The 57,671-nt window shown below is 57.4% G+C and carries 53 protein-coding genes, 1 tRNA gene and 1 riboswitch (2 of these 55 cut by a window edge); of the genes, 41 read left to right on the top strand and 13 right to left on the bottom strand.

The annotated features are described in order from the left end of the window. Positions 1–350: the 3' end of a peptide-methionine (S)-S-oxide reductase MsrA gene (msrA, locus tag GT003_RS04530; protein ID WP_161694896.1), read on the top strand. Its footprint begins 637 nt before the window's first position; 350 of the gene's 987 nt are visible here — the last part of the coding sequence; its start codon lies beyond the left edge, outside the window; the stop codon is at positions 348–350. Here msrA (GT003_RS04530) and GT003_RS04535 read toward each other — a convergent pair whose 3' ends face one another. Genes GT003_RS04535 through GT003_RS04545 form a run of 3 tightly spaced genes read right to left on the bottom strand, consistent with a single transcriptional unit; the run spans position 351 to position 3,936 of the window. Next, positions 351–1,439, bottom strand: a complete 1,089-nt coding sequence (locus tag GT003_RS04535) for a Ger(x)C family spore germination protein (protein WP_161694899.1) — start codon at positions 1,437–1,439, stop codon at positions 351–353. Then, positions 1,436–2,593: a hypothetical protein gene (locus GT003_RS04540; protein ID WP_161694901.1), complete on the bottom strand. Its 1,158-nt coding sequence runs from the start codon at positions 2,591–2,593 to the stop codon at positions 1,436–1,438. The genes GT003_RS04535 and GT003_RS04540 overlap by 4 nt, the downstream gene beginning before the upstream one ends. Next, positions 2,590–3,936 carry a spore germination protein gene (locus tag GT003_RS04545; protein ID WP_161694903.1) on the bottom strand — a complete coding sequence of 449 codons (1,347 nt, stop codon included), beginning with the start codon at positions 3,934–3,936 and terminating at the stop codon, positions 2,590–2,592. The genes GT003_RS04540 and GT003_RS04545 overlap by 4 nt, the downstream gene beginning before the upstream one ends. 110 nt (positions 3,937–4,046) lie before the next feature. Here GT003_RS04545 and GT003_RS04550 point away from each other — a divergent pair, with 110 nt between their 5' ends. Further along, positions 4,047–5,207 (top strand): glycerate kinase, encoded by a 1,161-nt coding sequence (locus GT003_RS04550; RefSeq protein WP_161694905.1) that lies wholly within the window; start codon positions 4,047–4,049, stop codon positions 5,205–5,207. A 40-nt stretch (positions 5,208–5,247) separates the two neighbouring features. On the opposite strand, the gene GT003_RS04555 is transcribed toward GT003_RS04550, so the two are convergent. Next, positions 5,248–5,868 carry a uridine kinase family protein gene (locus GT003_RS04555; protein WP_161694907.1) on the bottom strand — a complete coding sequence of 207 codons (621 nt, stop codon included), beginning with the start codon at positions 5,866–5,868 and terminating at the stop codon, positions 5,248–5,250. Between the two features lie 165 nt (positions 5,869–6,033). On the opposite strand from GT003_RS04555, the gene GT003_RS04560 reads away from it, so the two are divergent. The 9 genes from GT003_RS04560 (at position 6,034) to GT003_RS04600 (ending at position 14,605) form a co-directional block, all read left to right on the top strand. Beyond that, a complete protein-coding gene (locus GT003_RS04560) occupies positions 6,034–6,300 on the top strand; it encodes a hypothetical protein (RefSeq protein ID WP_161694909.1) in 267 nt (88 codons plus the stop codon). A gap of 52 nt (positions 6,301–6,352) precedes the next feature. Further along, the gene (locus GT003_RS04565) at positions 6,353–6,658 is read left to right on the top strand and encodes an MTH1187 family thiamine-binding protein (RefSeq protein ID WP_161694911.1); all 306 of its coding nucleotides are present in this window, start codon (positions 6,353–6,355) and stop codon (positions 6,656–6,658) included. A gap of 13 nt (positions 6,659–6,671) precedes the next feature. After that, entirely contained in the window at positions 6,672–7,259 is a 588-nt protein-coding gene (locus GT003_RS04570) for a YdeI/OmpD-associated family protein (protein WP_161694913.1), read from the top strand. Between the two features lie 291 nt (positions 7,260–7,550). Continuing rightward, positions 7,551–8,528, top strand: coding sequence for a phosphotransferase family protein (locus GT003_RS04575; protein ID WP_161694915.1), 978 nt, complete (start codon positions 7,551–7,553; stop codon positions 8,526–8,528). A gap of 200 nt (positions 8,529–8,728) precedes the next feature. Further along, entirely contained in the window at positions 8,729–10,909 is a 2,181-nt protein-coding gene (locus GT003_RS04580; RefSeq protein WP_161694917.1) for a YhgE/Pip domain-containing protein, read from the top strand. A 250-nt stretch (positions 10,910–11,159) separates the two neighbouring features. Then, a complete protein-coding gene (locus GT003_RS04585) occupies positions 11,160–11,594 on the top strand; it encodes a MerR family transcriptional regulator (RefSeq protein WP_161694919.1) in 435 nt (144 codons plus the stop codon). Between the two features lie 16 nt (positions 11,595–11,610). Next, a complete protein-coding gene (locus GT003_RS04590) occupies positions 11,611–13,074 on the top strand; it encodes an MFS transporter (RefSeq protein ID WP_161694921.1) in 1,464 nt (487 codons plus the stop codon). Positions 13,075–13,107: 33 nt separating this feature from the next. Further along, positions 13,108–14,031: a DMT family transporter gene (locus GT003_RS04595; RefSeq protein WP_161694923.1), complete on the top strand. Its 924-nt coding sequence runs from the start codon at positions 13,108–13,110 to the stop codon at positions 14,029–14,031. Positions 14,032–14,299: 268 nt separating this feature from the next. Beyond that, the gene (locus tag GT003_RS04600; protein WP_161694925.1) at positions 14,300–14,605 is read left to right on the top strand and encodes a hypothetical protein; all 306 of its coding nucleotides are present in this window, start codon (positions 14,300–14,302) and stop codon (positions 14,603–14,605) included. 143 nt (positions 14,606–14,748) lie between these two features. Here GT003_RS04600 and GT003_RS04605 read toward each other — a convergent pair whose 3' ends face one another. Further along, positions 14,749–16,182, bottom strand: coding sequence for an MDR family MFS transporter (locus tag GT003_RS04605; protein ID WP_420831413.1), 1,434 nt, complete (start codon positions 16,180–16,182; stop codon positions 14,749–14,751). Positions 16,183–16,439: 257 nt separating this feature from the next. Between GT003_RS04605 and GT003_RS04610 the strand changes: the two genes are divergently transcribed. Both GT003_RS04610 and GT003_RS04615 read left to right on the top strand, forming a co-directional pair. Further along, on the top strand, positions 16,440–17,246 hold the full coding sequence (locus GT003_RS04610) for a phytanoyl-CoA dioxygenase family protein (RefSeq protein ID WP_161694929.1): 807 nt from the start codon (positions 16,440–16,442) through the stop codon (positions 17,244–17,246). Between the two features lie 67 nt (positions 17,247–17,313). Continuing rightward, positions 17,314–18,363, top strand: a complete 1,050-nt coding sequence (locus GT003_RS04615) for a GntR family transcriptional regulator (protein WP_161694931.1) — start codon at positions 17,314–17,316, stop codon at positions 18,361–18,363. A gap of 97 nt (positions 18,364–18,460) precedes the next feature. On the opposite strand, the gene GT003_RS04620 is transcribed toward GT003_RS04615, so the two are convergent. After that, positions 18,461–18,793, bottom strand: a complete 333-nt coding sequence (locus GT003_RS04620; RefSeq protein ID WP_161694933.1) for a DUF1904 family protein — start codon at positions 18,791–18,793, stop codon at positions 18,461–18,463. Between the two features lie 304 nt (positions 18,794–19,097). Here GT003_RS04620 and GT003_RS04625 point away from each other — a divergent pair, with 304 nt between their 5' ends. The 4 genes from GT003_RS04625 (at position 19,098) to GT003_RS04640 (ending at position 27,446) form a co-directional block, all read left to right on the top strand. Beyond that, on the top strand, positions 19,098–19,943 hold the full coding sequence (locus tag GT003_RS04625; RefSeq protein WP_161694935.1) for an alpha/beta fold hydrolase: 846 nt from the start codon (positions 19,098–19,100) through the stop codon (positions 19,941–19,943). An 8-nt stretch (positions 19,944–19,951) separates the two neighbouring features. Beyond that, complete coding sequence (locus GT003_RS04630; RefSeq protein ID WP_161694937.1) at positions 19,952–20,278, top strand: PAS domain S-box protein; 327 nt, start codon at positions 19,952–19,954, stop codon at positions 20,276–20,278. Between the two features lie 198 nt (positions 20,279–20,476). Further along, positions 20,477–21,691, top strand: coding sequence for an ATP-binding protein (locus GT003_RS04635; RefSeq protein ID WP_161694939.1), 1,215 nt, complete (start codon positions 20,477–20,479; stop codon positions 21,689–21,691). 22 nt (positions 21,692–21,713) lie between these two features. Further along, positions 21,714–27,446, top strand: a complete 5,733-nt coding sequence (locus tag GT003_RS04640) for a HAMP domain-containing protein (protein WP_161694941.1) — start codon at positions 21,714–21,716, stop codon at positions 27,444–27,446. A 79-nt stretch (positions 27,447–27,525) separates the two neighbouring features. Here GT003_RS04640 and GT003_RS04645 read toward each other — a convergent pair whose 3' ends face one another. After that, positions 27,526–27,918 carry a LysM peptidoglycan-binding domain-containing protein gene (locus GT003_RS04645; RefSeq protein ID WP_161694943.1) on the bottom strand — a complete coding sequence of 131 codons (393 nt, stop codon included), beginning with the start codon at positions 27,916–27,918 and terminating at the stop codon, positions 27,526–27,528. 153 nt (positions 27,919–28,071) lie between these two features. Between GT003_RS04645 and GT003_RS04650 the strand changes: the two genes are divergently transcribed. From GT003_RS04650 to msrA (GT003_RS04695), 10 genes are all read left to right on the top strand, one after another. Further along, positions 28,072–28,755, top strand: coding sequence for a DUF421 domain-containing protein (locus GT003_RS04650; RefSeq protein WP_161694945.1), 684 nt, complete (start codon positions 28,072–28,074; stop codon positions 28,753–28,755). Positions 28,756–29,140: 385 nt separating this feature from the next. Next, entirely contained in the window at positions 29,141–30,556 is a 1,416-nt protein-coding gene (gene allB, locus GT003_RS04655) for an allantoinase AllB (RefSeq protein ID WP_161694947.1), read from the top strand. Between the two features lie 12 nt (positions 30,557–30,568). After that, a complete protein-coding gene (locus GT003_RS04660) occupies positions 30,569–31,816 on the top strand; it encodes a Zn-dependent hydrolase (RefSeq protein WP_161694949.1) in 1,248 nt (415 codons plus the stop codon). After that, the gene (locus tag GT003_RS04665) at positions 31,813–33,060 is read left to right on the top strand and encodes a pyridoxal-phosphate-dependent aminotransferase family protein (protein ID WP_161694951.1); all 1,248 of its coding nucleotides are present in this window, start codon (positions 31,813–31,815) and stop codon (positions 33,058–33,060) included. Before GT003_RS04660 ends, GT003_RS04665 begins: the two co-directional genes overlap by 4 nt. Positions 33,061–33,288: 228 nt before the next feature. Continuing rightward, on the top strand, positions 33,289–34,173 hold the full coding sequence (locus tag GT003_RS04670) for a hypothetical protein (protein ID WP_161694953.1): 885 nt from the start codon (positions 33,289–33,291) through the stop codon (positions 34,171–34,173). A gap of 328 nt (positions 34,174–34,501) precedes the next feature. After that, positions 34,502–35,701 (top strand): acyltransferase domain-containing protein, encoded by a 1,200-nt coding sequence (locus tag GT003_RS04675; RefSeq protein ID WP_161694955.1) that lies wholly within the window; start codon positions 34,502–34,504, stop codon positions 35,699–35,701. A gap of 30 nt (positions 35,702–35,731) precedes the next feature. Next, positions 35,732–36,628 (top strand): TIM barrel protein, encoded by an 897-nt coding sequence (locus tag GT003_RS04680; protein WP_161694957.1) that lies wholly within the window; start codon positions 35,732–35,734, stop codon positions 36,626–36,628. Positions 36,629–36,666: 38 nt separating this feature from the next. Then, on the top strand, positions 36,667–37,158 hold the full coding sequence (locus GT003_RS04685; RefSeq protein WP_161695311.1) for an 8-oxo-dGTP diphosphatase: 492 nt from the start codon (positions 36,667–36,669) through the stop codon (positions 37,156–37,158). Positions 37,159–37,160: 2 nt separating this feature from the next. Beyond that, on the top strand, positions 37,161–37,838 hold the full coding sequence (locus GT003_RS04690; protein ID WP_161694959.1) for an HAD family hydrolase: 678 nt from the start codon (positions 37,161–37,163) through the stop codon (positions 37,836–37,838). A 75-nt stretch (positions 37,839–37,913) separates the two neighbouring features. Then, positions 37,914–38,927 (top strand): peptide-methionine (S)-S-oxide reductase MsrA, encoded by a 1,014-nt coding sequence (msrA, locus tag GT003_RS04695; protein ID WP_161695313.1) that lies wholly within the window; start codon positions 37,914–37,916, stop codon positions 38,925–38,927. A 166-nt stretch (positions 38,928–39,093) separates the two neighbouring features. Here msrA (GT003_RS04695) and GT003_RS04700 read toward each other — a convergent pair whose 3' ends face one another. Genes GT003_RS04700 through GT003_RS04710 form a run of 3 tightly spaced genes read right to left on the bottom strand, consistent with a single transcriptional unit; the run spans position 39,094 to position 40,215 of the window. Continuing rightward, positions 39,094–39,663, bottom strand: coding sequence for a manganese catalase family protein (locus tag GT003_RS04700; RefSeq protein WP_161694961.1), 570 nt, complete (start codon positions 39,661–39,663; stop codon positions 39,094–39,096). 52 nt (positions 39,664–39,715) lie between these two features. Beyond that, the gene (locus tag GT003_RS04705; RefSeq protein WP_161694963.1) at positions 39,716–39,976 is read right to left on the bottom strand and encodes a spore coat protein CotJB; all 261 of its coding nucleotides are present in this window, start codon (positions 39,974–39,976) and stop codon (positions 39,716–39,718) included. 2 nt (positions 39,977–39,978) lie between these two features. After that, complete coding sequence (locus GT003_RS04710) at positions 39,979–40,215, bottom strand: spore coat associated protein CotJA (protein ID WP_161694965.1); 237 nt, start codon at positions 40,213–40,215, stop codon at positions 39,979–39,981. A 158-nt stretch (positions 40,216–40,373) separates the two neighbouring features. Between GT003_RS04710 and GT003_RS04715 the strand changes: the two genes are divergently transcribed. Beyond that, positions 40,374–40,814 (top strand): DUF1761 domain-containing protein, encoded by a 441-nt coding sequence (locus GT003_RS04715; RefSeq protein ID WP_161694967.1) that lies wholly within the window; start codon positions 40,374–40,376, stop codon positions 40,812–40,814. Positions 40,815–40,983: 169 nt separating this feature from the next. Here GT003_RS04715 and GT003_RS04720 read toward each other — a convergent pair whose 3' ends face one another. Further along, entirely contained in the window at positions 40,984–41,730 is a 747-nt protein-coding gene (locus tag GT003_RS04720; RefSeq protein WP_161694969.1) for an SDR family NAD(P)-dependent oxidoreductase, read from the bottom strand. A 232-nt stretch (positions 41,731–41,962) separates the two neighbouring features. Here GT003_RS04720 and GT003_RS04725 point away from each other — a divergent pair, with 232 nt between their 5' ends. The 3 genes from GT003_RS04725 to GT003_RS04735 all read left to right on the top strand — a co-directional run bounded on the left by GT003_RS04725 (position 41,963) and on the right by GT003_RS04735 (position 45,767). Then, a complete protein-coding gene (locus GT003_RS04725; protein ID WP_161694971.1) occupies positions 41,963–42,694 on the top strand; it encodes an MOSC domain-containing protein in 732 nt (243 codons plus the stop codon). 362 nt (positions 42,695–43,056) lie between these two features. Further along, complete coding sequence (locus tag GT003_RS04730) at positions 43,057–45,342, top strand: AAA family ATPase (RefSeq protein WP_170312132.1); 2,286 nt, start codon at positions 43,057–43,059, stop codon at positions 45,340–45,342. Positions 45,343–45,407: 65 nt separating this feature from the next. Then, on the top strand, positions 45,408–45,767 hold the full coding sequence (locus GT003_RS04735) for a GIY-YIG nuclease family protein (RefSeq protein ID WP_161694973.1): 360 nt from the start codon (positions 45,408–45,410) through the stop codon (positions 45,765–45,767). Between the two features lie 126 nt (positions 45,768–45,893). Here the strand turns inward: GT003_RS04735 and GT003_RS04740 are convergent, their stop codons facing one another. Then, the gene (locus GT003_RS04740; RefSeq protein ID WP_161694975.1) at positions 45,894–46,616 is read right to left on the bottom strand and encodes an ATP-binding cassette domain-containing protein; all 723 of its coding nucleotides are present in this window, start codon (positions 46,614–46,616) and stop codon (positions 45,894–45,896) included. Beyond that, entirely contained in the window at positions 46,609–48,102 is a 1,494-nt protein-coding gene (locus tag GT003_RS04745) for an ABC transporter substrate-binding protein/permease (RefSeq protein ID WP_239565607.1), read from the bottom strand. Before GT003_RS04745 ends, GT003_RS04740 begins: the two co-directional genes overlap by 8 nt. A gap of 289 nt (positions 48,103–48,391) precedes the next feature. Here GT003_RS04745 and GT003_RS32985 point away from each other — a divergent pair, with 289 nt between their 5' ends. The 10 genes from GT003_RS32985 to GT003_RS04790 all read left to right on the top strand — a co-directional run. Next, on the top strand, positions 48,392–49,249 hold the full coding sequence (locus GT003_RS32985) for a hypothetical protein (protein WP_338045839.1): 858 nt from the start codon (positions 48,392–48,394) through the stop codon (positions 49,247–49,249). Next, positions 49,162–50,814 (top strand): WG repeat-containing protein, encoded by a 1,653-nt coding sequence (locus GT003_RS04750; protein WP_338045838.1) that lies wholly within the window; start codon positions 49,162–49,164, stop codon positions 50,812–50,814. Before GT003_RS32985 ends, GT003_RS04750 begins: the two co-directional genes overlap by 88 nt. 197 nt (positions 50,815–51,011) lie before the next feature. Further along, positions 51,012–51,575: a GNAT family N-acetyltransferase gene (locus GT003_RS04755; protein ID WP_161694977.1), complete on the top strand. Its 564-nt coding sequence runs from the start codon at positions 51,012–51,014 to the stop codon at positions 51,573–51,575. Between the two features lie 132 nt (positions 51,576–51,707). After that, positions 51,708–52,958, top strand: coding sequence for a DNA glycosylase AlkZ-like family protein (locus GT003_RS04760; RefSeq protein ID WP_161694979.1), 1,251 nt, complete (start codon positions 51,708–51,710; stop codon positions 52,956–52,958). A gap of 62 nt (positions 52,959–53,020) precedes the next feature. Then, complete coding sequence (deoD, locus tag GT003_RS04765) at positions 53,021–53,734, top strand: purine-nucleoside phosphorylase (protein ID WP_161694981.1); 714 nt, start codon at positions 53,021–53,023, stop codon at positions 53,732–53,734. A gap of 194 nt (positions 53,735–53,928) precedes the next feature. Further along, complete coding sequence (locus GT003_RS04770; protein WP_161694983.1) at positions 53,929–54,129, top strand: hypothetical protein; 201 nt, start codon at positions 53,929–53,931, stop codon at positions 54,127–54,129. A 35-nt stretch (positions 54,130–54,164) separates the two neighbouring features. After that, a riboswitch (purine riboswitch) is annotated at positions 54,165–54,264 on the top strand. A 75-nt stretch (positions 54,265–54,339) separates the two neighbouring features. After that, a complete protein-coding gene (gene ade / locus GT003_RS04775; protein ID WP_161694985.1) occupies positions 54,340–56,079 on the top strand; it encodes an adenine deaminase in 1,740 nt (579 codons plus the stop codon). 147 nt (positions 56,080–56,226) lie between these two features. After that, positions 56,227–56,303 (top strand) — tRNA-Asp (locus GT003_RS04780). A 72-nt stretch (positions 56,304–56,375) separates the two neighbouring features. Continuing rightward, a complete protein-coding gene (gene gluQRS / locus GT003_RS04785; RefSeq protein ID WP_161694987.1) occupies positions 56,376–57,332 on the top strand; it encodes a tRNA glutamyl-Q(34) synthetase GluQRS in 957 nt (318 codons plus the stop codon). An 88-nt stretch (positions 57,333–57,420) separates the two neighbouring features. Further along, a protein-coding gene (locus GT003_RS04790; protein WP_161694989.1) for a GAF domain-containing protein crosses the window boundary here: on the top strand, positions 57,421–57,671 show its 5' portion. It continues 229 nt past the right edge of the window; 251 of the gene's 480 nt are visible here — the first part of the coding sequence; its start codon is at positions 57,421–57,423; its stop codon lies off the right edge, out of view.

Here is a 57,671-nt window from a genome sequence, read left to right on the forward strand (position 1 = left end):
CGCCGTTCACGGGCGAATACTGGGACTTCAACGGGGAAGGCATCTATGTGGACATCGTCTCGGGCGAACCGCTCTTCAGCTCGACGGACAAATTCGATTCCAACTGCGGCTGGCCGAGCTTCACGAAACCGATCGTGAACGCCAACGTGAAGGAGAAATCCGATTTCACCCATGGCATGATCCGCACGGAGGTGCGCAGCAGGGATGCCGACTCGCATCTTGGCCACGTATTCAACGATGGGCCAGGCCCGACGAAGCTCCGTTATTGCATCAATTCGGCCGCGCTGCGCTTCATCCCGAAAGCCGAGATGGAAGCGCAAGGATACGGTCATCTGCTGTCCTCGCTGTAATCAACGGACGAGTCCCGTGCTTTCGATGATCACGCGCGAGCTGACTTCGAACTTCACTTGCGGATAAACCTCCTGCCAGTGTTTCCAGTCTTGCTCGTTTCCGAAATATTTCGCCAAGTAATGCAGGCCGAACCCGTAAGGGTCGACGCCTGCATTTCTTATTTTGATCAGCAGTTTTTTCGTCGTCCGATTCATTTCCTGTTCTAGCAGGCCTTGGACTTCGGGAATTTTGCTGTTTAACAGGACGACCGCGCTTTGCTCGACTATGCCTGTGATCTTGAACCGAAGCTTGACGGTAGGTACGCGATCCCTCGTAATGCTGACATCCCTGGATACCCGAGAAATATACAAGACGAGCCGTTTGCCTTCGTAGTTGATCGCGATTCCCGAGCGGGAAAACGAATTCGCGCTCAGGTTGTACAGGATCGTTTCGGCTCTGTTGAGGAGAAGTTGTTCTTTCGTTTTGTTCAACAACACCAAATTCTCCACGACGTAGGAATCCCCGTCGAAGCGGATCGTCGGAAAATAGGGATCCATGCCCTTCTCCGAGAAACGCCGGAAGATGTCGAATAAATATTCCGTGACCGTATACGGCGAGACGGTTCCTTCCTTGCCGAAGGTCAAGAAGAACGCGTTGCCGGCGATGCGTTCCGTCGCGGGGTTGGCCTTCAAAATTGCCATCGCCGTCGGCTGCGCTACGGCCGCATAGGAAATCAGCTGGATATCGCGCCGCCGGCTCAGCCAATTAAGCGGCTCTTCCATCGAATGCTTGATTAACGTTTTGCCGAAGAGGAAAATGCGGCATTGACCGAAGTCGAGCTCCTTGTCGACATGCGATTTTAGGTTGCGGACGGCTTCCGCGATACTGGGGGCCGCCAGATGCTCTACTTGGCTTTCCGCCAGGCCTTCTCCGATCTTGGATGCGGGAATGGCGAGACGGAGGGTAACTTCGTACGGCTTTTCCTTGTCTCCGGTCCAATCCACGCCCATCGCGACGACGAAGAATCGTTTATCGAGATCTTTGAAGCCGCATCCGCTCGAACTCGCGAGAAAGCCCAGGATCAGAATACTTGCAGCGATTTTCTTCATTCGGCAGCCTTCCCGATGGCCGCGGACTGCGCTTCCGCCCGCGGCTTGTTTTTCGACTTCGATTTTTTTTGTCGCCATACGAAATACAGCATCATGAATACCGTCAAGATTTCGACGAAAAACCGCGTGATAATCCATACCTCCGATACCCGTTGGTTCTCTTCCGTCGATATGAAATACATGTAGACGAACGCCGCGGCTCCGATTCCGACCGAGAACCAAATATTGATACGGGACGCGGGAGTCTCTTCCACGCTTTTATATCCATTCAGCGTATACCGGATGAAATGGATCGTCGTATGCCAAGTATTCATGACGTAGAGCAGCGAAATGCCGGTAAACATCAGCAGGAAGACGTACAGCACCCGATTAATGAAGCCGTAGTCCAGCGCCATGGAATCGGCCGTCATCGACCAGAGGTAGACGTATTCCTGCACGCCAACGGTACCGTGGAAGCCGATGGGCACGAAAAAGGTCACCGCGAGAAACAAGCTGCTGAACAGGGGCACCACCCATCGAAACTTGAACTTGAAGCCTTCTTCATGCATGCGATTGAACAGCACGAGGCTCATATAGCCCGAGAACAGGAAGGTCGATGCCGCTATGGTTATGAAGGACGGAGCGATTCTGACGTAGCCGGCTACGTAACGAATGGCATCCCAGTTCATGTTTTCGTTCGTGATCGCCTTCAGAAGAAATAGAATGATCAGCGGCGTGATGAGCACCATCGCGATTTCCTGAATGAATTGCACGGTCCGCGTCGACTGGCAGCTGGCCCAGGCCGCCGCGCCGGCGAGCAGGATCAGGTTGACCAGCGGAGGCATGTCCGGATAGAAGAACATTCTCGCCGTCTCGGCGTAGGAGTATAGGACGATGATGCCGGACGGAAGCCAAACGAATAAAGCGGCGGACAGGATGTTCACCTTCGTCAGCCATCGGGGCAGATAGAGATCGCTGATTTCGGGATACCCGAGACCGGGAAAACGCTCGAAGCAGGCCATCGTCACGAGCGACATGACCGAGCTGATCGCGATCGCGACCAGCATGCCGGAGACGGCTCCGTGAAACCGGTCTCTGATGAGCAGGGTAGGGACGAACATCATGATATTGATCATGCCGACGTAGAAGACGTGATAGTAGAAATACCTGATCAAGACGAACGCCCTCCTTTTGCGGCGGCATGATGCCGTTTGGCCTCGTTCTTCGGCACGTACACGGCAAGGTATGGCTGACCGAAGCTGCGCAGACTGCACCAATAGACGATCAGGCTGAAGAACGTTACGACGACGCCGAGCAGGCCGTAGAAGATGGAGACGATGACGAAGACATATTTGATGAACCGTATGGAATAGCCGAAGCCGTTATTCGGGATAACGAAATTCGAAATCGCGACGACGGAGGTGACGATGATCATAATGCTGCTGACGAGACCGGCTTGCTGAATGGATTGGCCGAGAATTAAACCGCCTACGGTCGTGGCCGTGGACCCGATGGACCGGGGCAGTCGTAAGCTAGCCTCGATGAGCGCTTCGATCATGAATAGCATCAGGAATACCTCGATGAACGACGGATAAGGCACGACGACCCGACTGCCGGCAATGGACAGCGTCAATTGAACGCGCAGCACCTCGGGGTTATAGGAGACGATGGCGATATACGTAGCGGGCAGCGTAATCGTCAGTACCATGGCGACGTAGCGCAACATAAGCAGAAACTTGCTCATCCAATGAAATTCGTAATCATCGTCCATCGCATGCATGAAATCGAACATGCGCACGGGTAGGACAAGGCCGAAACGGCTGCCGTCCAGCAGCAGCGCCACTTTGCCGCGCTCGAGCATCGTCGCGATGCGGTCAGGGCGCTCCGTTTGGAGTATAATGGGAAATAGCTTGTGACGTCTTCCGGACAGCTCCTTGAGCAGCAGCCCCGTGGCGCGCAGCGTTTTGACTTTGACTTTGGACAACCGGATGTTGATTTGTTCCAACACGTCGCGATTTACGAGTTCGGCGTCGTAGAGCAGCGTGACGCGGGACTTCGAGGCTTCGCCGAGCACATGCTGCTCCACGCAGAGCGTCGGTTCGTTGTAGCGGAGTCGGACCAAGCTGACGTTCATGTCGAGATCTTCCGTCATCGCGGACTGGGGTCCTTGCAGCGTGGATTCGATCTGAACTTCGTCCGGCCGGTCGAACAGCTTGCGCTGCGCGTCGAAGCGGTAGACGGTATCCTCGATTTTGAACAAGAGCGTGCCCTTCAGCAGCAGATTCGTCCATAGCTGGGGCTCGTCCACTTCGGAAAAGCAAGGATCCGCTTCGATCATGCGATTGAAGACGGGAAGTTCGAAACGATAGGAGAACGGGACGAGCAAGCCGTCTTTGATAAGCGTCGGGTCGCACAACGAAGGGAAGTAACAGACCTCCATTTGGATAATGCCGTTATCCAAGGTGTCGCTGAACAAATCGGACGGATTTTGCAATTCCTTGCGAATTTGTTCGATCATGAAGCCGCCTCCGTTCCCTTGATTTGGGAATTAGGATGCCCGGAAAGCGGTACAATATGCAAATGCTGGATAGGCGGTCCATATCGAAGCGAGAGAGGAGCGGGATGGGAATGAAATTCGTGTTAGCGCCGGACTCATTCAAGGAAAGCATGGCTGCCGGGCGGGTCGCCGCCATTATGCGGGAAGCGATAACGGAGATTGCGCGCGGCAGCGAGGTCGAGATCGTGGAGCTGCCCGTCGGCGATGGCGGTGAAGGAACGTTGGAATTGCTGGTGAATGCGTTAGACGGACGCATGGTGGAAGCGAAAGTCACTGGTCCGCTGGGCGAGCCGGTCTCGGCGCGAATGGGTTTATCCGGCGACGGCAGGACGGCCATCGTGGAGATGGCGCAGGCAAGCGGCTTGCAGCTGGTTCCGGCGGCGGCTCGAAATCCGCTGCTGACGACCACGTACGGAACGGGGGAATTGATTCGGCTTGCCCTGGACAGCGGCGCCGTCGACCGCTTGATCGTGACGATCGGAGGAAGTGCCACGAACGACTGCGGCGCGGGCATGCTGCAAGCGCTTGGCGCCCGTCTGCTGGATAGCGGCGGACTGCCGATTGGACGCGGAGGAGGCGAGCTTCATCGCATTGCGGCCATCGACCTGGCCGGCATGGATTCCCGCTTGAAGTCGATCCGGGTGTCCGTCGCTTGCGACGTGACGAATCCGCTGACCGGTCCGCATGGGGCATCGCATGTATTCGGACCGCAGAAAGGCGCGACGCCGGAGGTGGCGGAGCAATTGGACGCGGCGCTGACGCATTTCGCGGATTGCATCGAGAAGACCGAGGGTCTTCGTCTGCATGATATTCCCGGAGCGGGCGCCGCAGGCGGGCTCGGAGCGGCATTGATGCTGTGCGGCGGCAAGCTCGAGCCGGGCATCGAGCTCGTCTTGAACGCGGTGGGCTTCGATTCGCATGTCAGGGGAGCCGATTATGTCTTGACTGGAGAAGGCCGGATCGACAGCCAGACGCCGGGCGGCAAAGTAATCGCGGGCATCGCGAAGCACGCGAAGCAGGCCGGCGTGCCGGTGCTCGCCTTCGCGGGCAGCCTGCAGCCGGGCTACGAGGAACTGTATGAGGGGGGCTTGCAGGCGGTGTTCGGCATCACGCCGAAGCCGATGACGCTGGAAGAAGCGATGAAGCAGGGCGAGGCGAATTTGCGTCAAACGGTCTCGAACGTGGTGCGGCTGATTGTTGGGCAATCTGGACCTAAGAACAAGACGGAATGAACCGGATCAAATGAACAGCAATGACCCGTCCGCGAGCAATTTAGAGCTCGATGACGAGATCGTAGGACGAAGGCGGACGAACCTGCGCGAAATAGTAAGCCTCGGATGGATCCCAGCGGCGATGCCACGCGATATCTTCGCTGTTCTCGCGTTCGTTATGCCGTCGGTGCCTGATCGCGTCCGGAACCTGGATTAGAATCTTGTAGTCGAGCAGGTCGTTCAACTCGGGCAAGGCGCTGTAGATGCCGTCGAGCAGAATGACAGGCGAAGGCTGAATGATGACGGACTCTGGGGCCAGCTTATCTTCCGTCTCGAACGAATACGGACGGTAGCGGGCTGGCTGGCCGTTCAAGAGCGGCTCCAGCACCTCGCGTCGAAGCCGAATCCAGTCCATGCAGCGGCGGCATTTCTGCTCATCCGGGCATAGGTCCCATTCCTCGTCTGGTACAGCCGCGTCGAAGAAATCGTCGTAATGGATGACGGAGGCTCCGATCAGCGGCGCCGTCATGCGCGTCAGCGTTGACTTTCCGGCGCCGCTTCCGCCGTCGACGGCCGCGATCATTGGACGTTTGAACCGGGATGATGCCGCTAGGACGGAGGCTGCAAGGGCTTTTGCCGCTGCTTGTAAATCAGGGAATAAATGGTTCGTTTCATCTGTCATGGGTATTCCCTCCTTTGGAGCATGCTCCATCTATTCGCGGCTCTCCGCGCATATACCTTCTAAACAAAGGTCGATAAGCAAGGAGCTGTCAGGTATGTATTCGGAGATGGGTAATGAAAGCTTAACCGCGCAACGCGGACGACTCATACGGAAGGAAGGGTGCGCATGCATGGTCCGGGTTATGTAATTCTATGGGTGATTCTGCTGCTGGTGCTGCTCGCTGCCGGCTGGCGGAGAAGATGGTGGCCATTGGCCATTTACGCGCTCGGCTGCCTCATTCTGCTCGTGGAAGTCAACCGCGGCAACGGCGGATGGGAGGACTTGGCCGAATTCGCAACGCTCATCGTGTTCGTGCTTCCGCTGTATCTGATCGGTTCGATTGTTTGGTTGATCCTCTACTTGGTGGAAAGGAAACGCAAATTAAAAAATTAATAAATGTCATTAATGATTAATACCGTGAAGGTTAAGAAAAGGAGTGATTCGCATGGCTATCGTTCAAGTTACGATCGTTCCGCTCGGAACGGAATCGCCGAGCGTCGGCGCCTACGTGGCGTCCATCGTCCACGTCCTGCAGGAAGCCAAGGAGTCCATCCGCTATCAGCTGACGCCGATGAGCACGATTATCGAAGGCGAATTGGACGACTTGCTCGCCGTCGTCCGTCGCATGCACGAGGTGCCGTTCTCGCACGGCGCGATGCGGGTATCGACCTCGATCACCATCGACGACCGGAGAGACAAGAAGGGAACGATGGAACAGAAGATGCGATCGGTAGAAGAGAAACTGCGCTGATGGAGGTGCGAGAATGTCCGGTACGATAGATGGTCTGCCGATGGTCTTGTTCGAAGGGCAGCGGCAAATGGAGGACTGGCTGGAGCAGCATCATGAGGCTTCGGCGGGCATATGGGTGCAAATCGCGAAGAAGGCTTCGGGAATCACATCGATCAGCTATCAAGAGGCGCTCGAGATTGCCCTCTGTTACGGCTGGATCGACAGCCGGAAGGAGAAGCTCAATGACGAGCTGTGGATTCAGCGGTTTACGCCCCGCGGAGCGCGAAGCATATGGTCGAAGGTGAATGTCGAAAAGGCAGAGCGGTTAATCGAGCAGAATCGAATGAAAACCGCGGGCCTGCGCGCGATCGAGACGGCGAAGCAAAATGGCCAATGGGCCAAGGCCTATGCGCCGCAGAGCACCTCCGAATTGCCGGAGGATTTTGCCGATGCGCTGGCCCGGAACGAGAAAGCCGGCGCGTTCTTCGAGGCGCTCGACAAGCAGAATCGGTACGCGATGATTTTCAGGATTCATAATGCGAAGAAGGCGGAAACCCGGATGAAGCGTATTGCGCAGTTCGTGGACATGCTGGAGAAGGGCGAGCGGATCTACCCCAAATGACTGCGCGTGCAGGCATTGTTAGGGTGGACGGTGGAACAACGAACGGCAGAACGGCAGAACAGCAGAACAGCAGAACGGCAGAACAGTAGAACAACAGAACAGCAGAACGGCAGAACTTCAGAACAGCAAAAAACCTTGGAGCCGCAGCTCCAAGGTTTTTGTATGCCCGTTTTTATCAAGACCTAACTCAACATCATACCAGCGCGTTCCGAAACAGTCTATATTTTTATTTCCATTTCCGCTACCATTCTAGTTGCCGGCAATACGATGGATGGGGAGCGATGCGATCGTATGTATCATCGAGGTCATCTTCGACCGCAGGATTTGGAAAGCTTTGCGAAGCAAGCCTTTGGAACCGGGTATCGTCCGGTCAAGACCGAGCGTCTGTACGGCGGTGCCCAGAAGGTCATCTACAAGGTGGACTTCGCAAACGGCTTCGCTTGCCTGCTGTACGTGTGGGATCTGAGCCAGAATTACTTTCAGGAAGAAATCGAGGATGCCGACGCTCCGTCGTGGAATTCGTACGGCGCGAATCTATTCGCCGCCAATCAGGCCTTTCTGAAGCAAAACGGCATTCGCACGGCAGCCCTTTATGCGATGAATCGAGAACGGACGCAATACCCCTTCGATTATGCCTTCGTCGAATTCATTGCAGGTCCGAAGCTGGAAGCTTACTTGGACGATGCTTCTCCTCGGAGCGAGCCGTTGATGGAACAGCTGTCCGATCTCCTGCGGCGCATGCACGGCTTGAGACGCGAGACATACGGACCTGTCGACGGCTGCGAGGATCAGCTTATTCCCTGCCATCGCTACCAGTTGATGAATGCCTTGCGCCAATTGGATTATGCCGCGCAGCATGTTGCTTCTGTCGCCGCTCATCGGGAGCAGCTGATTCAACGCATGCATGACCTGGAGCAGCAGATCAAGCCCCGTCAGAATTATGGGCTCGTACATGGCGAGCTTGGTCCTGACCATCTGTTAGTCAAAAATGATGCGGAGCTCTGCTTGATCGATATCGAAGGCGCGAGTTTCTACGACGTCGAGCATGAGCACGGCTTCTTGCGGCTTCGCTTCGGCAGCTGGTATCGGCATCTGCAGGATGACGCTCTTGACGCGGATCGGCTGGCATTCTATCAGCTGCATCACTATATTTCATGTACCTCCGGAGGTTTGAAGCTGCTGCAGCGCGGTTTCCGCGACGAGGCGCTGGCAAGGAAGATATTCGAACATAATCTTCGCAGCGCCTTGGCCTTCATTGGCCGGTCGTGACTCGGAGGGCGGAGGAAGCGTAACATTGCGTTTGGGCGTGTGCGCCATTCACGCGATCGAAGGCCAGTTTATGCGAGTTTGAAGACCCGAATGGCCTCTGTGCCGTTCGGGTCTTCGCTGTCTGCAGCGAACAAGAATCGCCTGCATAATCTGCCAAATCGAGGGAAAACCAACAGAACGACCCGAGAGGAGGCAAGCGGATGAGTAAATGGTTTCGCGTATTCGCAGGCGAATGGCGGCATTTGGTCCGATCTCCGATGCTGATTGTCACCTTTGCGGCCGTAGCCATGGTGCCGCTGCTGTACAGCGGATTCCTGATCGGCGGTACCTGGGATCCGTACGGGAAACTGGCCAATCTGCCGATCGCGGTAGTGAATCGGGATCAAGGCGCCGACTTCGAGGGCAAGCCGCGCAGTCTTGGCGAGGAATTCGTCAACGAACTGCGTTCCAACGACGAATTCGCCTGGAAGTTCGTGACGGCGGAGGAAGCGGCCAAGGGCATGAAAGGGAATCGTTATTACGGCACCATCACCATCCCGGCCTCGTTCTCCGCGGATGCATCGTCCGTGGAGAGCGAGCATCCCAAGCAGGCGGAAATCATCTTCGAATCCAACAGCTTCAACAACTTCATCGCCGGTCAAATCGGCGAGAATGCGATTAAGGAACTTCGCGGCCGGCTCTCGGAGACATTGACCGAAGCCTATTCCAGAAGCATGCTGTCGCAATTCGAAACCGTCTCCACCGGATTCGCCGATGCTGGGAAGGGTGCGGGCGATCTGAACGCCGGCGCAGTATCGTTAAGCGAAGGCATCCATAAGCTGAAGGTGAACATGGATGCGCTCGCAAGCGGGACGAGCAAGCTTCGTAGCGGAGTCGGCCCCCTCCGGACTGGAGCTTTGCAGCTGCAGGACGGCTCGGCGGAATTAAGCAGCGGCGCGGCCGAATCGTCGCAAGGCGCGAATCGATTGAAGACGGCCGCCGATCAGCTCGCGAAGGCGGCGGATGATACCGCCGCGGGGCTCGATGCCTTATTCGAAAGCTTAACCTCATCCCAGTCCGATGCCGCCAAGTTAACGAAAGATCTGCCCGCAGCGGAGACGAGCCTTCGTAAGCTGGCGGACGAACTTGCCGGCTCGGCTGCGGCAAGCGGCAAAGTAGCGGCAGGCGCAAAAGAGGCCGCGGCGGATCTAACGCGGCTTATAGCCGCGCATCCCGAGCTTGCGGATGATGCGGCCGCTCAACGTCTGCTCGCTGCGAGCAAGGAGATTTCGCAGGGCGCTCAAGCTCTTCAAGCCGATCAGAAGGAACAGACCGCTGTCGGCAAGAAGCTTGCGGACGGAGTCAAAGCTGTGGTTGGCAGTGCCAAGAGCTTAGGCAACGACAAGCCGATAGGCGATCTATTCGGTCCCTTACAAACCGGACAGCAGCGTCTTCTTGCAGGCGTTCACGCGCTCGATTCGCAAGTTGCCCGTCTCGCCGCCGGCAGCGAGCAGCTCCGGGCGGGTGCTGCTCGTCTGGACAGCGGCTTAGGCGGATTGGCCGGCGGAATAGAGAAGCTGACTGCTGGCATCGATGAAACCGCGGTCGTCGCGCGTCAACTGAGCACCGGCGCCGCGAAGCTGGATGCCGAGGCGCCAAGGCTCGCGGACGGCAGCAAGAAGCTGGCGGCCAAGCTGAACGAGGCTGGGGAAGAGACCGCGGCGGTGAAAGCCGATGATACGATCGTCCATCTGCTGGCGGATCCCGTCATGATTCGATCCGTGGACGACCGAAAAGTGAAGATTTATGCGGGCGGCATCGCGCCGTATTTCATCTCGATGTCGCTGTTCGCAGGGGCGCTGGTCTTCACGACGATCTACGCGGCGCGAGGGACGCGGGTCGCCCGCGCCGCGGGAGCCCCTCTGCTGATCGGCAAGCTCTTGGTCTTCGGCTTGATGAGCCTCGTCCAATCGCTTGCGGTGTGCACCCTGCTGGTCGCGGTCTTCGGCTTGCAGGTCCAAAGCATCCCGTTATTCTACCTGTTCACGCTCATGACGGGACTGACTTTCATGATGCTCGTCCAAACGCTGGTCACGTGGCTGGATCAGCCGGGCCGATTCGTCGTCCTGCTCCTCATGATCTTTCAGCTGTCGTCGAGCGCGGGGACGTTCCCGCTCGAGCTGCTGCCCGGCTGGGCGCAGGCGCTGCATCAGTGGCTGCCGATGAGCTACAGCATACGAGGCTTCAGGGACGTGATCTCCAGCGGGGACTTTACGCGCATGTGGCATCAGGTCGGTTATTTGAGCATCTTCTTGGTCATCTCGGTATCGCTCACTTGCGCGTATTTCTTGACCACGGATACCGAATCGGACGATGAGCAGCTACTGCCGGTCAAGATTTGAATGCATGACACGACGGCCCTGGGTTAGCGGTCGGTAGTTGCAGGATGAACACTCCATGGCCTGGCAGCGGAATTCGTTTCCCCCAGGCGATCTTGGAGTGTTTTTTTGCGCCCAATGGCATGCGCCGATCGGCGAGAGTCTCCAAGGACAAGCTTCTATTTTTTCCTAAACTAACGTTAACGTAATCTGAAATTTCTGTTATGATTACGACAGCAGAACGAATATTCAAGGGAAGGAGATGCGGCTGAGCATGACGATTTCGGTGAAATTCACGGTGGAGGAAGCAACAGAGCGGCTCGGCATTACCTCGAGAACGCTCCATTATTACGAGGAGATCGGTTTGCTTCCGGACGTTGCGCGGACCGAGGGCGGACATCGCCTCTACAGCGAAGAGACGCTGGAGCGCTTATCGCACATCTTGCGGCTGAAGCTGGTGCTGGGCGCATCGCTGCAGGAAATTCGCGACATTCTTCAAGCGGAAGAAGAGCTCGAGACGATCAAAGCGAGCTACCGCGGAGAGTCCGACATGGACGAACGCGACCGGCTGCTGGACGAAGCGGCCGACCGGCTGCAGAAGATCATCACCCATATCGACGAGAAGATGGAGAAGCTGCAAGCGATGCGGCTCGGTTTCGACAAGCGGCTTGAACGGGCGCGCCGGCTCAAACAGGAACATCGCGGCTAGGAGGAAGAAAGACGAAATGAACGATTCAAGAAAATGGTGGATATTATCCGTAACGAGCCTCGGCTCCCTATTGTCGGCGCTTAATTTCAGCACGTTGATTATCGCGCTTCCGGATTTGCTGCAAGGCTTGCAAGCGACGCTGCTTCAGGCGATGTGGGTGATGCTGTCCTACATGGTCGCGCAGACGGTCATGGTGCTGATGGCGGGATCATTGGCCGACCGATTCGGACGCAAGCGCATCTATATCGTCGGCATGCTGCTCTTCACCGTCGTCTCGCTGGCGGCCGGATTCGCGGAGAACGCGCCGCTGCTCATTATTTTCCGGATTCTACAGGGGATCGGCGGAGCCATGATCATGGCCAACAGCACGGCGATCGTAGCCGATGCGTTCCCGAAGGAAGAGCTGGGACGCGCGCTCGGCATCAACATCATGGTCGTCGCCGTCGGTCAGATTATCGGACCGGTTCTCGGCGGCTGGCTGACGGAAGCCTTCGGCTGGGAATGGACATTCTGGTTCAACGTACCGTTCGGCATTATCGGCGTCGTATGGGGCTTCAAGGTACTTGGCATGAAAGACGATAAGATCGCGGCGCCGAAGGCGGGCGGTCTCGATCGCGGCGGCGCGATCACGTACGTGCTGTCCATTACGGGACTGTTGATCGCGTTGACCTGGGGACCGATTCAAAGCTGGACCTCGCCGGTCGTATGGGTGTCCGCGCTGTTCTTCGTCGCGCTGTTCCCGCTCTTCCTGCGAATCGAGAAGCGCCACCCGAACGCGCTGCTTCATCTGCCGCTGTTCGCGAACCGGACGTTCTCGTTCGGGATCGTATCGGCAACGTTGAACGCCATTGCCCGCATGGGCGTCATGTTCATGCTGATCTTCTATTTCCAAGGCGCGCTCGAGAAGGATGCGCTCGTCGCCGGCATCATGACGATTCCGCTCGCGGCCGGCATGCTGGTCGTCTCGCCGCTGGCGGGTCTGCTAGGCGATAAATACGGAGAAACGACGCCTGCAACGATCGGGTTGTTCTTGAATATTTTTGGTATGGCAGGGCTGGCGCTCGATACGGGCCTGTCGACGCCGTTCTGGCATTTGGCCGTCTATATGACGATCATCAGCGTCGGTTCCGGCTTGTTCAATTCGCCGAACTCCAGCAGCATCATGAATGCGGCCGGTCCGAAATACCGCGGCGAAGCGTCCGGCATCCGTGCCTTGACGACGAACATGGGCATGATGCTCAGCATCGCTTTCTCGATGCCGATCGTCACGCACAGCATTCCGCATGAAGCCATGCTGGCGATCTTCTCGGGAACGCAGGTCGGCATGGACGACAAGTCGTCGCTGAACGGATTTATCAGCGGCCTGCATGCCGTATTCTGGTTCATGGCGGCTCTGATGGCGCTGGCGACCGTGATGTCTTATCTGCGGTCCAGCCGCGGCTCGCGGCCGGCGGCGGGAGCAACGCTGCCTTACAAATAATCGCAACTTGGATAGCAAGGGGATTTCCTAACCATGCCTGACCGTACTGTAATAAGCAAACTATGGGGCGTATCGCTGCTCTGGGGCGGCAATTACGTTGCGAGCGCTTATCTGCTCCGCGACTTTTCTCCCATCCTGCTGTCGTTCTCGCGACTCGTCGTCATGTCGCTCTTTCTGATCTCGGTCGCGCTCATCAATGGGGCGATGCGGCGCCCGACGAAGCGGGAGTGGCTGCTGCTGCTGTTCGCCGGCATCTCGGGGACGCTGGTCAATCAATTATTCTACTTCACGGGGCTTAAGCATTCCACGGCCGGCAATGCCGCGTTGATCGTGGCGCTGTCGCCGATCGCCACGACCTTATTGTCGCGTATCTTTCTGAAAGAAACGATTACCTGGCTCAAATTCGCGGGGTCGGTTACCGCGCTCGTCGGAGTCGTCTGCATTGTGCTGTACGGAGGGAAATCGCTCGGCATATCGCTCGGAGACGTCTATTTGCTCATTGCCATGCTGGGGCTGTCCGTCAGTCTGCTGTTCATTCGCAAGCTGACGGTCGGCATGACCTCGTACGAGATCACGATTTACTCCACGGTTATCGGGACGATACTGATGTCGCCGACCGTCGGGTTCGAGGCGTTGAACGGCCAGTCGCATTGGAGCCATCAACCGCTCAATTGGCTGCTGCTCATCGGGGTTGCCGTCATCGGCCAGGGCTTGGCAGGGTTCTGGTGGAATCGGGGCATTGCGGTCGTCGGACCGTCCGTCAGCGCGATGTTCATGAATATTCCGCCATTCGTCGCGATCGTCGTCAGCCACTTCGTGCTTGGCGACGAGATTCGGGCGGCGCAGATCGGCGGCGGAGTTCTGATCCTCGCCGGCGTCGCGATCGCCAACTGGAAGCCGCGCGCAAGGCCGCTCGCGCAGAGCGGGCAGTCGGCTGGCTTGACGCAAGCGGAATGATTGATTCGCTTCGCGCAGCATGCTGTATGTATAAGCTTTCGAAAGCAAGCAGGCTGCGAATATAGGCTCGCAGAAACCAGTACGCTGCTGTTACAGGCTAACAGTAACCAGTATTCAGTATGTTGCAGATAGGATCGCAGGAACAAGCTCGTTCAAGAAGGATAAAAGCCGCGTACGCGCGGTTTTTATCCTTTTTTGCGTTCCTATTCGACTTTCCTTCAACATGTCAGATCGCTGAGAATATGGTGAAGGAAGGTGGTGATGATAAATGGATTATGGACTCACGCTGGGGGATTGGGTCGTGTATACCATGTGGGGCGTATTCGGCTTTCTGATTCTCGATTTCGTGATCGCCTTTGCCCGTTCGTTCTGGTCGGGCGCCTTCAATACCACGTTTCTCGATTATTTGAAGGATATCGTCTTCTACGTCGTGCCGCTGAACTTTATTCTATCGATGACAACGATCGATCCAACGCATTATACGTTGATCGTGCTTTATTTCATAGGCGGCGCATCGGTCATGATCAAATACGTTACGGACATCGTTCGCAAATTTCGCACGGATTTAACATAACCCTCTAAAGCTGCATCGCAAGCAAAATGCACCCTGATTTCGTCTAGCGGTTATCCCATGAGGGATCCACGGACGAACTGCAGGGTGCATTTTATATGCTTATGGGCGTGGTTGTCAGCTTGCTAATTGCATGGGGTTCGCCACTAGAGATTGAAACTGCCGTTTTCGCTGGCTTGAACGTGTTTCTCTTCTTCCTTCGGCGCTTGAACGCGTTTGATGAAGAAGCCCAGAACCAGCGCGATAACGCCAATGAAGAGCGCGATGACGAACGCGTTATGCAGACCGGCGACCAAGCCCTCCGCCGGCGTCGCGTTCGGCGTCTTCGTCATGAAATCCTTCGTGCCGGAAGACATGATGCTGATGAACAACGCCGTGCCGATTGCGCCGGCGACCTGCTGCAGCGTGTTCAGAATCGCCGTGCCGTGCGGGTACAGATGGCGCGGCAGTTGATTGAGGCCCGTCGTCTGCGCCGGCATCATAACGAGCGAGATGCCGACGAGCAGAATGATATGCAGCGTGATCACATAACCGGCGGTCGTGTTGACCGAGATATCGGTGAAGAGCCAGACGGAGAGCAGCACCAGAATCAAGCCGGGCACGACGAGCACGCGGGGTCCGTACTTATCGAACAGCTTGCCGGAGATTGGTGCCATGATGCCGTTGATAACGCCGCCGGGCATCAGCGTCAAGCCTGCCTTGAAGGCGGTCATCAGGAGCGCCGTCTGCAGGAACAGCGGCAGCAATATCATCGTCGAGAACAAGGTCATCATCAGGACGAGCATCATGACGGTGACGAGCGAGAACATCGGGTATTTGAACGCTCGAAGGTTCAAGATCGGCTCGCGGACGAGCAGCTGGCGAACGATAAACAGGACGAGGGCGATGCCGCCGACCGTGATCGTCCACACGACTTCGGGATCCGACCACGAGCTTTCGCCGGCTTTGCTGAAGCCGTACACGATGCCGCCAAAGCCGATGGAGGATAGGACGATGGACAGGATATCCACTTTGGGCTTGGTAATGTCGGATACGTTGCGCAGGAATACGGCCGCGAATACGACGGAGAACGCCGCGAGCGGAATGACCAGGAAGAACAGCCAGCGCCAGTCGAGCTGGTCGATGATGAGACCCGCGAGCGTCGGTCCGATCGCCGGTCCGAACATGATGACGAGGCCGATCATGCCCATCGCGCCGCCGCGTTTCTCAGGCGGGTAGATGACGAGGATCGTATTCATCATGACCGGAAGCATGAGCCCGGTTCCGAGTGCCTGCACGACGCGGCCGACGAGCAGCATTTCGAATACGGGAGCGGAGCCGCATATGATGGTGCCGACGAGGAATAGAATCATGGCGGTCAGGAACATTTGCCTCGTGGTGAACCACTGTTGAAGCAGGGCGGTGACCGGCACCAGGACGCCGATGACGAGCATGTATGCCGTGGATAACCATTGAATGGTCGCCGGGGAAATGCTGAATTCCTTCATCAAATCCGGAAAGGCGATGTTGAGCAGCGTCTCGTTCAGAATCGCCACGAACGCGCCGATGATCAGCGCCGCGACGATCGGTCCTCGTTTGATGCGGCTTAAATCCGTTGAAGCGCTGGACGCTTCGCTTGAAACATTCACTTGTTTGCTCCTCCTTAGATTGGCGGGATTTTGGGAAAATCTATGATCTTTTCCATATTAGCATCAACCACTTATTCGAACAACTGTTCGTTTCGTGGAGGATGAATAAAATTCGGATAAATTCTCCAAGGAATATTGCGGGATTGCACGGCTCGCGATATGATGAATTTGTATTATCTACAAATACAAATATTCGGGAGGTTATCAGGATGTCCGAGCGGCATGCGTTATCGGAGGAACAGAAGACCTTTTACAGCGAGAACGGGTTCCTAATCGATTTGGAACCGGTATTCACGCCTGAAGAAATATCGGCATTGAACGTCGGGCTGGGCGAGCTCGTCAAGCTGCTGGAGCCCGGCGAGAAGCATATGGCGATCCGGGAGTGGCATATGTCAAGCAAGTGGCTGTACGACGTCTGCACGCATCCGCGCATTCTCGATTACGTCGAAGGGATTCTCGGTCCGAATTTCTTCATGTGGGGTTCACAGTTCTTCGCGAAAGCGCCTGCGTCCAAAGATACCGTCGCTTGGCATCAGGATGCCTATTACTGGCCGCTGCATCCGCATAACTCGGTGACGGTCTGGCTCGCTTTCACGGACGTGGATGAAGAGAACGGAGCGATGAAGGTCATTCCGAGGAGTCATAAGGCGGGCCTCATCAAGCATCGTACGATTACCGGCGACTCGGTGCTCGCGCTGGAATTGGAGCACGGGACGTTCAACGAGTCGGAGCAGCGTTCGCTCGTGATGAAGGCGGGACAATTGTCCCTGCACGACGACGCGATCGTCCACGGTTCTCCCGCGAACACGTCGAACCGGTGGCGGAACGGGCTGACCATCCGCTACTCGGGCAACGATGTAAAATGCGATCTCTCTCGCTCGCCGAACTTCAAAGCGTACCAGGTACGGGGAACGGACGGCTTCAAGCATAATCCGCAGGGCGAGATTCCGACCGAGACCTTCGCCCGGTTATCGCCGGATTACCATATCTCCAGCACGGATGAAATCAAGAAGTAGCGGATAGATTCGACTGCCACTAGAGCGAACAGCGACTTGTATATCAGAAAGGTAGTGCGTGAAAGGCATGGCTTTATATTTGAAACTGAAGGACGAGATCGTCAGGCTCGTCTTGAACGGCACCTTCAAGAGCGGAAGCCTGCTGCCGACCGAGCATGAGCTGTGCGCTCGCTACGAATTAAGCCGTGTAACGGTGCGCAAGGCGCTGGAAGAGTTGAAGAAGGATGGGCTCCTCGTCAGCGTGCAGGGGCAAGGAACGGCCGTATCGGTCCGGGCAGGGGGATATGCCAGCTCCATGGAAATCATCGCCTTGATCGCGCCCGTGCATAATCCGTTCTTCGCGTCGTTTATGGCGCATTTCGAGGAGGTCGCGGAGACGAATGGCTCGCTCGTGCTGTTCAAGCAGGATTTCAGCGGAAGAGCATTCGCGACGGACGATTTTTTCTACCGGTTGATCAAGAATGGCATACGGAACGTCGTATTCTGGCCGCAGAGCGAGGATATCGATTTCGGCATGCTCCATCGGCTTCGCGCCGTCGGCATGAATATGGTCATCTTCGACCAAATGTTCGAAACCGACGCTGCCGATACGGTCGGAATCGACAGCGGCGATGCCGTGGCCAAGCTGTATGCCTCGCTTCGGACTGCGATCGCCGGCGGAGAGATTGCTTTCCTCGGCTACGAAGGTTTAACCATCCCGAGCGAGCGGCAGCGGGAGCAGGCATTCCGCGCGCTTAACGGAGACGGGGGCATGTTCCGTATCCCGTGGGGCAAGAACGTGGAGGCGGAGACGGCAGCGCTTCTGCGCCGGCTTCAAGAGGAAGGCAAATTGCCCTCGGGGTTCATTTGCTGTAACGGACCGATCGGCCTGGCGGCGGCGGAATATATGGCGCAGTCGGGAATCGAAGGCATCCGGCTGGCGGTGATCGATGAGCTGCCCGAGATGGCGAATTATCGCCTTGCCGCCTATCGGCAGCCGATGAAAGAGATGGCGGAGAAGACTTACGAGCGGCTAGCCGCGCAGAATAAGGAAGGTGACGGGTGGCGAGCAGGCCGTTTTCCTGTAAAGGGGAGCTTAATAGACACGCGGCGTGACACGGCTCGGATTGCGCCATAACGACAAAGAAGCCGCGATTCGCGGCTTCTTTGTTTCTGGAAAGGGTTTATACTTATGCTTTATACCGATAAGCACAGCCGAGACTATACCAAAAATATTATACCGGCAGCGGCTGCGAGCGAAGAGGCTTGCCTTCTTTATAGTAGAGTGCCGGATTGAGAATGATGAAGAAGATATGAACGTTCTCGCAGCCGAATTCCGTCAGCATGCGATTCAGCTTGGATGCGATGGCATCGTGAAGTTCCTGGGTGCGTTGAAACATCAAGATTTCGAGCGACCGCGGCGTATTCGTAATGACTTGAATGTCCAGCAGTTCGATCTTGACGATTTCCTTCGGAATGCTGACGAGCGCGGCGAATTCCTCGACGAGCGGCGGCGCGATTTGCTTCAGAAATGCGGCGGAGAATCCTTTAAAACGCAAAAATGGCACATGAATCCCTTCGTTTCGTTAAATTGGGTTACATTGTGATTATAATCACAAGCCGTTGTTTATTCAACCGCCATGGCTTCGGCTGTACCTTCAATTTGAGGAGCTGATCGCCAGCATGCGCGTCATCGCTTGTATTTCCTCGTTCCTTCGCTTTTGCTTACGCGGGAACCTTCTCGTATACTAATACGAGTCAAGCCGCTGCGGAACGGAAGCACGGAGATCGCATGCCGGCCGGCAATTCCGGCTCCAAGGCAAGCAGCATGAACCTTCTCGAATGACAGAGAGAAGAAGAAGGAGGCGGCTTATGAACGACAATATTCGCTTGCGCAATAATGTACATACGATGGGCTCCGGCAAGCAAACGATGATTTTCGCGAACGGTTTCGGCTGCAACCAGAGCGTATGGCGCTTCGTGACGCCTGCCTTTGCCGATGATTTCCGCATTATCCTATTCGATTACGTCGGCTCCGGACCGGACTACGGGTCGTACACCGTTGAACGGTACGGCACGCTGGACGGCTACGTTCAGGACGTTCTCGACGTATGCGCGGCGCTCGACGTGAAGGACGCCGTATTCGTCGGCCATTCGGTCGGGGCGATGATCGGACTGCTGGCCTCGAACAGGAGACCGGCGTTATTCGAGAGGCTGATCATGATCGGTCCATCGCCGAGGTACATGAACGAGCCGCCCGATTATATCGGCGGCTTCGAGCGACAGGATCTGGAAGAGTTGCTGACGTTGATGGAAACGAATTACGATGGCTGGGCCGGTTATCTGGCGCCTGCCATCATGGGCAATCCGGACCGGCCGGCGCTCGCGGGCGAATTGGAAAGCAGCTTCTGCGCGACGGATCCCGCGATCGCGAAACAATTCGCGAGGGCGACGTTCTTCTCGGACAATCGACGCGACCTCCGCGGATCGAAAGTGCCGGCGCTTGTCCTGCAATGCGCGCAGGATATCATTGCACCGCTTGAAGTCGGCGCCTACGTGCATCACCATTTGCCCGGCAGCACGCTCCGATTCATGGATGCGACCGGCCATTGCCCGCATCTGAGCCATCCCGAGGAAACCGTCCGGCTGATCAAAGACTACCTGGAGAACGAAGTCGATGAAATTCGGCAACGAGTGGCGGTCTTTCAAGACGGATGAACGAACGAATGAATGAGAAGGCCCGCGGACGATTGCTGTTGACGGAGGAAGGCATGATTATCGAAGCCGACGCATCTCTGCTCGACCTGCTGGGCTATAATCTGGAAGGCCTTCGCGGATGCCACGTTGAATCGCTATTGACACGATCCAGTTCCGTATTCTTGCACATTCACTTTCAGACGAGAATGAAGCTGGACGGCAAGATCGAAGGCATGCGCATCTACCTGAGAAAATCAGATGGCAGCGGCGTTCCGTGCTTGCTCCATGCGTCGGCGCAGGAGCGGGACGGCCGGATCGTGCATGATTGCGTGCTTGAGCCGGTCGTGGCGCCATGACTATCGGACAGGGAGCGCAATCTTCTATTTATAGCGTTGTTTTCTAACACCGGTACAAACGCCAGCAGCGCGGGTTGCCGGTGTTTTTTGTCTATGGAATAGGGAATATTTATAGCAGGGACTTCAAGTGATTCAGCCCATATCAAAATGGGTGATAAGGGTATAAGCAGCAATTTGGAAGGAGGTTTAAACCGACAGGTGGACAATCCTGTTCAACTCTTGATCGTAGATGATCGACCTGAGCATTTGGCAGCCGTAGAAGCGGCGATCGCAGGCATGCCTTATCGCGCCGTGCGGGCTTATTCGGGGCGGGAAGCGCTTCGATCGCTGCTCGATAATGATTTTGCGGTCATTATCATGGCGGAGAATATGTTGGAGATGGACGGCTTTGAGACCGCCCGCATGATCAAGACGCGGGAACGGTCGAGACATATCCCGATCATTTTCTTGTCCGTGGCCTCGCAGCAGGAGCGCGATGATACGGTTGAATTTTTTGGCGCCGTCGATTATTTGACCCGTCCGATCATTCCTCAGGTTCTGCGCGCGAAAGTCGAAGGCTATATCAGTTTCTACGAGGCCAACCGTTCGCTCAGCAAGCAGAGCGAGCTGCTGAAGCTGCAGACGCATCAGCTGGAGAAGGCCAATCGCGATTTGCTTCAAGCGAAGGAAGCCGCCGAGATCGCCTCTCGCGTGAAGTCGGAGTTCCTGGCCATGATGAGTCACGAAATCCGCACGCCGCTGAACGGCATTATCGGCATGTCCGATTTGCTGCTCACGATGGAGCTGCCGGGCGAGCACGCCGAAATGGTCGAAATTATCCATACGAGCGGCAACGCGCTGCTGAAGGTCATTAATCATATTTTGGATTTCTCGAAACTCGAAGCCGGCAAGCTGGAGCTGGAGGAAGAGCCGTTCTCGCTTCGTCTGTGCTTGGACGAGACGATGGATCTCTTCACGGCGATGGTGCGCAAGCGCAAGCTCGCGACGTCGACTTCGATCGATTCGCGTCTGCCGCCGTATATCATCGGCGATATGACGCGTCTGCGCCAGGTGCTGATCAATCTGATCGGCAATGCCGTGAAATTCACGGAGAAAGGCCGCATCGATGTGGAGGTGCAGCTGCTCGAAGAGCGCAAGGGCAAGCTGATGATCGAATTCTCCATACGGGATACGGGCATCGGAGTGCCGGAGGATCAGTTGAAGGAACTGTTTCAGCCGTTCTTCCAGCTGGACGGCTCATCAAGCCGGCAGTTCGGCGGAACAGGTCTCGGGCTATCGATATGCAAGGCGTTGGTCGAGCTGATGGGAGGCGACATATGGGCCGCGCCGATTCCGGGTCAAGGTGCATTATTTCAATTTACGATCGAAGCCAAATGCGAGGATCCAGCCATACATAGCCAGGAGAAAGACTAAATAGAAGAAAGCAGGGATATCGATGGGAGATACGGATATTATTCCACCTAAACCGGCGGATGCGCTTGATACCGGGCTGCTGCTTAATGCGCTGATGGCGCTCAAGAAAGGCGATTTCACCTACCGGATGCCGTATGATCATACGGGCATCTCCGGCAAAGTGGCGGACACCTACAACGAAATCGTCGACATGATGGAGAGTCTCGTCAACGAGGCGCAATCCGTCGCCAGGGTCGTCGGCAAGGAAGGGAAGCTTAGCCGGCGCTTCGTTCACAAGAATACGGGAGGCTCGTGGGAGACCGCTGTCGAATCGTTGAATGGTCTTGTCATCGATTTGATTCAGCCGACGAGCGAGATGGTGCGAGTCATCAATGCGGTCGCGCAGGGAGATTTGTCGCAGAAGGTAGAGATGGAATTCGAAGGGCGGCCGCTCACCGGCGAGTTTCAGCGGACGGCCAACAATATCAACCGCATGGTGAACCAGCTGAGCACGTTCGCGTCCGAGGTGACGCGGGTGGCGCGAGAGGTCGGCACCGACGGCAAGCTTGGCGGCCAAGCGGACGTCAAGGGCGTATCCGGAACGTGGAAGGACTTGACGGACAGCGTCAATTACATGGCCAGCAACCTGACCGATCAAGTGCGTAACATCGCGGCGGTCACGACCGCCGTCGCGAACGGCGACCTGTCCAAGCAGATTACCGTCAATGCGAAGGGCGAGATCCAGGAGCTCAAGAACACGATCAATACGATGGTGGATCAGCTCTCGACCTTCTCCTCCGAGGTGACGCGGGTTGCCCGCGAGGTCGGCACCGAGGGCAAGCTCGGCGGCCAAGCGGACGTAAAAGGCGTATCCGGCACGTGGCGGGACTTGACCGAAAGCGTCAATTACATGGCGAGCAACCTGACCAATCAGGTGCGGAATATCGCGGTCGTCACGACGGCCGTCGCGAACGGCGACCTGTCGAAGAAAATTACCGCCGACGTGCAAGGCGAAATTCTCGAGCTCAAGAACACGATCAATACGATGGTGGATCAGCTCTCAACTTTCGCCTCGGAAGTGACGCGGATGGCGCGCGAGGTCGGCACGGAAGGGATTCTAGGCGGTCAAGCCGAGGTTAGCGGCGTGGCAGGCACGTGGCGGGATTTGACGGAAAGCGTCAATTATATGGCGAGCAACCTGACCAACCAGGTGCGGAATATCGCGGAAGTGACGACGGCCGTCGCGAAGGGCGACTTGTCCAAGACGATCACCGTCGACGCGAAGGGCGAGATTCTGCAGCTCAAGAGCACGATTAACACGATGGTGGACCAGCTGAGCAACTTTGCATCCGAGGTCACGCGGGTCGCGCGCGAAGTATCCAACGAGGGCATTCTTGGCGGCCAGGCGGACGTCAAGGGCGTATCCGGCACGTGGAAGGACTTGACTGACAGCGTCAACTTCATGGCGAGTACGTTGACCGATCAAGTGCGCAATATCGCGGAAGTGACGACGGCCGTTGCGAAGGGCGATCTCTCCAAGCAAATTACCGTTAACGCCAAAGGCGAAATCATGGAACTGAAGAGCACGATCAACACGATGGTGGATCAGCTCTCGACGTTCTCTTCCGAGGTCACGCGGGTGGCGCGGGAGGTCGGCACGCTCGGCATCCTCGGCGGTCAAGCGCAGGTGCGCGGCGTGGCGGGCACGTGGTACGATCTGACCGAAAGCGTAAACTATATGGCGAGCAACCTGACGAATCAGGTGCGGAACATCGCGGTCGTCACGACGGCCGTCGCGAACGGGGACTTGTCGAAGAAAATCACGGCCGACGTCCAAGGCGAAATTCTCGAGCTCAAGAATACGATCAATACGATGGTGGACCAGCTCTCCACCTTCGCCTCGGAAGTCACGCGGGTTGCCCGCGAGGTCGGTACGGAAGGCAAGCTCGGCGGCCAAGCGCAGGTCAAAGGCGTCGGCGGCACGTGGAAGGATCTGACCGAGGGCGTGAATAACATGGCCCGCAACCTGACGGACCAAGTGCGAAACATCGCGGACGTCACGACGGCCGTCGCCAAGGGGGACCTGTCCAAGAAGATTACCGTTGACGTGAAAGGCGAGATCCTCGAGCTCAAGATTACCATGAACACGATGGTGGATCAGCTCAGCAACTTCGCCTCCGAGGTCACGCGCGTCGCCAGGGAAGTCGGTACGGAAGGCAAGCTCGGCGTGCAGGCCGAAGTGAAGGATGTCTCCGGAACCTGGAAGGACCTTACGGATACCGTCAACTACATGGCGAGCAACCTGACCGTTCAGATGCGGAACATCGCGGGCGTGACGACGGCCGTCGCGAACGGAGACCTGTCGAAGAAAATTACCGTCGACGTGAAGGGCGAGCTGTTCGAGCTGAAGAACACGATCAACACGATGGTGGATCAGCTGAACTCGTTCGCCTCCGAGGTTACCCGGGTCGCGCGGGAGGTCGGCACGGACGGCAAGCTCGGCGGACAGGCGCAGGTTCGCGGCGTCGGCGGAATCTGGAAGGATCTGACCGACAACGTTAACATCATGGCGACCAACCTGACCGATCAGGTGCGCGGCATCGCGAAGGTCGTAACGGCGGTCGCGAACGGGAACATGAAGCAGAAACTGACCGTAGAGGCTAAGGGCGAGATCGCCGAGCTGACCGATACGATCAACAACATGATCGACACGCTCGCGACGTTCGCGGTTCAAGTTACGACCGTCGCGCGGGAAGTCGGCGCGGAGGGCAAGCTTGGCGGTCAGGCGAGCGTGCCGGGCGCGGCGGGCACGTGGCGGGATTTGACTGACAACGTTAACTACATGGCGAGTACGCTGACGACGCAGGTACGCGCGATCACGAATGTCGCGACAGCCGTGACGAAGGGCGACCTGTCGCGGACGATCGACGTGGCCGCCGCCGGAGACGTCGAGACGCTCAAGGACAATATCAACGAAATGATTCGGAATTTGAAGGAAACGACGCGCATCAATACGGAGCAGGATTGGCTGAAGACGAATTTGGCCAAATTCACCCGGCTGCTGCAAGGACAGCGGGATCTGAACGCGGTCTGCCGCATGATCCTGTCGGAGCTTGCGCCGCTCGTCTCCATGCAGCACGGGGTCTTCTATATCAACGAGCAGGCCAACGGGGAGCAAGCGCTTGCGCTCTTCGCCAGCTACGCGTATCAGCAGCGCAAGCACTTGGCGAATGAATTCCGCGCGGGAGAAGGACTGGTCGGCCAATGCTTGATCGAGAAGCAGCGCATTCTGCTTACGAACGTTCCCAATGATTATGTCGTCATCTCCTCCGGACTCGGAGAAGCGACGCCGCTCAATATCGTGCTGCTGCCGATTATTTTCGAGGATCAAGTACTCGCCGTGCTGGAGCTGGCTTCCTTCCGCCGCTTCACTGAGATCGACATCGCGTTCCTCGATCAATTGACGGAATCGATCGGAATCGTCATCAATACCATGCAGGCGAACCAGCGGACGGAGCAGCTGCTCACGCAATCGCAGTCGCTGACGGAAGAGCTGCAGAAGCAGCAGAACGAGCTGAAGAGCACGAACGAGGAGCTGGAGGACAAAGCGAAGCTGCTCGTCATTCAGAAGGCGGAAGTGGAAAGCAAGAACAACGAGGTCGAGCTGGCCAAGCGGTTCCTGGAGGAGAAAGCCGAACAGCTCGCGCTGACGTCCAGGTACAAATCCGAATTCCTCGCGAACATGTCGCATGAGCTACGGACGCCGCTCAATTCGCTGCTGCTCTTGGCCGAACAGCTGGCCGAGAATCCGGATGCGAATCTGACCGATCAGCAGGTGAAATTCGCCAAGACGATCCAGGAGTCCGGACTCGACCTGCTGACGCTGATCAACGATATTCTCGATCTGTCCAAGATCGAATCCGGGACGGTGACGCCGGATTACGGCAATCTGTCCATCGCGGACCTCAGCGGCGGTCTCGATCGGATGTTCCGTCAGATCGTCAACAACAAGAAGCTGGATTTTCGCTTGACGACCGAGCCCGGCGTCCCGTCCGTCATCTCGACGGATTCGAAGCGCCTGCAGCAAATTTTGAAAAACCTGCTCTCGAACGCGTTTAAATTCACCGAGCAGGGGCAGGTCATGCTCCAAATCCGCAAGGCGGATGCCGGCTGGAGCGCGGAGAACGAGGCGCTGAACCGCGCGAAGACGGTGCTCTGCTTCTCCGTCAGCGATACCGGCATCGGCATTCCGGCCGAGAAGCAGCAGATTATCTTCGAGGCGTTCCAGCAGGCGGACGGCAGCACGAACCGCGAATACGGCGGCACGGGACTCGGTCTGACGATATCCAAGGAAATCGCGGAGATGCTCGGCGGCGAGCTGACCTTGTACAGCGTGCCGGGAATCGGCAGCACGTTCAATTTCTACCTGCCGCTGGATGTCGAAACGAGCAGCGAGCAGGCGCCGCGTACCGCTTACGTGCCGGAGGTTATCGACGTCGCGCCGATGGTGCGCACGCGCAGCTTCGCGAGCTATTCCGGCGATTCGGTCATGGACGACCGGGATACGATCAAGCCTGGCGACCGCGTGTTTCTCATCATCGAGGACGACTTGAAATTCAACGAGATCCTGCTTGGCCAGCTTCGGAAGAAGGGCATCAAGGCCGTCATCACGACCAAGGGCTCGGATGCGCTTCATCTTGCCGTTCGCTACAAGCCCGAGGCGATTACGCTGGACCTGCGACTAGGCGATATGGACGGCTGGCTCGTTATCGATCTATTGAAGAACAATCCGGAGGTGCGTCATATTCCGGTCTGCGTGATCTCCGTCGATGAGAATGCGACCGATCTTCTGCGCAAGGGCGTCTCGGACTTCATCTGCAAGCCGGTATCCAGCGAAGAACTGGAGCAAGCATTGGATCGATTAAGCGCCAATGCCCATCGCTCCGTCCGTCAGGTGCTTGTCGCCATGCACGACGAGTCTCGCCGCAGGGAGCTGATCGAGCTGCTCACGGGCAGGGATTTGAAGATCACGGCGGTAGATACGGTTCGCAAAGCGGCGAATCAGCTGAAATCGCGGCAGTTCGACTGCATCGTTGTGGATAATGATCTTCCCGAGCTGTCGATCGGGACCTTCGTCCGCGATATTCTCAAGAACGACAGCCTGAAACAAGTGCCTGTTATTCTGCATGCCAGCCGCAAGCCGACTCCGGCCGAAGCAAGCGAGATCGAGGAGTCGATGAAGCTTGCCGTGCTGAAGCAAGCGAATACGCTGGTGCAGCTGTTGGAAGACACGACGCTGTATCTTCACCGCAAAGCGGAGAATATGGCCGATTCGCCGCAGGAGAAACTAGTCAGGCTGCATGCTTCCGACGAGATGATCGCCTTCAAGAAAGTGCTTGTCGTGGATGACGATATCCGGAACATCTTCGCGCTGACGACGATTCTGGAGCGGCATAACATGCTGGTGCTTCCCGCCGAGAACGGTCATGACGCGATCGTGGCGCTCGAGCAGAACCCCGATATCGACATCGTGCTCATGGATATCATGATGCCGGTCATGGACGGGTACGAGACGACGAGGGCGATTCGGAAGCGCAAGCGCTTCGCGGATCTGCCGATTATCGCGCTGACCGCCAAGGCGATGAAGGGCGACCGGGAGTTATGCCTGGATGCCGGCGCTTCCGACTATATCACGAAGCCGGTCAACAGCGCGCAGCTCGTGGCGATGATTCGCCACTGGCTGGGAAATGCGGTCGTTCCGGCGGGCAGAGGATAAGCGATCGGACAATAGAAAAAGGCAGCCGGGGCCGGCTGCCTTTTCTTCATGCGATCATTCGGGGGGATGACCGCGGCCGTTACTTCTGCGCGTTCTGCTGCGTTTGGCCCGCCGGCGCCTCGGAATACGTTTTCTGGCAGTACATGTTGGAGATGCGCGGGATGGTCACCGTATCGCCGACTTGCAGCGGCTTCTTGTTGTCGGCGAGATGCGGATTCGCCTCTTCCAGAATCGGATAAGGCATGTTGTACGTGTGGCAGATCGATGCCATCGTGTCGCCCGGCTTCACTTGATGCTGCGCGTAAACCATGTCCCCGGCTTGATCGTCCCGGAAGAAAGGGAAGAAGAACGGGGAGAAGAAAAACGTCGGGAATAAGAAACGGCCTGGGAAGAAGGGATGCCCGAACGGGCGAAAGAATGGACGGCCGAAGCCTCCGCCGAAACCGCCGCCTGGAAAGAAACCACGATTCATGAATGTAACCTCCGCAAATGTAATAGTTATCTGTCTATATATGGTATTTACGCGGATGCCTATTGGTGACTGTATATGGGGAGGAGATTCGCTTCACGCGCTCGGCGGCGGGGTATATGTCAATTAATACGAACATGGAATGCGGGTGCAGAGATGGATTATACAATGATTACCGTGAAGCTGGTTACGGGGTTTTTCGGGCTGTGGATCATGACGAAGCTGCTCGGGAAGAAGGAGATTTCCCAATTGACGCCGTTTGATTTCGTCTCGTCGTTGATGCTGAGCGAGCTGGTCGGCAACACGATATACGACCGACAGATTCATTTCATGATGCTCGTCTATTCGCTCGTGCTCTGGATGGTGCTGTCGCTCCTGCTGGAGAAGGTCGTTCAGCTTCTGCCGTGGCTGTCGGTGCCGCTGAGCGGACGTCCGGATATCGTGATCCGACACGGAATGATCGACATGCGCGCGATGAAGCGAAACAGACTGGATATGCATCAGATTGGGATGCTGCTGCGGGAGCAAGGCGTATTCAGCGTTCAAGACGTCGCCTACGCGGTCTTCGAGACGAACGGCAGTCTAAGCGTCATGAAGAGGACCAGCGAAGACATTCCGGCGAAATCGCCGATGGACGACAAACAGAATCCGGGAAATTCGGTCGGCCTGCCTCGGATCGTGATTGAACAGGGTTACGTGCAGCGGGATGAGCTGCGCGAACTCGGCCGCAGCGAAGAATGGCTGGTGTCGCAGCTGCAAGAGCAAGGCGTCGCGCGGATCAAGGATGTCTTCTATGCAGAGTGGACGGAGGGAGTAGGATTGCACGTCCAGTTGAAGTGAGATTTTTTTCCTAGCTTCGTTCCCTTAGGGGAACGGAGCTTATTTGCATGGGCTCATAAGCGGCCAGAGATTGAGAGAGAAGCGGAGAGTTAAAGGCTCCCGGTTCGCTAAGAGCAAGGAAACCACGGCGTCATCGAATTGACTGGAGGTACATTCGGCTGATTTCAATAGATATTATGTTATGTTTTCTACCATTGAGTTGCGGATGTTGAATCGTTTCCAGAGAAATCCACGTAATGTAAATCGAATCGGCCGTTTTGGCGTGGAATTAGGAGTGACAATCGTGATTATTCAAGCTATTATGATACCAAGAAGATTGAATGTTAGATAATCTAACATAATGTTGGGCGAATGCTGCTATCTACTATCTGGAGGAGGGATGCGTATGCGCAGAAAGCCGTGGGATGTCCTGATCAAGGGGGGGAGCGTGGTGCTTGCGGATCGGGTCGAACGGGTTGATATCGGCATAAAGGATGGCGTCATTACGAAGATCGCGCCTATGCTTTCTGGAGAAGATGCGGACCGGATACTGATCGCGGAAGGCAGGCATGTCTTCGCTGGAGTCGTAGACGCGCATGTCCATTTGAACGAACCCGGGCTTGGCGAATGGGAAGGCTTCGTGACCGGTACGGCCGCATTGGCGGCAGGAGGCTGCACGTCATTCATTGATATGCCCTTGAACGGTATACCGCCTACGATAAATACGGCAGCGCTCGAACGTAAGCTCGAAGCGGCAAGGAATAGCGGCGTCCGCGTGGATTACGCGATATGGGGCGGGCTCGTGCCGGGCAACAGCGGCGACTTGGCCGCGCTCTCGGAGGCTGGCGTCGTCGGCTATAAGGCGTTCATGTCCTTCCCGGGAGATACGGGGGACGGATGCTTCGAGAACGTGGACGAGGAGACTCTGCTGGAAGGTATGAAGATTATCGCATCCCTCGGCCATATTTTGGCGCTGCATGCGGAGAACGAACCGATCGTCGCTGCGCTTGCCGCGGAGAAACGAGCTGCAGGCAGGGTCGCGATGAGGGATTATCTCGATTCGCGCCCGCCGCACGCGGAACTTGAGGCCGTGAGACTAGCGATCGACATGGCGTCCGTTACGGGCTGCAAGCTGCATTTTGTCCATATAAGCACGCCTGAGGCGATCGAACTGATCGATGCGGCCAAGCGGGACGGCCTTAATGTGACTGCGGAGACCTGCCCGCATTATTTGGTCTTCACGGATGAAGATGTGATTCGTATCGGGGCCGAAGCAAAATGCTCGCCTCCCATCCGCACGGGGGAAGAACGGGAAGCGCTTTGGCGGCAGCTGGCGGAAGGCAAGATCGATATCGTCGCGTCCGATCATTCGCCGTGCCCGCCGGCCATGAAGAACGTGAAGGACGACGATTATTTCACGGTATGGGGCGGCATCCTCGGCGGACAAAGCACGCTCGAAGCGGTCGTCAGCGAAGGGTGGCTGAAACGCGGAATACCGTTGCCTGTCTTGTCGAGGACGATGTCTGCGGCTCCTGCGGCGCGGTTCGGATTAGAACGGAAAGGATCGATCGCGATCGGGCTTGATGCCGACATCGCGATCGTGGACTTGGATGCCCCGTACGTATTGACGGCTGATCAGTTAAAGTATCGGCACGCTCACAGCGCATACGAAGGGATAAGGTTGGGCTGCCGCGTGGAGACAACGCTGCTCAGAGGCCGAATCGTATACGACCGAACGGCCGGGAAGGGCGGATTAGATACGGAGGCTCCGTCCAGCGGCAGATTGCTGCTGCCGCGCGCAGCTGCAGCACGAACGGAATAAGGGGGACACGCGATGAAGGCAAGCGACTACCGATTGCAAACGACGCAGCTTTTGGCTGGCTTCGCGAGTGTCGGTCAGGAACAAGATGGGGGCGTCACTCGGCTGCTATATGACGCAGCATGGCAGAAAGCCCAGCAAGCCGTCGCATCCACCATGCGCGAGGCCGGGCTTTCAGTATCGATCGACACGGTCGGCAACGTCTTTGGCCGGTTGGAAGGAACGGACGAGGCGGCATCTACGGTGATGACCGGCTCGCATATCGATACGGTGCGCAGCGGCGGGCATTATGACGGCGCGCTGGGCGTGGCGGCAGGCATTGCCGCTCTGGCGAGATTGAAGAAGACGTACGGCCAGCCGCGCCGAACGCTGGAGGTGGCCGCCTTCTGCGAGGAAGAAGGCAGCCGGTTCCCGCTCGCTTATTGGGGTTCCGGCAACGTCACGGGAAGCAAGGACTTCACCGGCAGCTTGGATGCGAAGGATCCGGAAGGCGTCTCGCTTCGAGCCGCCATGCTCGCCGCCGGATACGACCCGGAAGAGCACGGCCTCAGCAAACGTACCGACATCGGCGTATTCGCGGAGCTTCACATCGAGCAAGGCGAAGTGCTGGAGCGGGAAGGCACTCAGATCGGAATCGTCGACGCGATTTTCGGGCAGCGGCGCTACTTCGTCGAAATCGAGGGACGCAGCGGTCATGCGGGCACGACGCCGATGACGATTCGCGCAGACGCGCTTGCTGCCGGAGCGGAGATGATCGGCTGGCTCCGGCAGGCGGCGATCGCGGCGGGAGACGGGCTTGTCGCGACGGTCGGGAAGCTGGACGTTCAGCCGAACCTCGCGAACGTGATCCCGGGCAAGGTGCGCTTGTCGCTGGATATCCGGCACCGGAACGAAACCGTCATTGCTGCGTTCTGCAAGCTCACGCTGGATTCATTCAGCACCATCGCCGAACGGTACGGTACGTCGATCACGATGGAATGCTGGCTGGCCGAGCAGCCTTCGCCGATGAACGAGGTGCTTCAAGCGGAGATCTCGCGGGTCTGCGATGCGCTTGGCTACTCGCACCGGAGGATGAGCAGCGGTGCGGGACATGATGCGGGTCTGTTCGCGGCTTCATGCAGGACGGCCATGATATTCGTACCAAGCCGAGCCGGCATCAGTCACTCGCCGCTGGAATATACGCCGCCGGAGGATATGGAGCGCGGCACACAAGTGTTGACGGCGCTGCTCTACGCCTTAGCGTACGGGGAGGATGAGCGATGAAGAAATATTCGGATTTGTCTCCTTCGCCCCGCATCATCATGACGCCCGGCCCGGTCGAAGTCGATCCGCGCGTGTCCAGGGCTCTGTCCTATCCGATTCTTGGACAATTCGATCCAGAATTCACGGCGATCATGAACGAGACGATGGAAATGCTGAGGGAGCTGTTCCGGACATCCAACCGCTGGGCATATCCGGTCGACGGCACTTCGCGGTCTGGGCTGGAAGCCGTATTGACCGGGCTGATCGAGCCTGGAGAGCGGGTGCTCGTGCCGATATTCGGACGGTTCGGCTACTTGTTGGCCGAAATCGCCGAACGATGCGGGGCGGAGGTGCTCGCCATCGAGACGGAGTGGGGCACCGTCTTCGAACCCGCCGAGGTCGTTGCCGCGATCGACCGGCTGCAGCCGGGCCTGGTGGCGATCGTGCATGGCGAAACGTCGACCGGACGCATGCAGCCGCTGGCGGAAATCGGACGCGCATGCCGTGAACGGGATGTTCTTCTCGTGGTCGATGCGGTCGCGACGATCGGCGGCGCGCCGGTCGAGACGGATGCATGGATGCTCGATGCCGTCATCGGCGGCACGCAGAAATGCTTGTCCGTTCCTTCCGGCATGTCGCCCATTACGTATAACGATCGCGTCGAAGCACGGCTGCTGAAGCGCAAACGGATCGAGAAGGGAATTCGCCCGGAAGGATACGAAGACGCCGACCCGACTTCGTTCATCCGCAGTAATTATTTGGATTTGACGCAGCTGCAGGACTACTGGAGCCCGCTTCGGCTGAACCATCATACGGAGGCGACGGCGATGCTTTACGGTTTGCGCGAAGGGCTGAGGCTGGCGCTTGAGGAAGGCCTCGATGAACGTTTCGCCCGGCATCGGCTGCACGAGCGCGCGCTGACCGCAGGGCTGGAGGCGATGGGGCTGGAGCGCTATGGCGACGATGCCAGCAAAATGCCCATCGTAACCTGCATCCGCATCCCGGACGGCATCGACGGCGAAGCCGTCCGCGGTCAATTGTTGGCGGACTTCGGCATTGAGATCGCCAGTTCTTTCGGCCCGCTGAAAGGGCGTATCTGGCGAATAGGGTCCATGGGCTACAGCTGCCGCAAATCCAACATTCTTCTCGTGCTGGCCGCGCTCGAAGCCGTTCTTCCCCTGCATGGAGCTTTGATCCGCACCGGGAACGCCATTCGAGCAGCGCTTGGAATTTATGCGGAAGAAGCGACGCGACGACAGGCTTAATGCTTTAAAGGGATAGCGTCAAAGCCGCTTGAACCGCATTACGGAACCGCCCTGGAAAGCCGCGATTGATGCGGCTTTTTTTGTATGGCAAGTAGATGAAAGTTCCCTATGAACGCTTGCATGGGACACTATATTCTTCCAAATGATCTGCTATAATGCAAGTAGAAGCAGGTTCGTACTAACATGGGTTATGAAGCATGTCCAATCTTGATTTGGAGGTCGGGAGACATGAGCGAATCGGTGATTTTGAGTCGTGCCAAAGATTTCTTGTACGGCAATGCGCGTTTATTGGACCGGAAGCGATTCGAATTTCATTTTGAAGGCGGACCCGGGGAAGACGTTATCGAGGTTCTCCGTACGTATCAGAATCGCGACGGCGGGTTCGGGAATGCGCTCGAGTGCGATATTCGGTGTCCGTCCAGCCAGCCGGTTCCCACGGAAATGGCGCTGTTGATCATGGACGAGATCGGTCTGTTCGATCGGGATATGATTCGAGGTATCGCAAGCTATGTACGCGATCATACGCTGCCTGGCGGCGGAATCCCGTTCGTCTACCGGAGCGCGGCCGAGTATCCGCATGCGCCCTGGTGGAAGACGGAGGCTGACGATCAGCCGGCCATCAATCCGACGGGCAGGATGATCGGATTGCTCTACAAGCAGCAGGCGTACGCGGATTTCATGGACGAGGAATGGTTTACCCGCAATGTGAACTACATTTGGAACGCGCTGGCGAGCGAGACCCCCGAAGGCTATCATGACGGCGTTCAATGGCTCTCCTTCCTGGAAAATACCCCGGAAACCGACAGGCGGGATTCGCATTGGCCGCTGCTCGACGCTTGGCTGGCGCGGCCCGGCGTCATCGAACGCAACCCGTATGCGAAAGGATATGTGCAGAAGGTGCTTGATTGGTGCCCAAGCCCGGCAAGCTATGCAAGCAAGTTCATAACGGACGACGAACGTTATCGCCATCTGGATATGCTTGCCCTGCAGCAGCAAACGGACGGCGGTTGGCCGATCAGCTGGGAAGCGCTTTCTCCGGGAACCGAGACCGAATGGCGCGGCTGGATTACGGTGGAAAGGCTGCGCACCCTGCGCGCTTACGAAATTATTTGATGTACGATCGTTAGCCTGCGGCCGAGGCTATGGAGAACATGCAGAGGGGGTCAGGAGCATAACCCTAGTCGTATGTTAAGAGAACAATGAAAAACCGTCAGGAGACAGTGCTCCTGGCGGTTTTTCATATGAAGGCGTATGGAATAACAGGACCGAAATAGCGGTATTGTGACGTGAATTGCATCACGTCGATCCTGGCATTGCTGAAGAAGCGATACCGCAATGCAGGATTTTACGCGATTTACGCGATTCACGTCTTGTCCGCGGACCTGAAGCCTTGTTATAGTTTGGAAGTGCGAGAACGCCTCGGGCAGAAGAGGAACGGATCTTGGGAAGGAATGGGCAAATGAACGAGTCGATGATCGATGGATTAGAAACGATGGGGACCGATTGGTTGTCGCCGCAAGGCATGCTGCGCATCTGCGAAGCCGTTCGTTATCCGCGAGAAGCGGCGGAAGCGTTAATCGCGGAGACGGAGCGGCTTACGCAGGATGCGGCAGTCGCCGAAGAGGCGAAAGAGTTCTATCAGGCGTTGTTCGTTGACTGCCACCGTTCGTCCGGCGAAGTGAATCAAGAGCTGCTCGCCATGGGCGAGAAAGGCGAGATGCTGGCTGCCGTCGTCTATGCGGGAGCGATACCCCGTTTATGGGAGCGCTGTCAACAAAGCGGCATTCCGGCCGGCGTGCTGATCGATACCGTGCAGGATATTATCATTTGGATGGAAACGCATCGCAAGCGTACCGGCCGCTGGGGGCTGAGCGAGCTGAATTGGCTGCATCGCCATATGACCGGCGGACTGTTCCGGCTCGGACGGCTTCAGTTTGAGCCCCTTACGAACCCTTATGCCGTACGGGTATTCCGTCATCGGACGACGGGGGAGATCCTTACGCTTGCGGACGCTGGTACTCACTTCCTCGCGGATGGGCAATTAGCTGACAATGCTGAATCGAACATCGATGATTCATGCGAGCAAGAAGACAGCATAGGTAATGGGCTGGACGGCAGCTGGATCTCTTCGTATACGTTCGATGGCAAGCATTACGAAGGGACGCCTCTTTCTCCGCTCGGGCTGGCAAGCCGCGGCATCGTGAGGCTGCCTGCGGATACATGGTCGCTTGCGCTGCAGCAGGGAGACGAGGTTCTGAACGTACATATACCGGAAGGCAGTCCGTTGTCCCGCGAAGCTTGCTCGGAATCGTATGCGAAAGCCGTAAATCTCGCTGCCGCATGCTTCCCGGGGCTAACGTTCCGCGCCTTCGTCTGCCAATCCTGGCTGTTAGCTCCGCAATTCCGGACGCTGCTTCCGGAACGATCGAATATCCGGCAGTTCCAATCCGATTATCGCTTGCTGCCGCTGCGCTCGGATGAAGCGCAGACGCTGGAGCGCGTATTCGGTTACGGCACGACGCGCGAAGCGCTGCAGGACATGAAAGCCGAGACTTCCTTGCAGCATACCGTCCGGGATCATCTGATCTCAGGAGGTCGTATTCAGAATGGGGCCGGGTTTATACTGATGCAGGAGCAGTAAACGTCAAGAGAGCGCGGGAGGGGCTGTCTGTTGAAACGGTTCATGATCGGCCAGTATGGCGGTTTCGACGAAACGAAGTACCGCAGAGATTTCAGGGACGATTTTTACGGGATCGAAGCTTGCCTGTTCGGCACCCAGGAAGATGTACGCCGGTTGATTCAAGAATCGCAGCGGAACGGGTTTCGGATCGGCATTCATTTTCCGCTCCAGGCAGACGGGACGCTTGTTCGGGACGCGTTGTTTCTTGCACGGGACGAGGCGGTTAGAAATCGCGCATTCGAATGGATGGAGCGGGAACTCGAAGCATCGATTCCCGTTCGGCCCGCCTATATCCTGTTCCATTATCCGAAGCCCGTGATTTTGGATGACAGAGTAGACTGGAGCAGCTGGCGCTTCGCCGACCCAAGCGAGTATGTATGGGAAAGTCAGTATTCGATGCAGCAGCTGGAGGCCTCGACCGCGATGCTCTTTGACTGGCTGACCAAGAAGGGCGAGGAATATGCCTTCATACCTGTGTTGGAGTTCGATGGCTTGAACCGGTATATCTACGAAACGGATTTCCTGGAGCGCATGCTGCATCTGTATCCGCGAATCCGCCTCTGCCTGGACACGGGCAGGCTGTACCTGCAAGACAGGATCGACCCGTATTTCGATGCGAGAGCCGTGATCCGGAAATTCGCGAAGTACGCGGAAACCATTCATTTGAAGAACATGCGAATCGCCGGCAAGATCGTGGAGAACCATTATCCCGCGCTGCCGGGCTTGAAGCCGGAGGACGGCTGGGCGCCGGTCGAAGAATATCTGGTCCTGATCAAAAAACGGAATCCGCATGTGAAGATCGTGTTCGAACATCGGTCCGAGCTCGTAAGCGACGAAGAGTTGAACGCCTGTTACGATTGGATCAACCGATTGTTGGATACGCCCTAGAGGAGTTGATAGACGTGACGAATGCGGTCCATTATAAAATGTATACGATGTGCATGGTCGAAAACGGCGATGAGGTGCTGCTGATTAATCGGCCGGACGAACGCGGCTTCCCGGGCTACATCGCTCCCGGCGGCAAGGTCGATTATCCGGAAAGCATCGTGAACGGCGCCATCCGCGAGGTGAGGGAAGAGACGGGACTTATCGTGAAGGATATCGCGTATAAAGGGCTTCACGAATATTGCGAGCCGAATCAGGGACTTCGGTATATGGTGTTCAACTATTTGGCGACCTCGTTCGAGGGCGAATTGCTGGAGCACCCGCCCGAAGGCGAGCTTATCTGGGTGTCGAAGGCGCAGGCGCTCGAATTGCCGATGCAGAGCTGGTTCAAGCAGCGGTTTCCGTTGTTCTTCGAACCCGGCACCTTCGAAATGAGCTTCGTTTGGCACGAAGAGACGGACGAGACGATCGCCGAGACGATTAAATTTTACGATCGCGGCATGCGCAAGGCCGGTTCGGTCGCGGAGGCATAGCCATGACTGTCCGAGCGGTATTCTTTGATTTGTTCGAAACGTTGGTGACCGAGTTCGAGGAGGGCCGAAGGCGTTCCGGACGAGCCTACGATTACAGCCAGCTGCTGGGTTTATCGAATGAAGATTTCAAGCAGGAATGGGCGAAACGTCAGGCGCAGCGGATGAATGGAACGTTCGGAGACTATCCGGAAGTCATTCGCGACATTGTCTCGGGCAGAGGCTTAACGATCGACGAAGAAGCGATTCGATCCTTGCACGAGTCGCGCATGGAAGAGAAGCGCCTGCCTTTTCATCCGATTCGGCCTGCGATTATCAAGCTGTTGAAGGAGCTTCGGAGCAAGCAGCTCAAGATCGGCCTGATCAGCAACTGCACGCGGGAAGAGGTCGCCGAATGGGCGCGCTCCGACCTGTCTTCATACTTCGACGACGCCTTGTTCTCCTATGAGGTGAAATGCGCCAAGCCAGATGAAGCCATCTATCGATTGGCATGCTCGCGATTGAACGTGCGGCCGGATCAATGCCTATTCGTCGGCGACGGCGGATCCCATGAGCTCGAAGGCGCCCGTGCGGCAGGTCTCGCCGTTTATCATGCAGTGTGGTTCAATTCCCATATCGAGAGCGAGTTTCCGAAATTGCGTCAACCGGGCGATTTGCTGGATCGATGGAACGTATTGCGGTAGAATGCCAATAAGAATCCACGAGGCGGGGAGAGCGCTCGCCTTCAACAACCCGAATCAGGAAGGAACCACGTGGCAATGAACATCAAGGAACATGAGACGCAGGTCGCGACGTTCGCGGGCGGCTGCTTCTGGTGCATGGTGAAGCCGTTCGACGAGCTGCCCGGCATCCGTGCCATCGTATCCGGGTATACGGGCGGGCATACCGAGAATCCGACGTACGCGGAGGTCGGCACCGAGACGACAGGTCATTACGAGGCGGTCCAAATCACGTACCAACCGGCTATATTTCCGTATGCGCGGCTGTTGGACATCTACTGGCAGCTGATCGATCCGACGGATAACGGCGGGCAGTTCCAGGATCGGGGGCATTCGTACCGGGCGGCGATCTTCGTGCATAACGAGGAGCAGCGGCAGCAAGCGGAAGAATCCAAGCGAGCGCTGCAGAAGAGCGGACGCTTCAAGAAGAAGATCGTGACGGAGATTCTGGATGCGGGTCCATTCTATCCGGCGGAGGATGAGCATCAGGATTATTATAAAACCCATCGGCGGAACTACAACTTGTACGTGGACGGTTCTGGCAGGGAGGCGTTCGCCGAGCGCAGCTGGAACGACGGCAAGGACAAGGCGCAACTGAAGAGCCAATTGACGGATCTGCAGTACAAGGTTACGCAGTTGAACGAAGACGAGCCTCCGAACCGGAGCGGGAGCGGCGATTGGCAGCAACGACGGACAGGCATCTATGTCGATATTATCAATGGCGATGCGTTGTTCAGCACGTTGGATCAGTTCGATAACGGAACGGGCTGGCCGGCCTTCGCGAAACCGATCGAAGAGGGCATGGTTCGCAAGGAAGCGGACTATGGCGGGGGAGAGGTGCGCACGCTTCTGCGTTCGCGCTTATCGAAGGCGTATTTGGGACGGTTCTTGCAGGACGGGCCGGCAGGAACGCCGCCTTATTATCGCGTCAATGCCGCTGCCTTGCGGTTCGTCCCGCTCGAAGAGCTCGCACAGGGCGGGTATGCCCGGTTTGAGGCGTTATTCAAGGATGAGGAAGCACGCGAGTGCAATTCCGGAAAGCCAAATGAATAGCAGTTCCTGACCCGGCTCGATACGAGCAGCGCTGCGCCGTACCTATCTTACGGGCAATTAACAATGTCGGCATGCACAAAAAAAGCTGTCCTTCGAGAACTCGAGGGGACAGCTTTTCTTATGTAAACGCATGTAATCGGAGCGATCCATTTGTATTCGGACAAGCCTAGAAAACCTTCCTCTCGCTATAGTTTTCCTTCAGCATCTCCACGGCTTCGCGGAACCGCTGACCGTGCACGATTTCGCGCTCGCGCAGGAATTTGAGGCCGTCGTTCAGATCGGGATCGTCGCTGAGATCAATGATATATTGGTACGTGGCGCGCGCCTTCTCTTCAGCCGCGATATCCTCGTAGAGATCCGCGATGGGGTCGCCTTTGCCGGCGATGTAGGAGGCGTTGAACGGAATGCCGCCGGCATTCTCGTAGTAGAGAGCGCTGCCGTGATTCACGTAATGCGGCTCCAAGCCGGCGTCGCGAATTTGGTCCGGCGTCGCGTCCTTGGTCAGCTTGAATACCATCGTCGCGATCATTTCCAAGTGGGAGAATTCCTCCATGGCGATATCCGTCAGCAAGCCGATGACTTTGTCCGGAATCGTATACCGTTGGTTCATGTACCGAAGAGCGGCTGCCAGCTCGCCGTCCGCGCCTCCGTACTGCTCGATCAAATATTTGGCCAGCTTCGGGTTGCAGCTGCTTACTTTAACGGGATACAGAAGCTTCTTCTCGTATACGAACATGCGGCATGCGCCTCCTCAAATATGGGTCTGGCCTACAAGGGCTTACAAGGGTCTACAGCTGCCAGGGCCAAAGGCCTTCTCCCCAGCCTGAAGCTTGTCCGGGCGTAAACGGTTCGTTCGGCGCAAGCGATCCGAACTCTTCCTCCACCTGTTCTTTGAGCGTTACGCGCTGCCCGGCGGTTTCGTTGTATTGCTGCAGCGCTTTCTCATCATCCGGATGGGTATGCAAATACAGTCGCAGCTCGACTAGCGTAAAATCGAGCGCCTGCAGCTGTTCCAATAGGTTCATCGCCTTGACTGTCGGTTGTTTCATGCTCAGTCCTCCTTCTTATTCGCACGCGTCGACGGCGCGAACGGGGATTCATACGGTCCGAATAAAGCGGGCCAGAGGGTACCCTTCTTGAGCGCATCGGCGGGCTTGTACTGTTCCAGTCCGGGCTCTTGCACGCCCAGGTACAAATTAGGCGGCGTCTCGTATGTCTTCTCTTTCAATGGCGGGCAGGGATCGTTCTTGCCCGCGTACGGCTTCCAGCTTTTGCGATGCTCGCTCATGTCGTTGACCTCCTAGTCCAAGATTACGAGTTAATAAACGCGAAAAGGAGGTATTGAATCTGAAAAATCATCCGTTGACAGGAAACCAAATGGTTGTATATAATCGAAAACGAAACCAAATGGTTTCTTATTATAGCGAGAAGAGGAGTGCGTTTACTTTGTTTAACGACATTAACTACTGGGCGGTGCTGATGACCGGCGTGCTGTCGCTCGCGCTCGGCTTTCTCTGGATGGCGGTCATTTGGGCCAAGCCGTATCAGAGGGACATGTACGGTGCGCCAGCGTCTTCGGGCCAACCTAGCAATGCTGCGAAAATGCAGTCGTTTATGATTTATATTCTCGTATCCTTCGTCACATCGCTCGCTTATGCCGTTTGCTTGGAGCTCTGGCAGGCGGGCGGACAGACATTCGGCTACGACGGCGACAGCCTGGCAAACGCGTTCTGGTTCACGATGCTGCTCGCCGCGGGATTCACGCTGCCGTTCACGGTCGGCAAGAAGGTATGGCAGTTCAAGAGCTGGCTGGTCGTGGCGGTCGACACTTCCTATGAGGTGATTCGGTTCGCGATGCTGCTGCTGTTCTTCTGGTATTGGACCTAGCAGCAGGAGGAGCAGGAACAACAACCCCCGCGTAAGTTCATCGCGGGGGTTGTTCTGCCTGTTGAAATTGAGCCTGCTAAGCGGGGTAAGGTTCATGTTATAATGGGACGATATGCTCGGATGCTGTCTAGCAGCAACCCCGTTTGCGCCCATACGGTGTGCTGCTTCGTTATTCCTCGTACATCATTTTGCGCGTCATGCCGCCGTCGATAACGAGATTGGTGCCGGTGACGAAGTCGTTTGCGGGGTCGGTCAAATAAAAGCAAGCCCGTGCGATATCATCCGGGTTGCCGACGCGCTGAGCGGGATGCTGCGCGTGATCGATCGGCCGCAAGGCGCCGTAATCGCCCGTCTCGATCCAGCCCGGGCTGATGGCATTGACGCGAATAAGATCCGGTCCAAGGGACACGGCAAGCGCATGCGTTAACGCGACGATCCCGCCCTTGGATGCCGCGTAGGCTTCCGAATTCGGCTCGGACATCAGCGCCCGGGTCGAAGCGAGATTCACGATCGCGCCGCCGCCGCTTGCCCGCATCAGCTTGGCGGCTTCCCGCGCGCACAGAAACGTGCCGCGCAGGTTCGTGTTCAGCACGTAATCCCATTCGTCGACTTCAAGGTCATACGGGGATTTCCAGGCACCGAGCCCGGCATTGTTGATCAGTGCGTCGAGCCGGCCGGCGCTTTCCCGTACCCACGCGAAGCAGGCCGCGATTGCGGCGGGATCGCTTACGTCCAGCACCTGGCTGAATACTCGCTGGCCCCCGCTTCGAAGCCGTTCGGTCGTCTGCGCGAGCGATTCGGCATTCTTGTCCGTCAAAATGACGGTCGCCCCTTTGCTGGCATACGCCCATGCAACCTCCCTGCCGATGCCGGCGCCAGCACCTGTTATCATGACATATTGTTGGTCGACAGCCATGTTTGCTTACTCCTCTTCATCGTGCGATTCTGTCTTCAGGTATACCTGCTGCGGGAGGGTCATGTCAAATCCGCTCGGGAGGCATGACGGTTGAACACGGCTTCGCCGAATGACAACCGAGGGTTTCGACAGCTTCGCATAGGACAAGCTAACCGTATTCGCGTGGGAAATGGCGGCGTTTATTCCGTATACATAGTTGTAATCCATGCATAGCGATCGGAGGGCTTTAACCGTGCAAATCAACATTGGAACGATTCGAGAAATTAACCGTTATCCCATTAAATCCTTCGCCGGCGAGTCGCTGGCTTCTTGCGAGATCGAGTCTTACGGCGTGCAGGGGGACCGCTTCGCGACCTTCTACGATGAGAGCAAAGAAGGCTGGTGGCGTTATATCACGGCCCGCAACATTCCGGCGATGATGACCTATCGGGCCAGCTATAAGGACGGCGACATTACCGTGACGGCGCCGGACGGGCGGCAATTCAGCTGGGACGAGCAATTGCTGGCCGAAATCCAGAGCCAGTCCAAGACGCCGATCGCCATGTCGAACTTTAAGGATCCGCATCCGGAGCCGCAGCACTCGCAGCTGTTGTCCGTCGACGGGGCGAGCATCCTGCTCGTGACGGACGCGTCCTTGCGCAGGCTCGAAGCCATCTCGGGAAAAAGCGTGGACCAGCGCCGGTTCCGGGGCAATTTCGTCGTGACCTTGAACGAAGGCGCTCCGCTTGAGGGCGAGTGGATCGGCCGTCAACTGACGATCGGCGGCGTGCGCCTGCAGGTGGACAGCTTCTGCGAACGGTGCGTCATGATTACGATGGATCCCGATACCTTGGAGAAGGATCCGTCGCTGCTGAAGCAGGTCCATCAACAATTCGAGCTGAACTTCGGCGTGTATGCGTCCGTGATTGCGACGGGACGAATCGAGCTTGGCGACTCCGTGTCTCTGGACGTCGTTCAGTCGTAATGATCGATGAATGCCTGCGCGCTGCGCAGCGGATTCGTATATGTTTTGCCCTGCGGACCCCATTTACGCCTTAAGCGTGAACGGGGTTCTTCGTTATTCCCGGGTCCACGTCTCATCGTGTTTGAAGGCAGAATCATCCGGCATCGCGGCATCTCGCTGCGAAGAAGAGGGAGAGGTCCGATGGATGCGCAATTTGGGTTTGACGGGCAGCGATCGTTCGGACTATAATGATTTTGAATTTAGTTATTTAGTAAATTACTAAATTATAAAACTACTCGATGATTGATAATACGATCAGGAGCAAAGGAATATCGTGTATCCGGAGCGTTTCGATGATCGGATGCAAGAGAGGAGCGGCGATTATGAACGAAGTGCCCAACTATGAGCTTTCGCCGGAGCGCCGATGGACGAACGCCGAGAGGTCGCTCGTCTGGAAGAAACCGGCCTCCCATATCGCAAGCGAGGAAGAACGCCGCATTTGCGGCGAGGTCAAGCGCAATTGGCATCGCGGCGAGATGAAGATCGCTGCCCTATTGCTGGAGGGCGATGCCGGCTCCGGCAAGACCCAGCTCGCCAAAGCGCTGTCGGCGGAATTCGGCCTTCCCTATACGAAGATCACGTGTTTCGCCGATATGGATAAATCCGATATCGTCGGCGCCATACTGCCCGTTATCGCAGCGAATCGAATGGCTCTCCTTGACCAGGAGGACCAAGCTGCCTTGCAGGCACTGTACGCCAGCGACGGCTATGTCGGCGCGAACCGGGTCTTGATGGAAGTGCTCGGCGTCTCGGAAGAGGCGGCCAGCCTGAAGCTGAGACGGCTAATGAAGCTTGCCGCGGAGCAAGCGGGAGGCGATGAGGTCGAATACCGGTTCTACCCGTCCGAGATCGTGAACGCCTATCGCAACGGCTATCTGCTTGAAATTCAAGAGCCGACCGTGATCCGCGACGCGGCGGTGCTGATGGCGCTGAATTCGGCCCTGGAGCCGGACGGCAGCATCAATCTTCCGACCGAGGTCATTCGCAGGCATCCGGACTTTATTGCGGTCATGACGACCAATCGCGGCTATGCCGGGGTGAGGCCGCTGAACGAATCGCTGCGCGACCGGGTGCAGCATGCGGAGAAAATGGATTTGCCCGCCAAGGACGTGATGATCAGCCGGGCAGCCGCCAAGACGGGCTATGCGAATACGCGGGTGATCGAGACGCTGGCTGACGTGATTCTGCTGCTGGACCAGACAGCGAAGACCCTTGCGATCAAGGGCGTCGCAGGCATGCGGTCGCTCCTCTTCTGGACGGATGCCGTCGCCGCAGGCATCGGGGCGAGGGAGTCCCTGTACGTCAAGGTCATGTACAAAATCACGACGGATCCCGAAGAAATCAAGCTGCTGGAGGAAGCGCTGGAGAAGCACGGTTTGTTGGCGAAATTGCAGGCAGCCGAGGCTGAGCTTGCAGCCGAGCATGAATCCCGGCGAGAAGCCGAACTTGATGCGATGCCGGCGGCCGAGTCCGAGGCACGGAATCGACCGGAAACGGAAGCTATCGAAATTAAAACCTGGGGAGCCGTCGACCCCATAGGGCAGAACGGATCGTCCGATAACGAAGAGCAGGGAATCCGGTTGAAGAAAGCAGCCGACAGCGAAGAGGGCAGTTCCGGCGCTGCCGGCGCTTCCGACGAGCGGTCCGATACGGAGAGCGCGGATATCGGCGAAGATGGCGCGCCGCGGTACCATCAGACAAACCCCGAAACGAAGCCGCCGGATGTGCAGATGCAGAAACGAGCATATCGCAAACTGCTCAATCAAGAGGCGCGCGAAGCGGTGTCGGACTCGATGCATAAGAACGTGAAGCTCGTCGTCCACCGACCCGAATGGAATGAAGACGACAAGCGGAATTATGAGCATTTGAGCAACGAGATGATACCGGTCGTGCGAGAAATCGCACGGAAGGCGCTGCCGTTGCTGGAGCAGGAAGCGGAGTCCGAGTATACGAAGCGCCGCGCTTACGGGAGTCGATTTCAAGCGGACAGCGTCGCCTATCGGGATTACGGTTACTTTGCGAAGAAGCGCCTGCCGGCGGATTCGCCTTCGCTCGCGGTCGCGCTGCGGGTGGACGAATCGGCCTCGATGGCGGCGTTCGGGAGATTGGAAGCGGCGAAGCGCGCTGCCGTCGCAGTGTACGAATTTTGCATGCTGTGCGGCATACCCGTCATGATCTGCGGCGATACGGCGGACGTGTCGCGGCTCGAGCAAATGTCGCTTTTCGCCTATGCCGATCTGCTTCGCCCGGACGCTGACGACCCTTACAGGCTGATGGGCATTCGCGCGCGAAGCAATAACCGCGACGGCATGGCGCTTCGGATCATGGGCGAACGATTGGCGAGCGCACCGCAGCAGACGAAGCTGCTGATCAGCATCAGCGACGGGCAGCCCAAAGCGATGGAGGATTACGCCGGCATTCTTGCGGAGCAGGACATGCGCCTAACGATGGCGGAGTTCGAACGGAAAGGCGTGACCTTCCTCGCCGCCGCGATCGGGCAGGACAAGGACGTGATCGGCCGCATCTACGGCCGCGAACGATTTCTGGACATTACGGATCTGAGCGGACTGCCGGCCAAGCTGGTGCAGCTTATCGCGCGGTATTTATGACGTCATATGGCATGCAAGGCGAGACGGCGACGCTGAATATAACAGTCAGGAAGGAAAGATAAAACATGGACAAAGGAAAACGCAAGGAGCTGCTGGAGAACTTCAAGGAAATCAAGACCCTCATGGGCATCATTCAAATCCGGAACAAGGCGAACGGTAAAATCTTCATCGATGCCTACCCCAACTTGAAGAACAAATGGCTGACCCTGCAAATGCAACTGAATACGGGACGTTTCGCGAATGCCCAGCTTCAGAAGGACTGGAAGGAATTCGGCGCCGAGGGGTTCGACTACGAGGTGCTGGAGGAGAAGGATGCCGGCGAGATCGCCGACGTCAAATGGGAAATGAAGCAGCTCGAGAAGAAATGGCGGGAGCGATTGCAGCCCTACGGCGATCAAGGGTATCACAAGCCGGGCGATCGATAAGCGCGTGCCGCGCCGCAATAAACGTATTGAAATAGCGGCTGAAATTGTGGCCGAAATACGAAGGGAGCCGTCCGATGGAGGGCTCCCTTCGTGCTGCTTTGCATCTCGCGCCTGCACGGCTCTTTCTTACAGAACGCGTTCCAGAAACCGCTGCGCTCTCTCGCTTTGCGGGCGTTCGAAGAACTGCGCGGGGGGCGCTTGCTCGATGAGCCTACCGTCGTCGAGGAAATAGATCGTATCCGCCGCCTCGCGGGCGAATTTCATCTCATGCGTGACGATGAGCATCGTCATTCCGGAGGAAGCGAGGCCGCGCAGCACCTCGAGCACTTCTTTGACCATCTCGGGATCGAGCGCGGACGTCGGCTCGTCGAATAGCATGATCTCCGGATCCATCGCCAGACTGCGCGCGATGGCGATCCGCTGCTTCTGTCCGCCGGATAGGCGCGACGGGAACGAATCCGCCTTGTCGGCGAGTCCGACGCGTTCGAGCAGCGCGGCCGCCTTGGCCCGCGCTTCCTCGCGGGACAAGCCCTTTACCTTCATCGGCGCGAACATGATGTTGTCGATGACGGACATATGCGGGAACAGGTTGAAATGCTGGAATACCATGCCGATCCGCTGACGGAACCGGACGATATTCGTCGCGGGGTCCGTGACGACCGTTCCGTCGATCGTAATCCGGCCTTCGGTCGGGGTCTCGAGCAGGTTCAAGCAGCGAAGGAAGGTCGATTTGCCGGAACCGGAAGGTCCGATGACCGCCACGACCTCGCCCCGCTCGACCGTCGTCGTAATGCCGCGAAGCACCTCATGCTTGCCGAATGTTTTCGTTACGTTCTCTACGTTAATCACTGCGGCGCAGCCTCCTTTCGAGCAATCGTGCGAGCGAGGTCAAGATGAGCACGAGCACGTAATAGATCGCGCCGACGAACAGCAGCGGCTCGAGCGCCCGATAATTGGCGGCTTGCACGACGCTGGCGCGGCGCAGCAGGTCGGTAACCCCGATGACCGATACGAGCGACGATTCCTTGATCAGCGCGACGCATTCGTTCACGAGGGCGGGGAGGATGTTCTTCACCGCCTGCGGGAAAATAATGCTGATCATCATCGTGCGGTACGGTATGCCGAGCGCCATAGCCGCCTCGCGCTGACCGCGGTCGACCGCCATAATCCCGCCCCGGATCGTTTCCGACAAATAGGCGGCGGAGTTGAGGCCGAACGCGAGTCCGGCTGCCATCAGCGGCGGAATATCGTAGCCGGTCAGCTGCGGCGTCGCGTAGTAGATCAACACCAGCTGCAGGAGCAGCGGCGTGCCGCGAAATACCGACGTATAGACGGTGGCGAACCAGACGAGCGGCTTGACCGTCGACAGCTTGAACAAGGAGAGGACCGTACCCCAGATGAAGCCGAGCAAAGCGGATACGATCGTAAACAGCAGCGTGACGAAGACGCCGCGCAGAATATAGGAGGTATACCCGTTCAGCGTACTGAAGTCGATCGTATGCTTGCCGGCCGTGACGGCTTCGTGCTTGCCGAACCATTTCTCGACGATAGCCTGCTTCTCGCCGCTGGCGTCCATGTCCTGGAGCGCCTCGTTGAAAGCCGGCGTCAGCGCGGATCCCTTGGGAAAAGCAATCGCGTAGCCTTCCTGCGCGTTCTCCGCCGGAAGCATCGTGATCGCGAGATCCGGGTTGGCCACGATCGCGTCCAGCGCGACGGCGTCTTCGACGATCGCGGCATCGATCCGGTTCGATTTGATTTCTTGAATGAGATCGGGAATGCGATTCAGCTTCTTGATCGTCGCGTCCTTCAGCCCGGCGACGGCATTCTCCTGGGTGGAGCCGAGCTGAACGCCGACGCGCTTGCCATCCAGCTGCTCCAGCGTCTCGTAGGCGTTCTTCTTCTTCGATACGATCGTATTGCGCGCCGCGTAATACGTGTCCGAGAAATCAACGCTTTGTTTCCGTTCGTCCGTAACGGACATGCCGGACATGACGAAATCGACCCGGTTCGTTTGCAGCGCGGCGATCAGACCGTTGAAGTCCATGCCGGTTATCTCGAGCTTGCAGCCCAGCTTGGCCGCGATCGATTTGGCGATATCGATATCGAGCCCGACGATGTCGCCGCCGTTCTTGGCGTCGGTGTTTTCATAGGGCGGATAATCGGGCGAGGTGCCCATGACGAGCGGTTTGCCTGGACAGGCATCGCTGCCGGCTGCCGTGGCCGTTCCAGCCTGCAGGCCAATGCTCTGCAGCCCCGTGCCGGCGAGCGAGGCGACCGCAAGCAGCAGCAATACGGCAAGCATGCTTCGCGCGCAAAGCTTCTTATAAAGGTTCATGACGGGCTCCTTTCTTGGCATAGTCGAATGGCGTATGTAAGGTTTCCATTTTGAATTCGCAACCTTCATGCGCAGCTTGTTTTCTTGACGAGCGTAGAGGCGAATTCCGGCTTAGCGTTGTCGCAGCTCCTTTTTGACCATCGTTAACTATGCCCTATCGCGATAAACCCGGTCAATCCCTCAAATTATGGTAATTATTGCGTCGATCAACCGCTCTCGCAAGGCATATCTGCATCTTGGCCGCATACCATTAGGCGAAGATGCGGGAAAAGAGGGAGGATGGCCGACTATGGCTGTTAATGAGCCGCAGTTGATCGCAATTGCCGCTGCCCATCTGCCTGACGGCGCGGAGTTGGCGATGATCGACGGGCCTTATGCGCGCGCGGCGGTATTCGCGGCGGACTTGAACGGCGACCGGGTGCCGGAGCTTGCCGTGATTTATCGTTTGAACGGCGAGCTCCATTTGCTTGCGCTGGCATTCCGCGGCGGAGCGTGGACAGCGACGCAGACCGTGAAGGGAATCGGCTTCGGCGTCGCGCATATGGCGGCGATTCCGATCATGAGAGCAGGCGTGCCGAATCTGACCGTCGGCTGGCGGATCGACGCGACGCTGTCGAAGCTGTCGGTCTACGAATGGACGAGGGAAGGACTGCGCGATGCGGCGCCGGCCGGCATGAGCTTCAGCTCGTTGGAAGCGATGGATATGCCCGACCATCGCGGGGCGGACGGCAAGACGGAGCTTGCGCTATGGACGCATGCTGGCGCCGGCGCCTATCAGGTCGAGATCATGCGCTGGACGAACGGCGCTTTTCAACCGGCTCCGGATGCCTACCGTTATTATTTTCCGAAAGTGGTGCTTTATTACGATCAACTGACGCGGCAATATCCGGAGCGCTCGATATCGTCCAACTGCCGACAAGGGAGACGATGCTCGCGCTCGAGAGCAGCATTCGTTCCGCTATCGAGCCTTCCCCGGAGCCGAGGGCCGCGGCCTTATATCCGGCTTCGGTCAAGACGACGCGAGGCACGCGCTGGGGTTATGTCGATCGAAGCGGCAGAATGGCGATACCGGTACGCTTCGATGACGCGATGGATTTTCAGCCGAACGGACTTGCGGTCGTCTCCGAGCGGGGCAAATACGGGCTGATCGATTCCACGGCCCAGTATGTCGTCAAGCCGACGTACGATTCGATCGGTCCCTTCTCGGAACGGCGGGCGACCGTCATCGACGGGGAAGGGTTCAAGCTTATCGACGAGGAAGGCAAAGTCGTCACCAAACGCGCGTATCCCTTCATCGCGGCGATGCAGGAAGGCCGGGCGCTCTTCTATGTGACGGGCGACGGAAGCGGCGGAGCGGGAGGCGAGAGCAAGTACGGTTATCTCGACGCCGCGGGCAACGCGATCATCCCGGCGCAATTCGCGGAGGCCAACGACTTCCACGACGGGAAGGCTGTCGTGAAGGTCAAGGATCGCGAGTATGCCCTCATCGGCAAAGACGGCCGCACGATCGAGACGTTCGCTCATGCCTACGTCGGTCCGCTCGGAGACGGAATGCTGGCCTTCCAGGACGATCCCGCCGGCAAATACGGCTACATCAACGAACGCGGCGATATCGTGCTGCAGCCTGCCTATACGTCGGCGTTCCCGTTCCGGAACGGTCGGGCCATCGTGAATACGGCCGAAGATTATCAGTCCCGCTACGGGGTCATCGATAAACGAGGCAAAGCGATCGTTCAGCCCGATTATAACGATATCCGGGATCTGGGAGAGGATCGGCTGGCGCTCGGACGCGCGGTCAATCCCGAACAGCCGTATATCGGTTCCCGCTACGCGATCGCGGACTGGAACGGCAAACGATTGACGGATTTCGTCTACCATGATTTATCCGATTTCAAGAACGGGCTTGCCTCCGTGACGGATGCGACGCAAACGTACTTCATTGACCGGAGCGGCAAGCCCGCGGAGGGTTTTCCCCGCGTGGACGGCAGCGGCACGCTCTCGGTCGAGGAGGGCGGCTTGATCAAGGCTTTTATCGATCAACGGTTGTCGTATCTGGCCCGGGACGGCCGAATCGTCTGGAAGCAGAACACCGTCATCCCGCTGCAGCCGCCATACGCCGTGAAGGAGCTGAAATTCAAGCCGAATCACGATTATCTCGTCTATTATCCGCAGATCGACGGGATGACGGACGAAGCGGCGCAGCGCAAGGTTAACGAAGAGTTGAAGACGATGTCCCAGGTGAAGCCGATTCCCGGCAACGAGCAGCTGGAATATACGTATAGCGGCGATTTCGACGTCTCGTTCTACAAGCAGCAGCTGCTGCAGCTGGAACTGACGGGTTATAATTTCCCGTTCGGCGCCGCGCACGGCATGCCGACGAAGACGTACGCGATCATCCATCTGACGGACGGACGGCTGTTCGAACTGAAGGATCTATTCAAGCCGGGCAGCGACTACGTGAAAGTATTGAGCGACATCATCGCGAAGCAGATCAAGGAAGACCCTCAGTACGACTACGTGTTCCCGGGCGCGTACAAAGGCATCCAGCCCGATCAGCCATTCTTCGTGACGGACAATGCGCTTCACGTGTATTTTCAACCGTACGATATCGGGCCGTATGCCGCAGGTTTCCCGACCTTCACGATTCCGTTCACGCAAGTGGGCAGCATCCTCGATACGGAAGGCGAGTTCTGGCAGTCCTTTCATAAGTAGTGCAAGCCGTCATGGCTGGTCCGCAGCTGTTGGTATGCGTTGACCGCATTACGAGCGAGAACCTTCATTGCCATCGTCCATCTGGTGGTGAAGGTTCTTTGCATTTGCCAAATCATGTCATAACCGGGTACGATAGTCGCAAGCGAAATCAAGCGAACACAAGCGAATCTTAAACGGGCGCATAGAAAGGAATTCCTATGGATTATCAGACAACCGATGAGTGGAAAGAGGCGTTATGGCTGTCCGCCGAAGAAGTTTACGAGGAAGCCTTCCCCGAGCACGGCCGCAAGAACCGCGCTGTCGTTCGCCGCATGTTCGAACGCCGCCTATGCACGCTTCATGTGTGGAGCGACCGCGGAGCAGCGGCTGCCATGGCGCTCACCGCCTATGATGCCCGGACGCAGTGGGTGGTCATCGATTATTTGGCCGTCCGGCGTTCGTCGCGGCGAAACGGGATCGGCAGCCGCTGCTTAGCGGATATGCGAAGCTGGGCCGCTGGCGCGATCGAAGCCTGCCGCGGGCTGATCATCGAAGTCGAAGCCGAGGAAACGGTCGAGAACGCGAACCGCATCCGATTCTGGGAGCAGGCAGGATTTCGGCTGACGGATTACGTGCATGCCTACATCTGGGTTCCCGAAACCTATCGCGCGATGTACCTGCCCTTCGGGGAAGAATGGCAGCAGGAGGATGGCGGCAAGGCATTGTTCAAAGCGATTACGCGTTATCATGAAAAAGCGTATCGGGCGAGATCGCAGCCATGAAACGAACCCGGCATGCTCCGCTTCGGCAGGATGGGGATGGATGATTGTGGCTGTCGCAGGTTCATGTTAAAGTAGAACAGCATATCGGCGTTGGACAAGCAGCAGTAGGATTCTTCGAACGGAGGTGCCGGATTGGACCCGATTCGGACGACGAAAATCGCGCTCAAGCGGCTGTTATTGGATCGGCAGCGACTGCTCGAGCCGCCGATAGAGACTGATTCGCAGGTTGAAGGCAAGGCTCCCGGGGATGGGATGCGGCAATGCGTGCTGGATGTGATCCGGCAGCTGGAGGCCGTGCAGATCGATCCCGTTGCCGCCGTGCGCGCGAACCAACACCTGGCGCTTGCGGCGCGAATTGCCGGCTACGAGCCCGAGGCGCTGAACGCGCTGCTGAGGGACCATGAAGTATTTGAATATATCGCCAACGCAGCATGCATCCTACCTATGGAAGACTATCCGATCTTCGAGCCGATTCGGCAGCGGATGCGGCAGCAAACGCAGGCCTCGATCGAATCACTTCAGCCTGTCATCGGCCAAGTGCTGGAACGGCTGGATCGCGAAGGACCTTTGCCGGCCAAATCATTCGATTCCGAGCAGCGCGTGCACGGGTATTGGGATGACGCCAACGCGACGGCGAAGACGAAAGCAAGCTCGCTCGCGCTCCATCTGCTGACGGACGCAGCGGAGATTCGCATCGTGGGCAGGGAAGGGAATCAGCGGCTGTTCCACACGGCGCTCCGCAGCGTTCCTGCCGAGCTGCTGCGAGCGTCGGAACGAATCGACCCTGCCGAGGCGCTGGACGCCATGCTCCGGAAGTATTTCCGGGCGTTCGGGGTATTCGAACCGAGCGATCCCCGCTTCGGCTGGCAGCGTCTGTCCGCGCAGGAACGGCGCCATGCGGCGGCCCGGCACGTGGAAGCGGGAACGATCGTCCCGGTCGCCGTCGAAGGATTGAAACAACCCTATTACATACTGGCATCGGATCGTGAACGGCTGTCCATGCATGAGACGGAAGCGGCATTGTCGGAAGATAGGCCGATCCGATTCCTGCCGCCGCTCGACAATCTCTTGTGGAGCCGCAAACGGCTGGAGGAGCTGTTCGATTTCACGTACCGCTGGGAAATCTATACGCCTGCGGTCAAGCGTACGTACGGCTACTATGCAATGCCGATTCTGGACGGCGACCGGCTTATCGGCCGCATGGATCCGCGATTGGATACGAAGAAACGCCACTTATCGGTGCAGCTGCTTCAGCTCGAGGCCGGAACGGCGTATAACGATCGCCTCCGGACCCGGATGGAGCTTGCGCTGGACGCATTCGCCCGCACGCATGGGGCAGAGACCGTATCGGTCGAACGTTATGCGATCGAAGATACGGATTAAGAGCAGATGAACAATGGAGGTGAATGCCGCTCGCGGTGCCGGCAGCGCCGCGGCGGTTCATAATGAGCATTCATATTAATGCCAAACAAGGCGATATCGCCGAAACGATCCTTTTGCCCGGCGATCCTTTGCGCGCGCAGTACATCGCGGAGAATTTCCTCGAGGATGCGAGCTGCTACAACCAAGTCAGGGGCATGCTCGGCTTTACGGGCATGTACAAGGGACGGCGTATTTCCGTGCAAGGCACGGGGATGGGCGTTCCTTCGATCTCTATCTACGTGACGGAACTAATTCGCGAGTACGGCGTCAAGCAATTGATCCGCGTCGGCACGTGCGGCGGCATTCAGCAGGACGTCAAAGTCCGCGACGTGGTTCTCGCCATGGCGGCCACGACGGATTCGAACGCCAACCGGCTGCTGTTCCCGGATTTCAATTATGCACCGCACGCGGACTTCGAACTGCTGCAGCGGGCGTATCGAGCAAGCCAGGAACGGAAGCTGAGCGTGAAAGTCGGCAACATCCTGACGGCGGACACGTTCTACCGCGAAAGCATGGAGCCGGTGAAGAAGCTGGCCGAGTACGGCGTGCTTGCGGTGGAGATGGAAAGCTCCGCGCTCTATACGATCGCCGCGCGCCATCAAGCCAAAGCGCTGTCCGTTCTTACGGTAAGCGATCACCTGTTCAGCGGAGAGACGGACACGACGGCCGAGGAGCGCCAGACGACCTTTAACGATATGATCGTCGTTGCGCTCGAAGCGGCGATCCAATCCTCCTAATCCAAACAGGCGAAGGCATGGACGCTGGTAGTTCATGGCTGCGGCTGCATACCGAATCAAATAACTTCAAGACCTTGACGACATTCTTTCTTCAAGGTCTTTTTTTTGCGCCGCGAAAATAAATATAGGATGAGCATACAAATAAAGGGAATTGGTGGACACTGTCGAATGTACAGGCAAAAGGGGGTGATGGCATGGAGGAGATCAACCGCGATTTCCCGACGTATTACGACGGTTATGTCGGCAATGGCGAATCCTTGCGCGAGATCGCCAAGCGGCTCGCTGCCGCGAACGGCGGCCTTACCAAGCCGATACCGGCTCCGATTCGCGCAAAGAGCAGCGGAACCGAAGCAGTCGTGAAGCACCCGATTTATTATGACGGATCCATGGGCTAGTTTTGACACGCATGCCATCGCATATTATGATGATAGAGATTCACGCCTAACCTATACGTATAACCTCAATAATATGGTTTGAGGGTCTCTACCAGGAACCGTAAAATCCTGATTACAAAAAAAGGCTGCTGCTCTTTTTTGTGATCGGGATTTTTTGCGTCCGCTTTACTTGGAAAAATTACGCATACTAAGCTAGGAAAGGTGAGTGCGATGACGGATATCGAAACAGCGTTAAGAAGAAGGATTATGGTCGCCGGGAAGCAAATACCGGCCGATCTCGTCGTAAAAGGAGCGAAGATCGTCAACGTATTTACCGGCGCGCTGATGGATGGCGACGTTGCGATCGCGGACGGCGTTATTGCGGGCATCGGCTCCTACGAAGGCATCGAAACGATCGATGCGGAAAGCCGATATATCGTGCCCGGCTTTATGGACGGGCATGTCCATATCGAAAGCAGCATGCTGGCTCCCCGCGAGTTCGCCAAAGTGCTGCTTCGGCACGGGGTCACGACGGTCGTCACGGATCCGCATGAAATCGTCAATGTCGCGGGAACGGACGGCTTGGATTATATGCTGAGCAGTGCCGAGGGACTGCCGCTCGATATCTTCGTCATGCTGCCTTCCTGCGTGCCGGTCACGCCGTTCGAAAGCAACGGAGCCGTGCTGGAGGCGGAGCGGATGGCGCCTTATTACGCGCATCCGCAGGTGCTGGGTCTCGCCGAGGTCATGAATTATCCGGCAGTGGCGAGCGCGGAGGCATCGATGCTCGGCAAGCTCGCCGGCGCGCAGGCGAAGCGCATCGACGGTCACGCGGCGGGGATAGACCGGGAGAGACTGAACGTCTATCCGGCAGCCGGCATCGTTACCGATCATGAGAGCGTCAGCGCCGATGAAGCCCGGAACCGGCTTGATCTCGGCATGTACCTCATGATCCGGGAAGGAACGGTCGCCAAGAACCTGGAGGCGCTGCTGCCGGTCGTGACGGAGCGCAATGCCAGACGATGCCTGTTCGTTACCGATGACAAGCTGCTCGGCGATCTGATCGACGAAGGCAGCATCGATCATGTCGTGAGGCTTGCGATTCGCCAAGGGCTGGATCCGATAACGGCGATTCAGATGGCGACGATCAACACGGCGGAATGCTTCGAGCTGCGCGGCAGGGGAGCGATCGCGCCAGGCTATCGAGCTGATTTTCTCCTGCTTGACGATCTGGAGCGCGTCGGCATCCACGCCGTATACGTTCAGGGGGAATGCGTCGTCCGGCAGGGCATGATTCAGGAGAAAGCCTTTCCGGAAGAGCCGGCAAGGAAGCATCTTGCCGATACGCTGCCTATGCTCAACGTCAAGCCCGTGCAGCCGGGCGACCTTGCGCTGCCGCTGACTTCTGATAGTTGCAACGTGATTGAAATCATTCCGAATCAGATCGTCACGCGGCATCTCAAGGAATCGGTGGGTAGGCATAACGGCGTATTCCGGCCTTCGATTGCGAAGGACCAGCTGAAGCTGGCCGTCGTCGAGCGGCATCGGGGCACGGGCAATATCGGGCTTGGAATCGTGAAGGGACTCGGACTCCGCAAAGGAGCGATTGCATCTACCGTCTCCCATGATTCCCATAATATCGTGATCGCGGGGACTTCCGACGAAGATATGCTGGCCGCGCTCGAGCATCTCGTCGAGATCCAAGGCGGGCTCGTCGTCGTCAAAGGCGGGAAAGTAGCCGCATCCTTGCCGCTGCCCGTTGCCGGTCTTATGTCCGAACGGGAATACGGGGAGGTATACGCGAATTGCCGCCGGCTCAATGAAGCCCTGGCGGAGATTGGCGCACCGAAGGACTTCGATCCTTTCTTGACGTTGTCCTTCCTGACGCTGCCCGTCATCCCGGCTTTGAAGCTGACGGATCTTGGGCTGTTCGACTTCGAGGCTTTCCGCTTGGTTCCTGTGGAGGCATAAGCGGGAAGCCATTACGTGCATTGCCGGGCATAGCGGAATGTGAAAATACAGGAATTTCACTGCAAAAGGCAGAAAATGCTAGAAATTCGTCGGCATCTATTGCGCCGCGGACAAGCGCATGGTATGATGTTGCTTGTCTTGTAACGCGGAGCCGTGGTGTAGTGGCCCAACATGCCTGCCTGTCACGCAGGAGACCGCGGGTTCGAATCCCGTCGGCTCCGCCATTTAACCTTTATACTTGGATTGAGCAGGAGCTGGCCTCCTGCTCATTTTTGCATCCTAGGGAGGTCCTGTCTATGAGAGGACGATTCGCCCCGACGCCGTCAGGGCCGATGCATATCGGGAACGCGAGTACGGCGCTGCTCGCTTGGTTGCAGACGCGCAGCGCCGATGGGGAATTTTTGATCCGGATCGAGGATGTCGATGCGACGCGTTCCAAGGCCGAGCTGGCCGAGCAGGCGCTTACGGACTTGCGATGGCTCGGTCTGGATTGGGATGAAGGTCCGGATATCGGCGGATCGCGCGGTCCCTATACCCAAAGCGAGCGAACAGCCGCATACGAGGAAGCGCTAACCGCGTTGGATCGGGCCGGCCGATTGTACAGCTGCTTCTGCAGCAGAGCCGAGCTGGCATCCGTCGCGAGCGCGCCGCACGGACTCGGCAGCGAAGGGCCAAGTTATCCCGGCACCTGCTCCTCGCTCACGCCGATGCAGCGAGAAGCGAAGCGGCTTCGCAAGCAGCCTTCGCTTCGTTTTATGCTCGGTTCGCAGCCTGTCGAGTTTCTGGATGCCGTCGCCGGACCGCAAGCTTTCCCGACCGGCGCGGGAGGCGATTTTATCGTGAAGCGGGCCGACGGCATGTTCAGTTACCAGTTGGCGGTCGTCGTCGACGATGCTATGATGGGGGTCACCGACGTGCTGCGCGGCGCCGATCTGCTCGATTCGACCCCGCGCCAGCTTCAGCTGTACGAAGCGCTGGGTCTGCGTCCGCCGCGGTTTGCCCATGTGCCGCTCATGTTCGGCTCCGACGGCAAGCGATTAGCCAAGCGCCACGGAGGATTATCGCTGGCTGCCTTGCGCTCCGCAGGCATCGCGCCCGAGGAAGTAGTCGGCTGGCTGGCCGCCGTCAGCGGGCTGACGCCGACGGCAGAGCCGGTCAGAGCAAGCGAGCTGATTCGCCACTTTCGGATCGAGCAGGTGACGACGGAAAGCATTACGGTTACCGACGGAATGCTGGGGCAGTTAATCGGTTAATGCCGCGCCTTGAACGGACAACCAGACGAAGGATCGCATGGGCGAGAGCGCATGCGCCTAACTAACGATGATGAGGAGCTGTCTATAGATGTTTCATTCCGAAAACTACCAAGGCTCGCGCGAGCAAAATTACGAGCTTGTCATCAGCCAGTTGAAAGCGCTGCTGGACGGCGAGACGGATCGGATCGCCAACCTGGCGAACGCTTCCGCCTTGCTGAACCAATTCATGTCGCGCATTAATTGGGTCGGCTTCTATCTCTATCAAGGCGGAGAACTCGTGCTTGGACCGTTCCAAGGGATGCCGGCCTGCGTGCGAATCCCGTTGTCGCGCGGCGTATG

Origin of the sequence: Paenibacillus sacheonensis (assembly GCF_009909195.1) — a bacterium.
Classification (GTDB): domain Bacteria; phylum Bacillota; class Bacilli; order Paenibacillales; family Paenibacillaceae; genus Paenibacillus_Z; species Paenibacillus_Z sacheonensis.

Coding starts and splice junctions, on each gene's coding strand:
- GT003_RS04720 (WP_161694969.1), bottom strand. CDS start 41,730: ATGGCTGTCGACCAACAATATGTCATGATAACAGGTGCTGGCGCCGGC.
- GT003_RS04630 (WP_161694937.1), top strand. CDS start 19,952: ATGAATGAGAAGGCCCGCGGACGATTGCTGTTGACGGAGGAAGGCATG.
- GT003_RS04770 (WP_161694983.1), top strand. CDS start 53,929: ATGGAGGAGATCAACCGCGATTTCCCGACGTATTACGACGGTTATGTC.
- GT003_RS04595 (WP_161694923.1), top strand. CDS start 13,108: ATGCCTGACCGTACTGTAATAAGCAAACTATGGGGCGTATCGCTGCTC.
- GT003_RS04560 (WP_161694909.1), top strand. CDS start 6,034: ATGCATGGTCCGGGTTATGTAATTCTATGGGTGATTCTGCTGCTGGTG.
- GT003_RS04575 (WP_161694915.1), top strand. CDS start 7,551: ATGTATCATCGAGGTCATCTTCGACCGCAGGATTTGGAAAGCTTTGCG.
- GT003_RS04670 (WP_161694953.1), top strand. CDS start 33,289: ATGAGCGAATCGGTGATTTTGAGTCGTGCCAAAGATTTCTTGTACGGC.
- GT003_RS04730 (WP_170312132.1), top strand. CDS start 43,057: ATGAACGAAGTGCCCAACTATGAGCTTTCGCCGGAGCGCCGATGGACG.
- GT003_RS04570 (WP_161694913.1), top strand. CDS start 6,672: ATGTCCGGTACGATAGATGGTCTGCCGATGGTCTTGTTCGAAGGGCAG.
- GT003_RS04545 (WP_161694903.1), bottom strand. CDS start 3,936: ATGATCGAACAAATTCGCAAGGAATTGCAAAATCCGTCCGATTTGTTC.
- GT003_RS04755 (WP_161694977.1), top strand. CDS start 51,012: ATGGATTATCAGACAACCGATGAGTGGAAAGAGGCGTTATGGCTGTCC.
- GT003_RS04600 (WP_161694925.1), top strand. CDS start 14,300: ATGGATTATGGACTCACGCTGGGGGATTGGGTCGTGTATACCATGTGG.
- GT003_RS04660 (WP_161694949.1), top strand. CDS start 30,569: ATGAAGGCAAGCGACTACCGATTGCAAACGACGCAGCTTTTGGCTGGC.
- GT003_RS04640 (WP_161694941.1), top strand. CDS start 21,714: ATGGGAGATACGGATATTATTCCACCTAAACCGGCGGATGCGCTTGAT.
- GT003_RS04665 (WP_161694951.1), top strand. CDS start 31,813: ATGAAGAAATATTCGGATTTGTCTCCTTCGCCCCGCATCATCATGACG.
- GT003_RS04585 (WP_161694919.1), top strand. CDS start 11,160: ATGACGATTTCGGTGAAATTCACGGTGGAGGAAGCAACAGAGCGGCTC.
- GT003_RS04590 (WP_161694921.1), top strand. CDS start 11,611: ATGAACGATTCAAGAAAATGGTGGATATTATCCGTAACGAGCCTCGGC.
- GT003_RS04745 (WP_239565607.1), bottom strand. CDS start 48,102: ATGAACCTTTATAAGAAGCTTTGCGCGCGAAGCATGCTTGCCGTATTG.
- GT003_RS04690 (WP_161694959.1), top strand. CDS start 37,161: ATGACTGTCCGAGCGGTATTCTTTGATTTGTTCGAAACGTTGGTGACC.
- GT003_RS04650 (WP_161694945.1), top strand. CDS start 28,072: ATGGATTATACAATGATTACCGTGAAGCTGGTTACGGGGTTTTTCGGG.
- GT003_RS04645 (WP_161694943.1), bottom strand. CDS start 27,918: ATGAATCGTGGTTTCTTTCCAGGCGGCGGTTTCGGCGGAGGCTTCGGC.
- GT003_RS04550 (WP_161694905.1), top strand. CDS start 4,047: ATGAAATTCGTGTTAGCGCCGGACTCATTCAAGGAAAGCATGGCTGCC.
- GT003_RS04705 (WP_161694963.1), bottom strand. CDS start 39,976: ATGAAACAACCGACAGTCAAGGCGATGAACCTATTGGAACAGCTGCAG.
- GT003_RS04580 (WP_161694917.1), top strand. CDS start 8,729: ATGAGTAAATGGTTTCGCGTATTCGCAGGCGAATGGCGGCATTTGGTC.
- GT003_RS04735 (WP_161694973.1), top strand. CDS start 45,408: ATGGACAAAGGAAAACGCAAGGAGCTGCTGGAGAACTTCAAGGAAATC.
- GT003_RS04750 (WP_338045838.1), top strand. CDS start 49,162: ATGGCGATACCGGTACGCTTCGATGACGCGATGGATTTTCAGCCGAAC.
- gluQRS (WP_161694987.1), top strand. CDS start 56,376: ATGAGAGGACGATTCGCCCCGACGCCGTCAGGGCCGATGCATATCGGG.
- msrA (WP_161695313.1), top strand. CDS start 37,914: ATGAACATCAAGGAACATGAGACGCAGGTCGCGACGTTCGCGGGCGGC.
- GT003_RS04610 (WP_161694929.1), top strand. CDS start 16,440: ATGTCCGAGCGGCATGCGTTATCGGAGGAACAGAAGACCTTTTACAGC.
- GT003_RS04615 (WP_161694931.1), top strand. CDS start 17,314: ATGGCTTTATATTTGAAACTGAAGGACGAGATCGTCAGGCTCGTCTTG.
- GT003_RS04555 (WP_161694907.1), bottom strand. CDS start 5,868: ATGACAGATGAAACGAACCATTTATTCCCTGATTTACAAGCAGCGGCA.
- GT003_RS04685 (WP_161695311.1), top strand. CDS start 36,667: ATGTATACGATGTGCATGGTCGAAAACGGCGATGAGGTGCTGCTGATT.
- GT003_RS04710 (WP_161694965.1), bottom strand. CDS start 40,215: ATGAGCGAGCATCGCAAAAGCTGGAAGCCGTACGCGGGCAAGAACGAT.
- allB (WP_161694947.1), top strand. CDS start 29,141: ATGCGCAGAAAGCCGTGGGATGTCCTGATCAAGGGGGGGAGCGTGGTG.
- GT003_RS32985 (WP_338045839.1), top strand. CDS start 48,392: ATGGCTGTTAATGAGCCGCAGTTGATCGCAATTGCCGCTGCCCATCTG.
- deoD (WP_161694981.1), top strand. CDS start 53,021: ATGAGCATTCATATTAATGCCAAACAAGGCGATATCGCCGAAACGATC.
- GT003_RS04535 (WP_161694899.1), bottom strand. CDS start 1,439: ATGAAGAAAATCGCTGCAAGTATTCTGATCCTGGGCTTTCTCGCGAGT.
- GT003_RS04700 (WP_161694961.1), bottom strand. CDS start 39,663: ATGTTCGTATACGAGAAGAAGCTTCTGTATCCCGTTAAAGTAAGCAGC.
- GT003_RS04625 (WP_161694935.1), top strand. CDS start 19,098: ATGAACGACAATATTCGCTTGCGCAATAATGTACATACGATGGGCTCC.
- GT003_RS04565 (WP_161694911.1), top strand. CDS start 6,353: ATGGCTATCGTTCAAGTTACGATCGTTCCGCTCGGAACGGAATCGCCG.
- ade (WP_161694985.1), top strand. CDS start 54,340: ATGACGGATATCGAAACAGCGTTAAGAAGAAGGATTATGGTCGCCGGG.